Source organism: Tenacibaculum litoreum, assembly GCF_964513915.1.
Taxonomy (GTDB): domain Bacteria; phylum Bacteroidota; class Bacteroidia; order Flavobacteriales; family Flavobacteriaceae; genus Polaribacter; species Polaribacter litoreum.
The window spans coordinates 230687-273644 of record NZ_CAZEQS010000001.1 but is presented as its reverse complement, the minus strand read 5'-3'; the positions used below and the strand labels follow the sequence as shown (position 1 = coordinate 273644).

General features: G+C 32.2%; 34 protein-coding genes and 1 pseudogene (1 of these 35 only partly in view). 12 read left to right on the top strand and 23 right to left on the bottom strand.

The features are described from left to right. The 3 genes and pseudogenes from ACKTTR_RS01160 to ACKTTR_RS01150 form a co-directional block, all read right to left on the bottom strand. Positions 1 to 1867, bottom strand: a pseudogene (locus ACKTTR_RS01160) (hypothetical protein); the annotation flags it as partial. Between the two features lie 494 nt (positions 1868 to 2361). Continuing rightward, a complete protein-coding gene (locus ACKTTR_RS01155) occupies positions 2362 to 3369 on the bottom strand; it encodes a glycosyltransferase family 4 protein (RefSeq protein WP_408026134.1) in 1008 nt (335 codons plus the stop codon). After that, positions 3370 to 4299 (bottom strand): hypothetical protein, encoded by a 930-nt coding sequence (locus ACKTTR_RS01150; protein ID WP_408026133.1) that lies wholly within the window; start codon positions 4297 to 4299, stop codon positions 3370 to 3372. A 101-nt stretch (positions 4300 to 4400) separates the two neighbouring features. Here ACKTTR_RS01150 and ACKTTR_RS01145 point away from each other — a divergent pair, with 101 nt between their 5' ends. The 3 genes from ACKTTR_RS01145 to mscL are packed head-to-tail and all read left to right on the top strand — an operon-like array spanning position 4401 to position 6564. Continuing rightward, positions 4401 to 5015: a thymidine kinase gene (locus ACKTTR_RS01145; RefSeq protein ID WP_408026132.1), complete on the top strand. Its 615-nt coding sequence runs from the start codon at positions 4401 to 4403 to the stop codon at positions 5013 to 5015. Continuing rightward, the gene (alr, locus tag ACKTTR_RS01140) at positions 5008 to 6111 is read left to right on the top strand and encodes an alanine racemase (RefSeq protein ID WP_408026131.1); all 1104 of its coding nucleotides are present in this window, start codon (positions 5008 to 5010) and stop codon (positions 6109 to 6111) included. The genes ACKTTR_RS01145 and alr overlap by 8 nt, the downstream gene beginning before the upstream one ends. Positions 6112 to 6162: 51 nt before the next feature. Continuing rightward, on the top strand, positions 6163 to 6564 hold the full coding sequence (mscL, locus tag ACKTTR_RS01135) for a large-conductance mechanosensitive channel protein MscL (protein WP_408026139.1): 402 nt from the start codon (positions 6163 to 6165) through the stop codon (positions 6562 to 6564). Positions 6565 to 6629: 65 nt separating this feature from the next. On the opposite strand, the gene ACKTTR_RS01130 is transcribed toward mscL, so the two are convergent. Next, a complete protein-coding gene (locus tag ACKTTR_RS01130) occupies positions 6630 to 7220 on the bottom strand; it encodes a carboxymuconolactone decarboxylase family protein (RefSeq protein WP_408026130.1) in 591 nt (196 codons plus the stop codon). A gap of 119 nt (positions 7221 to 7339) precedes the next feature. Here ACKTTR_RS01130 and ACKTTR_RS01125 point away from each other — a divergent pair, with 119 nt between their 5' ends. From ACKTTR_RS01125 to ACKTTR_RS01115, 3 genes are all read left to right on the top strand, one after another. After that, complete coding sequence (locus ACKTTR_RS01125) at positions 7340 to 7765, top strand: OsmC family protein (protein ID WP_281980078.1); 426 nt, start codon at positions 7340 to 7342, stop codon at positions 7763 to 7765. Positions 7766 to 7786: 21 nt separating this feature from the next. Beyond that, a complete protein-coding gene (gene recJ / locus ACKTTR_RS01120) occupies positions 7787 to 9472 on the top strand; it encodes a single-stranded-DNA-specific exonuclease RecJ (protein ID WP_408026129.1) in 1686 nt (561 codons plus the stop codon). 72 nt (positions 9473 to 9544) lie between these two features. Then, positions 9545 to 9889, top strand: coding sequence for a hypothetical protein (locus tag ACKTTR_RS01115; RefSeq protein WP_408026128.1), 345 nt, complete (start codon positions 9545 to 9547; stop codon positions 9887 to 9889). A gap of 31 nt (positions 9890 to 9920) precedes the next feature. On the opposite strand, the gene ACKTTR_RS01110 is transcribed toward ACKTTR_RS01115, so the two are convergent. Beyond that, entirely contained in the window at positions 9921 to 10973 is a 1053-nt protein-coding gene (locus tag ACKTTR_RS01110) for an endonuclease/exonuclease/phosphatase family protein (RefSeq protein WP_408026127.1), read from the bottom strand. 187 nt (positions 10974 to 11160) lie between these two features. Here ACKTTR_RS01110 and ACKTTR_RS01105 point away from each other — a divergent pair, with 187 nt between their 5' ends. Together ACKTTR_RS01105 and ACKTTR_RS01100 are read left to right on the top strand one after the other, a co-directional pair. After that, positions 11161 to 13920, top strand: a complete 2760-nt coding sequence (locus tag ACKTTR_RS01105) for a carboxypeptidase-like regulatory domain-containing protein (RefSeq protein WP_408026126.1) — start codon at positions 11161 to 11163, stop codon at positions 13918 to 13920. Between the two features lie 13 nt (positions 13921 to 13933). Beyond that, positions 13934 to 15892, top strand: coding sequence for a DUF5689 domain-containing protein (locus ACKTTR_RS01100; protein ID WP_408026125.1), 1959 nt, complete (start codon positions 13934 to 13936; stop codon positions 15890 to 15892). 71 nt (positions 15893 to 15963) lie between these two features. Here the strand turns inward: ACKTTR_RS01100 and ACKTTR_RS01095 are convergent, their stop codons facing one another. Further along, positions 15964 to 18045, bottom strand: a complete 2082-nt coding sequence (locus tag ACKTTR_RS01095) for a M20/M25/M40 family metallo-hydrolase (RefSeq protein ID WP_408026124.1) — start codon at positions 18043 to 18045, stop codon at positions 15964 to 15966. Positions 18046 to 18240: 195 nt separating this feature from the next. Here ACKTTR_RS01095 and ACKTTR_RS01090 point away from each other — a divergent pair, with 195 nt between their 5' ends. From ACKTTR_RS01090 to ACKTTR_RS01080, 3 genes are all read left to right on the top strand, one after another. Then, positions 18241 to 19125 (top strand): metallophosphoesterase, encoded by an 885-nt coding sequence (locus ACKTTR_RS01090; protein WP_408026123.1) that lies wholly within the window; start codon positions 18241 to 18243, stop codon positions 19123 to 19125. A gap of 267 nt (positions 19126 to 19392) precedes the next feature. After that, entirely contained in the window at positions 19393 to 20595 is a 1203-nt protein-coding gene (locus ACKTTR_RS01085) for a porin (RefSeq protein ID WP_408026122.1), read from the top strand. Positions 20596 to 20667: 72 nt separating this feature from the next. Then, on the top strand, positions 20668 to 22929 hold the full coding sequence (locus ACKTTR_RS01080; RefSeq protein WP_408026121.1) for an inorganic phosphate transporter: 2262 nt from the start codon (positions 20668 to 20670) through the stop codon (positions 22927 to 22929). 62 nt (positions 22930 to 22991) lie between these two features. On the opposite strand, the gene ACKTTR_RS01075 is transcribed toward ACKTTR_RS01080, so the two are convergent. The 5 genes from ACKTTR_RS01075 to ACKTTR_RS01055 form a co-directional block, all read right to left on the bottom strand. Next, positions 22992 to 23861, bottom strand: coding sequence for an acyl-CoA thioesterase (locus tag ACKTTR_RS01075; RefSeq protein ID WP_408026120.1), 870 nt, complete (start codon positions 23859 to 23861; stop codon positions 22992 to 22994). A 22-nt stretch (positions 23862 to 23883) separates the two neighbouring features. Further along, positions 23884 to 24954, bottom strand: a complete 1071-nt coding sequence (locus ACKTTR_RS01070; RefSeq protein ID WP_408026119.1) for a GNAT family N-acetyltransferase — start codon at positions 24952 to 24954, stop codon at positions 23884 to 23886. Positions 24955 to 25142: 188 nt separating this feature from the next. After that, positions 25143 to 26099, bottom strand: a complete 957-nt coding sequence (locus ACKTTR_RS01065) for a hypothetical protein (protein WP_408026118.1) — start codon at positions 26097 to 26099, stop codon at positions 25143 to 25145. A gap of 108 nt (positions 26100 to 26207) precedes the next feature. Then, positions 26208 to 26660, bottom strand: a complete 453-nt coding sequence (locus ACKTTR_RS01060) for a hypothetical protein (protein WP_408026117.1) — start codon at positions 26658 to 26660, stop codon at positions 26208 to 26210. Positions 26661 to 26766: 106 nt separating this feature from the next. Next, positions 26767 to 29829, bottom strand: a complete 3063-nt coding sequence (locus ACKTTR_RS01055; RefSeq protein WP_408026116.1) for a leucine--tRNA ligase — start codon at positions 29827 to 29829, stop codon at positions 26767 to 26769. A gap of 432 nt (positions 29830 to 30261) precedes the next feature. Here ACKTTR_RS01055 and ACKTTR_RS01050 point away from each other — a divergent pair, with 432 nt between their 5' ends. Beyond that, on the top strand, positions 30262 to 31263 hold the full coding sequence (locus ACKTTR_RS01050) for an SAM-dependent methyltransferase (RefSeq protein ID WP_408026115.1): 1002 nt from the start codon (positions 30262 to 30264) through the stop codon (positions 31261 to 31263). Between the two features lie 78 nt (positions 31264 to 31341). Here ACKTTR_RS01050 and ACKTTR_RS01045 read toward each other — a convergent pair whose 3' ends face one another. The 12 genes from ACKTTR_RS01045 to tyrS all read right to left on the bottom strand — a co-directional run. Continuing rightward, a complete protein-coding gene (locus tag ACKTTR_RS01045; protein ID WP_408026114.1) occupies positions 31342 to 31884 on the bottom strand; it encodes a DUF2911 domain-containing protein in 543 nt (180 codons plus the stop codon). Between the two features lie 62 nt (positions 31885 to 31946). Next, positions 31947 to 34103 carry a TonB-dependent receptor domain-containing protein gene (locus tag ACKTTR_RS01040; protein WP_408026113.1) on the bottom strand — a complete coding sequence of 719 codons (2157 nt, stop codon included), beginning with the start codon at positions 34101 to 34103 and terminating at the stop codon, positions 31947 to 31949. Between the two features lie 26 nt (positions 34104 to 34129). Continuing rightward, entirely contained in the window at positions 34130 to 34498 is a 369-nt protein-coding gene (locus ACKTTR_RS01035; protein ID WP_408026112.1) for a hypothetical protein, read from the bottom strand. Between the two features lie 74 nt (positions 34499 to 34572). Next, positions 34573 to 35352: an ABC transporter permease gene (locus tag ACKTTR_RS01030; RefSeq protein WP_408026111.1), complete on the bottom strand. Its 780-nt coding sequence runs from the start codon at positions 35350 to 35352 to the stop codon at positions 34573 to 34575. Continuing rightward, positions 35345 to 36052 carry an ABC transporter ATP-binding protein gene (locus ACKTTR_RS01025; protein ID WP_133535399.1) on the bottom strand — a complete coding sequence of 236 codons (708 nt, stop codon included), beginning with the start codon at positions 36050 to 36052 and terminating at the stop codon, positions 35345 to 35347. Before ACKTTR_RS01025 ends, ACKTTR_RS01030 begins: the two co-directional genes overlap by 8 nt. Then, a complete protein-coding gene (locus ACKTTR_RS01020; protein WP_408026110.1) occupies positions 36049 to 37248 on the bottom strand; it encodes a nitrous oxide reductase family maturation protein NosD in 1200 nt (399 codons plus the stop codon). Before ACKTTR_RS01020 ends, ACKTTR_RS01025 begins: the two co-directional genes overlap by 4 nt. Before the next feature lie 40 nt (positions 37249 to 37288). Beyond that, positions 37289 to 37708 carry a nitrous oxide reductase accessory protein NosL gene (locus ACKTTR_RS01015; RefSeq protein ID WP_408026109.1) on the bottom strand — a complete coding sequence of 140 codons (420 nt, stop codon included), beginning with the start codon at positions 37706 to 37708 and terminating at the stop codon, positions 37289 to 37291. Further along, entirely contained in the window at positions 37709 to 38305 is a 597-nt protein-coding gene (locus ACKTTR_RS01010) for a hypothetical protein (protein WP_408026108.1), read from the bottom strand. 119 nt (positions 38306 to 38424) lie between these two features. After that, positions 38425 to 40392 (bottom strand): Sec-dependent nitrous-oxide reductase, encoded by a 1968-nt coding sequence (nosZ, locus tag ACKTTR_RS01005; RefSeq protein ID WP_408026107.1) that lies wholly within the window; start codon positions 40390 to 40392, stop codon positions 38425 to 38427. A gap of 6 nt (positions 40393 to 40398) precedes the next feature. Next, the gene (locus ACKTTR_RS01000; RefSeq protein WP_408026106.1) at positions 40399 to 40917 is read right to left on the bottom strand and encodes a c-type cytochrome; all 519 of its coding nucleotides are present in this window, start codon (positions 40915 to 40917) and stop codon (positions 40399 to 40401) included. A gap of 28 nt (positions 40918 to 40945) precedes the next feature. Beyond that, positions 40946 to 41518: a fasciclin domain-containing protein gene (locus ACKTTR_RS00995; protein WP_408026105.1), complete on the bottom strand. Its 573-nt coding sequence runs from the start codon at positions 41516 to 41518 to the stop codon at positions 40946 to 40948. A 532-nt stretch (positions 41519 to 42050) separates the two neighbouring features. Further along, a protein-coding gene (gene tyrS, locus ACKTTR_RS00990; protein ID WP_408026104.1) for a tyrosine--tRNA ligase crosses the window boundary here: on the bottom strand, positions 42051 to 42958 show its 3' portion. It continues 397 nt past the right edge of the window; the window shows 908 of its 1305 coding nt (coding positions 398-1305); the start codon falls outside the window, past its right edge; the stop codon is at positions 42051 to 42053.

The following is a 42958-nucleotide window of genomic DNA, read 5'->3' as shown; positions in this document are numbered from 1 at the left end:
CTCCGTTGATGCTGCCTGATTTCTCTCCTCCGATGCCACAGTTGTCTGTCCACGTAGTACTTACCACATCTGGCCATGCTTGGTTACATTCTTCCAGCATGATGTCGTCTTGATCGGCGATTACTGGAGCTTCATCGTCTGGTGTAACTGTAAATGTTCTTTCACAAGAAACTACTTGCTCACACTCATCAGAAACTTCATATCTTAAAATTATACTTCCTCCACAAACATCTGGTGCTTCAAGAGTGTTTACATCAACTTCATTTTCACCTATGTAATACTTCTCAACTACAGTTCCATTTCCTCCTGAATTTGAAAACCCAGATAACCAAGTAGTAAAAGCATTATTGATATCTTCTTGTGAAGTACATTCTGGTATTGTTTGGTTTTCTGGACAAACTTGATTTAAAGGAATTAAAGGCTCTCCATTCACCTCAAAATCATCTTCTGCTGTACAACCAAAAACTCCTGGAGCGAACTCTAAGGTTGCTGCTACACTATACGTTCCTGCTTCAGTTACTTCTAATGTGTTTCCTGTTTCTCCTTCTAACTCTTCTCCATCTTTATACCACACATATGTAAAGGTATTTCCTTCTGGAGTTGCAGTTGCTGTTAATGTAATACTGTCTTCTGTACACCCTAAATCTTCACCTTCAATTTCCACTGTTACTTCAGGTGTATCTGCTAAACTAAATGGTCCTGCCAAATCTTTTAGCTCTGCAGTAAATGAATCAGAAGATCTTGTTTTCACAATTACACTTCCTAACGGACTTATACAATCTATTCCTGGAGTACTACTTGAATCAAAACCTAATGCTGATGCGTTGATTGCTATTTCTGCAAAAGTAGTTTGAGAGTAGTCAGTCACTATATTTCCTCCTTTATTAATTGTTCCCCAAGGCCCTGCAGGTACTGAACCAGCATCATTTACTTGAGAAAATACAGCATCTGGTGCTCCTTGTCTTAATTGTATTTCAGCATACCCATAATTTCCTGCTCCATTACCTCCATCATATTGCACATATCCGTTATTATCTTGTTTAAATTCAAATGGTCTAAAGGGCAACGTGTTATGTGTATCAAAATAAGAGTCTGGAACCCCTACCAGTTCAACCCAAACATATAATTTGATTATTGCATTAGCTCCTCCATTAGCATAATTAACAGAAAGGATAATATCTCCATGTTGAAGTACTGAACCGTCTGGGTTAAATACATATGGAGTTCTTCCTCCTGTAGCTGATAAGTCCACCTCTGATTGAATAGTTCCACCTACTAAGTTTACTTTTTCTCTAAAATATTCGAAGTCTAAATAACTATCTCCACTATCGTTTCTTGTTGATGCTCCTAAAAAAGCCCATTCATTTGTCCCTACTGTAGCTCCTTCTCTTCTTAAATGTCCAAAAACATCTATAATATCATTTTTTTGAGGTACAGAGGCATCTGTAATTGTCCAAGTATTTGGATTATCATTATTTTTATCTGACCCTCCTGTAAATACATTTGAATCTGTATTATTACCTTGAGCATTCTGGTCTCTAATAAAAACAGCATCAATCCAAAGCCTTCCATCTACGACCGTGTAAATAGGAACACTCATTCTAATTTCAGCAGAAGCATTATCATCTACTAATAGATTTGCTGTTACGGCTGTAGGAGTTTCGTCAATTACTCCTTTTCCTGAATCTCCTAAAAACCAATCATCTGTTCCAAATGGGAAGACTGCTCCATTTGGAAAGGATACTATTCCTGAATACACATCAGCATCAACACCAAAGTTTGCTTGAACTGTTGTTTCTGTATTTACTATTTGTGCATTCACTGCATTTGTTACAAAGAAAAAAAGCACGACAAGAAGACCTGTCATACTATATAGGCAACTTTTAAAACCTTCATCAATGCAGTTTTTTAACGTTTTTAACCCTCTCCTTTTACAGGCAGGTTCTGTATCATTAAGCAACATATTGTAATATTTTACATGGTATTATTCTTTAATTTTTTGTTATTAAAGGGGTTACACATCTAGCTGATACATAGAGTAGATCAGCTGTAAAATATCTATTAAAGAGGTTGTTAAATAACTAAAAGTATTATCCTTCGTTTTAAGAGAGGTTACAAAATAAAGAGGTTAAAAGGGATATCTTCTTGTTGAGAGGTTAGAAAAACTCATGTAAGAAATACGAGTTAGGAGAGCAAAGTTAGTCAATTAACATTTGTTTAACAACCTCACTCACAAACACTAAAGATAAAAAGGGGTTTTCCCCCTATATCTAAAAACATGTCCTTAAAGTCATTTAATAACTACGGAGCTATTATTTATTGAAGTAAAAGGTTTGATCTTTTTTCAGGTAAAATACTTAACTATAAAGGTTTTTTATTGATTTCTTTGTACACCTCAACCAAACCTTCAGCTTCTTTTTTTGCACTCCAACTTTCTTGAATTTCTTTTCGAGCATTGTCTCCTAAATAAGGGGATTTCTTATTTATTAAATTCGTAATTATTTGTTGAAGTTCAACTATGTTTCCTGAAGTAAACAAGTATCCAGATTCTAAATCTGTTATCAACTCAGAATGTACTCCAACATTATTTGTAGCCACTACTGTATTTCCGCATGCCATTGCTTCTGCACAGACTAAAGAAAACCCTTCTGTAAAAGATGGAACTACTGAAATTCTAGCTGCTTGGTAATATGAAACAATATCAGATGTTTCATCAATAAAATAAACTTGACTTTTAACCTTATTTTTTTCGACTATTTCTTTTAACTCTTCCAAGAAAGGTGGTTTGTCTACTTTCCCAACAACAACCAATGCCCAATCTTTATTTTCCTTTAATTTAGGAGCTACAGCTTCTAACAATATTTTTTGTCCTTTTGCTTTTCTTACTCTACCTGCACAAAGAATAATATTCTTTTGAGCAATGTTACTTAACTTTTTTTCTGGATTAGGAATAAAAAGATTTGTATCCACACCATGCGGTACCTTTACGTTAGACATCCCTAAACTTTTATGCATTGAGCTTGTTAGTGTAATAACCACATCTGATTTCTTCAATAAAAACTTGGTAAATCCTGATGGCTCTGTTTCAGCATGTCGTGTAGCTACTAATTTGAACTTTGCTCCTAAAACTCGATACCATAACATTTTTAAAACTTCATTGTTACGGTGACAATGAACAACAATATCATCTTTAGAGAATAATAGTTCTTTTAGCTTAGAAGTTGTAATTTTTTCCCCTTCAATACCGTAACCATATAAATAAGTAGTACACAGCTTTTTTAACTGAGGCAGTACATTTTCAATACTTCTTGTAATACCAGTTCTTCTATTGTGAAAATGTGTATGTACAACTATAAGGTTAGAATCCATCTATGCAAATCTTCTTTCAACAATCTCTAACAGTCTATTTTCATATTCTTCTTTTTCAGACCAATCATAATCAGGCTTTATCATTTTGTTAATGAATTTTTTCGCTTCTTTTTCTGTTTTAAAAGTGTTTAGTTGAGAAATAACTCTATTAAAATCATTTTGATCACCATCAAATAAGTGTTTTACAAAAGCTATTCTATCATTTAAATCTATCTGAATCGTTTGTTGAAAATGATCGTTTAGTGATTTCTTAGGTTCTGCTTTGGTAAATAAATCTGTCATTACATCTACCGAAATCGTATCTTGTAACTCATCTTCTAAAGTTGGTGTTTTCCTTTCTCCTACATCTTTTACATCATTCTTTACATCTTCAGCATCGCCATGTAGCAACTCTTCTAATTCATCAAAAGGTTGTTCAATGATATCGTTAGTAATTATTTCTTCATTAATTCCTTGAATTACTTTCTCAGCTATTTCATCTGCCTCTTGCTCAAAACCTTCTTTTAAGTCTTCTTCTAAGTGATGTACTTTTCTCTCCTCTAAAAGCTCTTCCTTCTGTATATTTTCTTCTATCTGTTCTGTAAACTTTTCTACTTTTAGTTCTTCCTGAATTAGCTCTTCTTTCTTTTCTACCTCAGCTATCAAATTACTTACAACTTCTTCCTCAGACTCAACATTTATCTTTTCTTCTTCAACTAAAGCTTCTGCCTTCTTTTTTTCTTCAGCTAATAATACATCTTTTAACAACTCCTCTCTATTTTTTATAGGGTTAGGAGTGTTATTTATGTATTCTTCTACATACGCTAAAACCGAAAGTTTTTCGTAAACCTCATATGCCTTTTGCTTTAACTCAAACACATCTTCTCTATTTTTCATCTGTAAGATACTGTGTGCTAAACTGGTTAAATCTGATGCTAGTTTTTTGTGCATAAGTTGTCGTTTGATTTTAATTTTTGCTCTTAAATTTTAATAAATTTGTTCCTCATTCGAAAGTAATACAAAAATCAATAATTAGAGCTTAAAATTACAAAATGTTTCTTGAAAATACAGTAAATCATACAGAACAATTTGGTTGGATTGAGGTAATTTGTGGCTCAATGTTTTCGGGGAAAACCGAAGAATTAATTCGTAGACTTAAACGTGCTCAGTTTGCTAAACAACGTGTTGAAATTTTCAAACCTGCAGTTGATACAAGATACGATGACGAGGAAGTAGTTTCTCACAATAAAAATAGTATTCGTTCTACACCTGTTCCTGCATCTTCTAATATTAGATTATTAGCCAATGATGTTGATGTTATTGGAATAGATGAAGCCCAATTTTTTGATGATGAAATTGTAGCTGTTTGTAACGATTTAGCTAATAGAGGTATTCGAGTTATAGTTGCTGGTTTAGATATGGACTTTAAAGGCAAGCCTTTTGGACCAATGCCTGCTTTAATGGCAACTGCAGAATATGTTACTAAAGTACATGCCGTATGTACTCGTACGGGGAATTTAGCCCACTATAGTTACAGAAAAGCTCAAAGTGATGACCTAGTTTTTTTGGGAGAAACTCAAGAGTATGAACCACTAAGTAGAGCTGCTTATTACAAAGCCATGAAGGAACACGAAACACACAATAAAAAAGAAAGCAATAATGAATAACAATCACGTTACCGTATTAGAAATTGATGCTAAAGCTGTATTACACAACTTAGCTTATTTTAAACAAAAGCTACAACCTACAACAAAAATTTTGGTCGTTGTTAAAGCTTTTGGTTACGGAAGTGAGTCGACAGAAATTGCCAAAATTGTGCAAGACCATGTTGATTATTTTGCTGTTGCTTATTCTAATGAAGGAATAGCTTTACGTGAAGCAGGAATTACAGCCCCTATTTTGGTCCTAAATCCTCAAATTCAAAATTTAAAAGATATTGTTAAGTATCGTTTAGAGCCCAACTTATACAGTTTTAAAATTTTTGACGCTTTTTTAAAACTTGCTGACGAAGAGCCCTTGATGAATTATCCTATTCATTTAAAATTTAACACAGGGTTAAATAGAGTAGGTTTTTGGCATACTGACGTTCCAACTATTGTAGCTGAGCTAAAAAAATCAAACAATGTAAAAGTTGAATCTATATTTTCTCATTTGGCTGCTAGTGAAGATTTAAACGAACAAGAGTTCACTATAGGTCAAATAAACAACTTTGCTTACATAGTAAAACAAATTTATGAGCATTTAGGATACCAACCTATGATACATATCTTAAATACATCTGGTATTATCAATTATCCACAAGCTCAATTTGACATGGTCCGTCTAGGTATAGGTTTATATGGTTTTGGAAATGATGAGCAAGAAACTGCACAACTTAAAAATACGCATACACTTAAATCTATAATTTCTCAGATTAATATAGTTCAACCAGGTGAAACTGTTGGATACAATAGGGCTTTTGTTGCTAGTGAACCTACAAGAAGTGCTACCATTCCTATAGGACATGCAGATGGTATCTCAAGGAAACTAGGAAATAAAAATGGATTTGTCTTCATTAATAATCAACCAGCTCCTATCATTGGAAATGTTTGTATGGATATGATTATGGTAGATGTTACTAAAATTGATTGTAATGAAGGTGACGAAGTTATTATTTTCAACCACCAACAACACGTAGAATACATGGCTCATAAATGTGAAACAATTTCGTATGAAATACTTACTGCCTTATCTCAACGTATCAAAAGATTGGTAAAAAGTTAATTTTTTTATACTTTTCAATTCAATTAACTATTAAAATTCAAAAATATGGGAATGCTCAAAGAGTTTAAAGACTTTGCAATGAAAGGAAATTTAGTGGACATTGCAGTAGGTTTTGTAATGGGTGCAGCTTTCAAACAAGTGGTAACTTCTTTTACTGGAGGAATTGTTTCTCCTTTAATTGGACTTATTTTCAAAGCTGACTTTAAAGACGTAAAATACGTACTTAAAGAAGGGGTTGCTGATGAAGCAGGTAAAGTAACAGGAGAAGTTGCTATTATGTATGGCGAGTTTTTAACCAATGTTATCGATTTTATTATTGTAGCTTTTGTTATGTTTATGGTTGTAAAAGCGGTCAATGCAATGAAGAAAAAAGAAGAACCAACTCCAGAGGCTCCAAAAGGACCTAGTCAAGAAGAATTATTAGCAGAAATCAGAGATTTACTTAAAAAATAACTCTCATAAATATTTAATTAAAAAAGCTCGCAATTGCGAGCTTTTTTAATTTTAATAATTCTACTTTACACATGCTTTCCTTTCTCCCAACCATGTTTTCCTAAATATTGTTCACCACTTTCAACCGCTCCATCTTCAATACTTGTTCCCATAGAATCATTCCAACGATTTAAATATCCGAAGAGAGAAATTACTCCTAACATTTCAACTATTTCACCTTCATCCCAATATTTATATAGCTCTTCTTTAATTTTCTCATCCACCATATTTGGAACCATAGAAGCTGCCAATGAAAAATCTAACGCAGTACGTTCAGCATCAGAAAATGCTGGATGTGTTTTGTATTCCCAAATATTATCTAATTTTTCTTGTTCTGCTCCATAACGCTCAGCAGCACGAATTGCATGTGCTTGACAATAACGGCAACCTGTAGCATTGCTACTTACCCAAGCAATCATACGTTTTAAAGCAGAAGTTACACGACCATGGTTAGCCATTACCGCTTTATTTAAATTAATAAATGCTTTAGAGATTTCTGGTCTGCGCTGCATAGTTAAAACTGAATTCGGACAAAAACCTAAGGTTTCATTATAAAAATCAGATAATTTTTTAGTTTCCGCATCATGATTCGGATCTAAAGGACTTACTAAAGGCATAGTTTTATTTTTTAAGTTTTTAATACTAACTTTTTACTGTAAGTTTGTGTTACTATTTAAATAATTAAGTCGAAACACACAGAGACTTACTTACGCAATAAACAAAAAATTATCAAGATATGGCAACAAACACAGTTACAACCGTTTGGAAAGAAAACATGCAATTTGAAAGTGACAACCCTAGTGGACACCCAATAGTAATTGACACTTCTGAAGAGCATGGTGGCAATAATTCTGGATTACGACCTAAAGCTATGATGCTTTCATCGTTAGCAGGTTGTTCTGGTTTAGATATAGTGCCTATGCTAGAAAAGATGCGTGTAAAAATTGATGATTTTAAAATTGTTGTTACTGGTGAGTTAACCGAAGAACATCCTAAATATTACCACAAAGTTTTGGTTGATTATCATTTTTATGGAAGTGATTTAGACGAGAAAAAGATCAATAAAGCAGTAGATTTATCTATAGAAAAGTACTGTGGTGTTATGGAAATGTTTAGAAAATTTGCTGATGTAACTACCGCTATTCATTTACATAATAACTAATCTATTTTCGATAAAATTGCTATGCGCTGGACATTAAAACCGCAACCAGACACTATTAAAGTAAAACAATTAGCCAAAGAACTATCTATCGACACAACCTTGGCTAAAATTTTAGTACAACGTGGTATTGAAACCTTTGATGAAGCAAAACATTTTTTTCGTCCTTCATTGAGTGATTTACATGATCCTTTTTTAATGAAAGATATGGAAGTTGCTGTACAGCGTATAGAAAAAGCCGTAAAAAACAACGAGAACATCTTAGTTTTTGGTGATTATGATGTTGACGGAACTACTGCTGTTTCTTTGATATCTTCTTACCTAAAAACAATTCACCCTAATATTGCAACCTATATTCCTGACAGATATGAAGAAGGCTATGGGGTTTCTTTTCAAGGAATTGATTTTGCTGAAGACAATGGTTTTTCGCTCATCATTGCTTTAGACTGTGGTATTAAAGCTATTGATAAAGTAGATCACGCTACAAAAAAAGGAATTGATTTTATTATTTGCGACCACCACAAACCTGGAAGTGAAGTTCCGAAAGCTGTTGCTGTTTTAAATCCTAAACAAGTAGATTGTAACTATCCTTATGATGAACTATGTGGTTGTGGTGTTGGTTTTAAATTGATTCAAGCATTAGCCTCAAAAAGAAACCAAACGATTGAAGACCTAATTCCATATTTAGATTTAGTGGCAACTGCAATTGCAGCTGATATTGTTCCAATGACTGGGGAAAATAGAATACTAGCTTATCACGGATTACAAGTTATAAATTCACAGCCGAGAAATGGTATCAAGGCTATCATTCATCAATTACAAAAAAAGGAACTCACCATTACTGATGTAGTTTTTATCATTGCTCCGCGAATAAATGCTGCTGGTCGTATGAAACACGGAAACTATGCTGTTGAATTATTAACCGAAATGGATTTTGATTCAGCGGTTAAGTTTGCTTCTGCCATTGAAAAATTTAATTCAGATAGAAAAGAATTGGATAGAGCTATTACTCAAGAAGCTTTATTACAAATTGAAAACAATAACGAACAAGAAAATTACACAACAGTTGTTTTTGACGAAAGTTGGCACAAAGGAGTCATTGGTATTGTAGCTTCTCGTCTAACCGAAACCTATTACCGACCAACTTTAGTGTTTACTAAAAGTGGAGAAAAACTAGCTGCCTCAGCTCGTTCAGTAAAAGGTTTTGATGTGTATAACGCCTTGGAACAATGCTCAGAGTTTATCGAACAGTTTGGAGGACATAAATATGCTGCGGGGTTAACCTTGCTACCTGAACAATACCAAAATTTTAAAAATAAGTTTGAAGAAGTTGTTGCTGCCACTATTGATAAAAACTTGTTAACTCCAGAAATAACTATTGATGCTGAAATTGATTTATCAGAAATTACCCCTAAATTCTTCCGTATCATTCAACAAATGGCTCCGTTTGGCCCCCTAAATATGAAACCTGTTTTTACCACAACAGCTGTGAGAGATAATGGTTACGGAAAGCAAGTGGGAGCTGACAGTAATCATTTAAAGTTAAATATCATTTACGGCTCTGACCAAAAAACATATAATGCTATTGGATTTGGTTTGGGCAATAAAATATCAGCTGTACATAACGATTTTGACATTGCTTATACATTAGATGAGAATACTTGGAATGGTTATACTTCTATTCAACTAATGTTAAAAGATTTGAAATAATAAAGCCAGATATTTTTTATTTAGAATTATTCCAAATAAACTTATATATTTGTTATCATTATAAATATAGTTATGGACGGAATTACTAAAATATACGATAACAACATAGGTATTTCTTTTCATTGGAAAGAAAACGATTCAAACTTAGTTCAATTAATTTTTAGAGACACAGGCTTTCATTTGACTGAGCAAGAAATAGAATTATTTTTAGACAAGGTAACTGACTCTAAACTTCAAAAAAATTGCGCTACTTGTAGCAAAGGCAAAGACTGTAGATCCATTTTACTTCAAACCCCCTCTAATAAAGTTAGTATGGCAGTATCATCAATTGAATTATGGCAAATAGACGACCTTTTAAAAGGTACATTGTTTCAATTAAGAATGAATAATTATTTAAATGATATATGTAAAAATTAAAAAGGCTTGCAAAATTTGCAAGCCTTTTTAATTAATTATCTTCCTTAATTAAGTACATATATACTGGATAATGATCACTGTAACCTCCTGTATATTTCCCATAAGAAAAACTTCTAAAAGGGTACCCTTTGTAACGCCCACTCTTTTGTGTTAAAAAGCGCTTGTTAAAGATCCCTGATTTAAACATTTTATAGGTTGAAAAATCTTTTTTCCCTTTATCCAATAAAGGAGAAGTAAACATAATTTGATCAAATAGATTGATATTATCTCTGTATCCTAATGTATTAAATCCACGACGGAACATATCCTCATAAGGGTTATACACATCTCCTTCTTTTACGTTTTTCTTCTTACTCTTTGTTTGTAAAACAGTTTTAAAGCTAGAATTGATAGGATCATCGTTAAAATCTCCCATTATCAAAACTTTTGGATTGGGATCGTTTTCTTTAATTTTTTCTATAATCTGCTTTACTTTATACGCTGCTTTTTCACGTAAAGGTCTACTTTTAGCTTCTCCTCCTCTACGAGATGGCCAGTGATTTACAATAACATGTATTAATTCATCATCTAAATAACCTGATACTAATAAAATATCACGTGTATACACTTTCCTGTTTTGATCGTAAATATTAGGGTTAAACACTTCAAAATGAATTGGTTTAAAATAACGTGGTTGATACAATAAACCTACATCAATACCTCTTTTATCAGGAGAGTCAAAATGGATAATACTATAACGTTTCTTTTTTAACCTTTCTGACGCTACTAAATCTTCTAAAACTTTCTTATTCTCAACTTCAGCTACTCCCAAAATTGCTGGACTAGTCTTAGCTTTTTCAGCCCCTAATTGAGAAATAACTTCTCCCAATTTATCTATTTTATCTAAATAAACCTCTTCTTTATCTCCTTTCATTTCCATGATAGGACTCGCTTCATCATTCTTTTCAGGATCATTCTTGGTATCAAAAAGGTTTTCTAAATTGTAAAAACCAACAGTTCTTATTTTATATTTTTTTGCCCCTTGCTGCGCATATGAAGAAAAAACAACAAGAGTTAAGACTAAAAGTAAAGCTATATTTCTCATTTAATAAATTTTACGCGACAAAAGTAAAAACAATTTTCAAGCCAAAACCTATAATTTACACAAAACTAGCTTTCATAACTTTAACTTAATATTAACATAACCATAATTTTCGTAATTTTGCCTCCCTTTTACCGTATTTTACGGCAGTGGGAATTAATATATTCAAATATTTTATAAACAATCATTTATGAGAAATTTTACGATAACAATGTTATTGCTTTTTTCTGGCTTGTGTAGCTTGAATGCGCAGAATATTGTAAAGGGGATCGTAATAAACGGCGATTCTGAAAATCCTATGCAAGGTGTTTCTGTAAGTGTAAAAAAAGCTAACGTCTCTAGTTCTACAGACGCTAGTGGAGCTTTTACACTAAATGGTTTACCAAACGGAAGACAAATTGTAACGGTATCATTAAACGGGTATGAAACCCAAAACTTTCCAGTTGAACTATCTGGAAAAACAGTAGATTTAGGAACAATCTTTATGTATGAAGATTTGTCTGAAGATCAAGATTTAAGTACCATCACTATTACAGATGATGAATTAAATGATGATACAAGTGCTGCTGATAACATTTCTGGATTACTACAAGCTTCTAGAGATGTATATTTACGTACAGCCGCTTTTGAGTGGAGTGGTTCTTTTTATAGAGTACGTGGTTTAGATTCTGAAAACGGTAAAGTTTTAATTAATGGAATTGAAATGAACAAACTATACAACGGAAGACCTCAATGGAGTAACTGGGGAGGGTTAAACGATGTATTACGTAACCAAGAATTTAGTAATGGCCTAACTCCTTCAAACTATGCTTTTGGTGGTGTTTTAGGTTCTACAAACATTAACACTAGAGCTTCTGAGTATAGTGAAGGAGGACGTATTTCTTACGCTTCTTCTAATAGAAGTTATAACCATCGTCTAATGGCAACATACTCTTCTGGTTTATTAGCTAACGGATGGGCTATAACTGTTTCTGGTAGTAGAAGAGCTGGTAATGAAGGATATGTAGATGGTACTTTTTATGATGCTAACTCTATCTTTTTGTCACTTGAAAAACAAATTAACGATGCTCACAGCTTAAACTTAACAGTGATTGCTGCAGAAAACGAAAGAGGAAAATCTTCACCAAATACTCAAGAAGTTTTTGATATTAAAGGAATTCGTTATAACTCATATTGGGGAAAACAAGGAGACAAAAACAGAAACTCTAGAGTTAAAAGATTATACGAGCCAATCGTTATGTTAAATCACTATTGGAATCTTTCTGATAACACAAGATTAAACACAAATGTTGGTTTTCAATTTGGAGAAATCGGTAATAGTCGTTTAGACTATAACGGTGCTAACAATCCTGATCCTACGTATTACAGAAAGTTACCAAGCTGGTATTTATCAGATCCTAATGGACCAGATTATGAAAACGCATACAAATCATTAACTGGTTTCCAAAATGATGGACAAATTGATTGGAATGAATTATATATTGGAAACGAAGGAAGTCCAGAAAATGCTCGTGTAATTTTATATGAAGATAGAAACGATGATCAGCAATTAACAGCTAATATGATTTTATCTTCAGAGTTAAATGAAAATATTACACTAACAGCAAGTGGTGAGTATAGAAAGTTAAAGTCTGAAAACTTTGCTTCTCCAATAGATATGCTTGGAGCTACAGGTTATTTGGATGTGAATACTTTTGGTGATAATTTTGATCAACAACAAAGTAACCTTTTAACTCCTAATAGAACAATTGGATTAGGAGACCGCTTTAAATACAACTATATCTTCAATTCTGAAGTATATGGCGGTTTTGCTCAGTTACAATTCAAATACAACAAAGTTGATTTTTATGTAGCAGGACAAGCGAACAATACTACACACCAAAGAGAAGGTTTATTCCAAAACGGATATTTTCCAACTAATTCTTATGGAAAATCAAAAAAATTAGATTTCTTTAACTACGGAGCCAAAGGAGGATTAACCTATAAAATCTCTGGTCGTCACTTAATTGATATAAACGGAGGTTATATTACAAAAGCACCATCTTTACGTAACTCTTTTGCCAACTCAAGAGCTAACAATGTTACAGTTGCTGATGTTGCTGAATTAAATAGTGAAAAAATATTATCTGGAGATGTTAGCTATGTTTTCAGAAGCCCTTTAATCACATCAAGAGTTACAGGTTACTATACAGATATTAAAGATGCTACAGAAATTTCATTCTTCTTTGCTGATGGTATTGGAGGAGACACTTCAGCTTTTATCCAAGAAATATTAACCGGTATTGATAAGAGACACTTTGGTGTTGAGTTTGGAATTGAAGCACAAGTTACTCCTACAATTAAACTAAAGGGAGCCGCTAACGTTGGTCAATATACTTACAACAATAACCCTAATTTAGTTATTACAACTGAGAATGCTTCTACACCTGGTTTTATCAATGGTAAAAGAGATATGGGACCTGCTTCTCTTAAAGATTATAAACTTGCTGCTGGCCCTCATAAGGCTTACTCTTTTGGTTTTGAATATAGAGATCCAGATTATTGGTTTGTTAGTATTACTGCAAACTATATGGATGAAGCTTATGTAGATGTTTCTCCTATTAGAAGAACCGCTAACTTTGTGAGTGACGCAGATGGAGCTGCTTTTGCAGATTACGACCCAGTGTTAGCTAGACAATTATTAACTCAAGAACAATTTGATGATTATATGGTTGTAAATGCCATAGGGGGGAAATCATGGAAAGTAGGCAATGGTAAATACATTGGTTTATTTGCTAGTGTTAGTAATTTATTCAACGAAGAATACAAAACAGGAGGTTTCGAGCAAGGGAGAAATGCAAATTATCACCAATTACGCGACGATAATGCTAACGGAACACCAACCTTTGGAAATAAATACTGGTATGGTAGAGGTACTACTTATTTCTTAAACTTAAATTATAGATTCTAAAAAAACACTCAAAATGAAAAAAATAAATTTATACAAGATTTTTGCAGTACTTTTTATTGCAATTTCTGCTTCATGTGTTGACAATAACGATTTTGAATTACCAACTATTGGACCAGACAAACAGTACGAAAACTTAAAGTCTTTAGACGAAATTATTGCACAATACAATGGTGATCCTGTAGAGTTTGTAGAGGACGTTACTGTATATGGTTATGTAGTTTCTGATGACAGAGAAGGGAACTTTTTTAAATCAATCATTATTCAAGACAAACCAGAAAACCCAACTGTTGGTTTAGAAGTAAGAATAGATGACACTAATTTAGGGGCTCGCTACAATGTGGGGAGAAAAGTATATATTAAACTAAAAGGACTTGCTTTAAGTAAATACTTTGCTTCTTTTCAAATAGGTGTTTTGAACGGGAATAGTACTGATAGAATTGACACTAATGAATATATTAGTTATATCGATAGATCATCAGAAATTGTAGATATCGTTCCTACTACATTAACCATTGGTGAATTAACTGATAACCATATTAATACTTTAGTTAAAATTGAAGGATTACAGTCTGAAGAAAAAGGATTAACCTATGCTAATCCTGATGATACTTTTTCTGTGAACAGAAACTTTGTAAGCTGCGAAACTTTTGAGTCTATTATCATGAGAACAAGTGGTTTTTCAACTTTTAAATCTTATCCTATTCCTGATAAAAAAGGAAGCGTTACTGCTATTTTAGGGAAATTTAGTAGCGACTATCAATTATACATAAGAGATACAAATGATGTTAACTTTACTGAAGAATACGGGTGTAACAACAACCCTACTGAAGCTTCTTTAGCAGAAGTTAAAGCTTTATATACTGGTAGTGAAACTACAGTTACTAAAAACTTAAAGTTAAAACTTGTAATTACTTCAGACCTTTCTACAGATAATATTTCAAATCAAAATGCTTTTGCTCAAGACGCAACAGCTGGTATTGCTTTACGTTTTAGTGATGCTTACGATTTAAAATTAGGAGACGAAATAGAAATTGCAGTTGGTGGCGCTAAATTAAGTGACTATAACGGTTTATTACAATTAAACGTTTCTCCATCTAGTATTCTTAACACAACAGCAGGAACATTACCTACTCCTGAAATAATTACAATAGCACAAGCTTTAACAGGAGATTACCAAGGTAAATTAGTACAAATTGAAGGAGTACAGTTCAAAGACAATACTAAAAATTATGACGGTAGTAATCTGCTAATTTCTGAATGTGACGGAGATGAATTAACAACTTTTGTTAGAGGTCAAGCTACGTTTGCTAACAACCCTGTAAGTGACAAAAGAGGAACTATTACAGGAGTAATGTCTGACTTTAATGGAGTTCAAATCTATTTAAGAAATGAAACTGATGTTAACTTTACAGAAGACTATACTACTTGTGGTGGAGGTGGTTCTACTGGTGATGCTGATTTATATATCTCTGAATATGCAGAAGGTAGTAGTAATAATAAATATATTGAGATTTATAATGGCACAGGTGCTGACGTAGATTTAACTAACTATACTGTTGGATTATATGGTAATGGTTCAGCTACTGTGGGTAACACAATCGATTTAAGTACCATTAAAAGTACCTTAGCTGACGGTGAAGTAATTGTAATTTATAATGGAGGAGCTTCTGATGCTGCTATTACTGGTTCAGGAGGAACTACTTCTACTGTAACTTACTTTAATGGAGACGACGCTATCGCTTTATTAAAAAGTGGTACTGTTATAGATGTAGTTGGTAATATTGGAGAAGACCCAGGTAGTTACTGGGCTGTAGCTGGTGTAGCTGATGGAACAAAAGAACACACTTTAGTTCGTAAAGCTTCAATTACAAAGGGTAATACCGATTGGGCTGCTAGTGCTGGTACCGATTCAACGAACTCTGAATGGGAAGTAAAAGCTCAAGATGATTTTACTTCTATTGGAATAAGATAATTTGTAATTTCTTATAAAAAACTAAAAGCCCAAGTTTTAAAAACTTGGGCTTTTTTGTTCTCTTTTTAAAATTACTTTTTAATTAATTGCTGTGTATACATTTTCCCAGTGTCATCAAGAGACACAAAATAGATTCCAGCTGATAACTTTGAAACATCTATATTGTTACTTCTAGAACTCATTTTTACTTTTTGAAGTAACTTTCCATTTACATTATAAATAGTAACCTCTTTATTTTTCCACAACTCATTATTTACTTGTAAAACTATAGAATTTCCTTCTATAGGGTTAGGTGAAAAATCAATTACATTTTTATTATCTACTAAAATTTGTTCAATACTTGATTTAGTGATTTTAGCATTTCCACAATTCCCGATACTATTCCATCCACTTGAAGTTCTCTCATACAGAACATTAAAATAAACAACCCTATCACCAACCTGATAGTTTTGGGAAGAATCATATTGAGGTACCCCATCACAAATATTTGTGCTCGTTCCCCCATCTCCTTCAATAATATTTATAGTATAATCTTCAACCTCACCATAATCAAATGAACCACAAGAAGAAGGTGTAGCATTATATCGCATAGACACTCTCATTCTTGTGTTACCTAATTTTGCATTGGCTGGAATAGTAAAAGTACCGTTCACTGAGCTATCTGTAGAAGCACTTTTAACCCATACTTGCTCTCCACTGTCTTCAAAATCAGAATCCTGATTATAATCAATCCAAACAGTATATCCTTCTTTGTAAACTGTACCTGTCCATTTTGGAGTAACGGTAATTGTATTAGAACTTCCTTGCTCTATATCAGTAGAAATATTAGTAAAATCTTCATATCCATTTGTAGCTCCTGAATTATTATTAATTGACCCAAGTGTTACATTCTGAATATATTCATCATTTACATTATTTCCTTTTGAATCACAATACGTTGGTACACTAACACTTCCTTTACTTTTTGCAACTTCAATTAAGTACTCTAAACCAAGTTTTGCAAATTTTGCCGCATGCGTAGCATTTGCAGTTGGAAATCGGTCAGACGTATCGTTCACTGTATGAATATAAGGACTCGATCCATTAAATGAAGCTTCAAAAGGAAAAGCTGCATCATACCCTTGTTGTGCCCAACTATAATGATCAGAACAACCATAATTACATCGTGTATAATCATAGGTAAACTGGTGACTTCCTGAAGCATTGTAATGATCCATAAGACTAGCTAAAAAAGCATTAAGGGTACTACTGTTATAACTATCATCAGAAATATATACATCTTTTGGTGATCCTTTATAATTTGTCATATCAAACTGCACATACGATAAAACATTAACATTTCTATTTTTATAATCCTGAGCAATTTCTTTTGAACCTCTTAACCCCACCTCTTCTGCAGCAAAGGCCATAAACTCAATAGTTCTTTTTGGTTGAAAATTCATTTGAAAAAGTACCCTTGCCATTTCTGTAATTGTAGCAATACCAGAAGCGTTGTCATCTGCACCAGGAGCATTAGTTTCTCTTTCTGGACTAACAGAATCAATATGACCACCAATAATTACATATTCATTTGGAAGATCACTTCCCTGAATTGTCATAACTACAGAAGGCATAGTGGTACTACTGTGATTAACTATTCTAACACTAACATCAGATCTACCACTAGCCATTGTTTCCCATTTTTGTTTTAAATCTTGAACAGCTTGTGTTGCCTTTTGAGTTGTATGGTATCTCGTACCGTAGTTTTCAAGTTCTACAATATGATTAGCAATATTTGTATTATTCACTAAACCTAAACTTTGACTCACAAGTTGGTCTTCACTAATTGTATAAGATGCCCTCTGTTGATAAGCTTTTTTACTTTGTAGTTTCTGAATTGTTTGTAAAGCATCTTTTTCAGAAGATTCATAAATAAATCCAGGACCATGAGTTAAAATCATATGATGCAATTTTTCAGCCGCATGATGACTTAATTTTACAGCACTAAAACCATTTGTGGAGGAAAGAATTTTAATATCAGAAGGAGCAACTTTTTGTAGTTTTAAGGCATCCTTGGTTTCAATAGTACCATAAAACATTTTTTCTTGGCTGTAAACATTAGAAAAACTAAGGCACAGCAATAGTAACGAAAGTAGTAAATACTTTTTTTTCATTTTTGAAGGGTATTAATGTTAATTATAAATTTTCTGTAAGTTATTAAAAATTAACATTATAACATCAAAATATTTTAAACCTCTAATTTAATCACAAATTAAATTTTAAAAACTTATCTGTTCTAACACTCAATAAGTTTTGTGGTATGTTTTATTTTTTTCGCATCTTTATATGAGCATAAACTTTCATTATTAATGTATTCAAAACATAGAATAACCAGCGCCTTTAAAAAAGCAAAAGAACTTCCTTTACATAAAGAATCTAAATACATTTTATTTTCTGATTGCCATAGAGGTGATAACAGTTTTGCTGATGATTTTGCGCGTAATCGAAAAATATATCACTATGCTTTATCTCAATATTTTCAGAAAGAATTTACCTATATAGAATTAGGAGATGGTGATGAGCTTTGGGAAAATAAATTTGTAAATATTTTCAACGCAAATAAATATATATACCTATTACTCCAAAAATTTCATCAAAAAAATAGATTGCATTTTATCTGGGGAAATCATGACATGAATTATAGAAAGCAAAAAAATGTTGCTAAAAACTTTAATTCTTATTATGATACTATTGACGGAAAGAAGAAAGAGCTGATGCCAAATGTTTCTTTTTCTGAAGCTATTAAATTAGTACAAAATAACGGCAAATCTATCTTCTTACTCCACGGTCATCAAGCAGATTGGTTTAATTATACTTTTTGGAAGTTTAGTAGGTTTTTAGTTCGTTTTTTATGGCGTCCGCTTCAAGTTTATGGAATTAAAGACCCTACAAGCCCTGCAAAAAACTTTAAAGGGTTGATAAGAGTAGAGCGTCGTTTAGAAAAGTGGATTAAAAATAATAATGACCAAATGATTATTACAGGTCATACACACCGTCCTAGGTTTCCATCAAAAAATGAGCTTCCTCATTTTAATGATGGTAGTTGTGTACACCCAAGATGCATTACTGGTTTAGAAATTGAAAACAATGAAATAACTCTTATTAAATGGCATGTAGTAACCAACGAAGATGGTACTATGCAAATAACAAGAACTATTCTCGAGGGTCCAAAAAAAATAACTAACTACATTTAACCTCGTAACTTTTTATTAACTCAAATCTTGTATCACATAACAGTTTATTAAATTGTACTTAATATTTACATCAAAAAAAGAGAATACTTTTGAATTACCTCATCTTAGAGGTGTACAGTCATTATAAATTTATTAGTTTTTGTCGACTATTTATTTGACTTACCATATACTGCCTTGAAAACAAGGCAGTTTTTTAATATTAGGTTAACACTAAGTTAACATAAGGGTTGGTTATTTGCCGCGACAAAAACTAATAAACAACATCTAATGAACTGTAAGACAATACTTACCTCTGTAAGTATGTTTGTGTTACTTTACACAAATGCACAACAAACAAACGCCCCAAAATTTGGAAAAGGTATATTTAATCTAGTTGGAAAAGATAGTACTTGGTCTATGAATATGGGAGCTAGAATGCAATTTTTAGCTACCGCAGAATGGGATTCTAACAAAGATGGACTATATAACCCATCGTCTTCAATGCTAGTAAGGAGAGCTCGTTTAAAATTTAAAGGATTTGCTTTTTCTCCTAAATTAAAATATAAAATGGAACTTGGGTTATCTAATAGAGATATTAGCGGTGCTTCAGAACATACAGGAAATGCGCCAAGATATATTTTAGATGCCGTTCTAAAGTGGAATTTTCATCAAAATTTTGAACTATGGTTTGGACAAACCAAACTACCAGGAAACCGTGAACGTGTTATTTCTTCAGCTGATATGCAATTAGTAGATCGTTCTTTATTAAATAAACGATTTAATATTGATAGAGATATGGGTATACAGTTAAGACACCATTTTAATTTATCTGATAAATTTCTTGTAAGAGAAGCACTAGCATTTTCTCAAGGTGAAGGAAGAAATGTTACTGTAGGAAACTTAGGAGGGCATCAATATACCGCTCATCTAGAACTTTTACCTTTTGGGAAATTTGAAGGTAAAGGAGATTATGTAGGTGGAGACCTTAAAAGAGAGCAAACACCTAAGCTTGCTATTGGTATGAGTTACGACTTTAATAACAATGCCGTAAAAACCAGAAGTAACCAAGGTACTTATATGGTTAATGATGAAGGTTATTACCAAACAAACATTTCAACCTTTTTTATGGATGCTATGTTTAAGTACAAAGGGTTCTCTTTTATGGGAGAATATTCATACAGAGATGCAAAAGATCCTATTGCAAAAAACTCAGACGGTACACCTACAGGAGAAATTGTACAAGTCGGAAGCGGTTTAAACCTTCAATCAGGTTATTTATTTGATAAAAACTGGGAAGTATCTGGTCGTTTCACCAATATTTCTTTAGACGAAAACATTACAGGAAAAGGAACTGAAAATCAATACACAATAGGTTTATCAAAGTATATCGTTGGACACAAATTAAAAGTACAAACCGACATTAGTTACTTAGATATAGCGACTGCTACAAATCAATTAATGTATAGATTACAGGTAGACATACACTTTTAAAAGATAACATAAACATAACATGAGAGCGTTCTTGTGTAACTAAATTTGCAAAACTTAATTAAAAACTAAAAAATGGGAGATCCATATATTTTGATGCTAGTCGCTTTAGCTGTTTTAGCTATTGTAGACTTGGTTGTGGGAGTTAGTAACGATGCTGTTAACTTTTTAAATTCAGCAATCGGTTCAAAAGCAATTAAAGTAAGAAATATTATGATAATTGCGAGTGTTGGGGTGTTTTTTGGAGCAATTACCTCAAGTGGTATGATGGAAGTAGCACGTAAGGGTATTTTTAATCCTAGCATGTTTATGTTCCAAGACATCATGTTTATTTTTATGGCAGTTATGATTACTGATATTTTACTGTTAGATATCTTTAATTCATTGGGAATGCCTACCTCAACAACAGTTTCTATTGTATTTGAGTTATTGGGAGCCGCAGTATGTGTGTCATTGATTAAAATTGCAGCTAACGACGCTCAATCAATTTCAGACATTTGGAACTACATTAATCATAAAAAAGCTATTCAGATTATAAATGGAATTCTACTCTCCGTAGTTGTAGCGTTCTCTGTAGGAGCCATTGTTCAGTTCTTATCGCGTTTAATTTATTCGTTTAATTTTGAAAAAAGAGCTAATTACATCAATGCCTTATTTGGTGGTTTTGCAATCACTGCTATTACATATTTTATCTTTGTTAAAGGAATGAAAGGAACTCCTTTTTATAAAGACATAAAGCATTTAATTGAAGGAAATACACTTGTTATAATTGCTGGAGGTTTTGTTTTTTGGAGCGCTATATCTCAAGTATTAATCCATTTTTTTAAAGTCAATATCTTAAAGTTAATTATTGGTGTAGGTACCTTTTCACTAGCCATGGCATTCTCTGGTAACGACTTGGTAAACTTTATCGGTGTTCCGATTGCTGCTTGGAACTCATACCAAGCTTGGGAAGTATCTGGTATTGCTCCTGATGCATTCTCTATGGGGATTTTAGCTAAAAAAGTACCTTCTAACGTATGGTTATTATTATTAGCAGGAGCAGTAATGGTTATCACTTTATGGACTTCTAGCAAGGCTAGAAACGTTATTAAAACTGGTATTGATTTATCTCGTCAAGGAGACGGACATGAAAAATTTCAACCAAACCCATTATCTAGAGTTGTAGTAAGAAGTGCTATGGGTATAAATGCTGTTGTTAGCTTTATTGTACCTAAGAAAACTTTAACCTTCATAGATTCTAAGTTTCAAAAACCTGTAATTGAATTACCAAAAGACAAAACTTATGAAATGCCTGCTTTCGATTTAGTAAGAGCATCTGTAAACTTAATTGTTGCTGGTATTTTAATTTCTATTGCAACTTCAATGAAGTTACCATTATCTACCACTTATGTAACATTTATGGTAGCAATGGGTACCTCTTTAGCTGATAGAGCTTGGGGACGTGAAAGTGCTGTTTATAGAGTTGCTGGTGTAATAAATGTTATTGGTGGATGGTTCTTAACTGCCATTACAGCTTTCTTAACTGCGGCTTTAGTAGCTTACTTAATTAGCTGGGATATGGTAATGATTCCTGTATTGTTATTAGTGGTCGCTCTTTTAATTGCAAGAAACACATTACAACACAGAAAAAAATCTAAAGAAGAAAAGAAGCAAGTACATATGGAACGAGCAGAATTAATCACTATTAACGGTGTGATTGAAGAAAGCTCAGATCATATTGCTGGTGTTGCTAACCGCATTAATAAATTATATTCAAGTGTGGTAAAAGACCTTGCTACTCACGATTTAGTTAAATTACGTAAAACGGACAAGCACGTTACAAAACTAAATGATGAAATTGATAGTTTAAAAGATGGTGTATTCTACTTTATTAAGTCTTTAGACGATACTTCGGTACAAGCAAGTAGATTCTATATCTTAATTTTAGGTTATTTACAAGACGTTGCACAGTCTATTAGCTACATTTCTAGAGCTACATACAAGCACGTTAACAACAACCATAAAAACCTTAAAAAAGGACAAATTAAAGATCTTAAAAGTATTGACAATACACTTTCTAAGTTATTAGATGATATTGCTGATACATTTGAAAATAGAAGTTTTGATAATTTAGAACATATTATTAACGAAAAGAAAGAGTTATTAAAAGATGTATCTAAATCTATTGAAAAACAAGTAGATCGCATTAGAACAGATGAAACAAGTCCAAAGAATACTACATTATACTTTAGTATTTTAATTGAGACACAAGATTTAGTATCTGGATTAATGAGTTTACTAGAAACATACGAAGAGTTTCACATCAGTACGAAAACAGCTGAAATAGAAGCTTAATCAAACAAAAAAAGCCGAGTTAATTAACTCGGCTTTTTTATTTCTTTAATTTATAATAGCTATTACTTCTTTTTCATGGGACGCATTAAACCTTCTTGCGCTACCGAAGCTATTAATTTACCATCTCTAGTGTAAATATTTCCACAAGCAAAGCCTCTTGCTCCATTAGTATTAGGGCTTTCAACTGAGAACAACATCCAATCATTAAAATCGAAATCACGGTAAAACCACATCGAATGGTCTAAACTTGCCATTTGTGTGTTTCCAAAGTTAGCTACACTTGCGTTTGGATTTAAACAAGCTGTTAAAATATTATAGTCTGATATATACGTTAATATTTGCTGTTTAATACCCAAAGACAAATCAGACACTTCTCCTTTTAATTTAAACCAAACATCTACTACTGGTGGTAAATCCTTTCGGTCTAGCGGATTTACAATTTGTACTGGTTTAAAATCGATAGGACGTTCAATACTTAAAAAGTCTTTCATTTTCTTTGGTAAGAAAGCTCCAAATTGGTCTAACATATCTGTCCAACTCAACAATTCTTCCGGTTGTTTTAAGTCTTTTTTTATCAGCTTTTGATGCTCATACCCTTCTTCTTTTTTATGAAAAGAACAAGACAGGATAAATATTGTTTTATTTTTTTGATGTGCTGTTACTCTACGTGTAGAAAAACTACCTCCATCACGAATAGTTTGTACGTTATAAGTTATAGGTAACTCTAAGTTTCCTGCTTCTAAAAAATACGAATGTAACGAATGTAAGATACGCTCTTTAGGTGTTGTTCTATACGCTGCATTTAGTGCTTGTGCTAATACTTGACCTCCAAAAACATTTGGACTTCCTATATCTCTACTTACTCCATTAAAATTGCCTTCACCTAAGTCGTCAAGGGTAAGTATATTTAATAACTCTTGTGTGTTTTTCATTTGTTACTACAATAAAGAGGATTTAATTCTTTATACTTTTTGTTTTAAAAGGCTTTATTAGCCTAAATTCCGTTGGCTGAATTCTATTCAAAAATAAACTTAAAATACGGTTTGGAATACTTTTTCTATGTCGCAAATAAATTGTTAAATCTTGAGGTACTGCTCCTACAGAACTTTTTATTTCACTAGCTGTTCTTCCAAAATTGATTGTTTTTATATTATTATCAATTGCTAATGAGATATAATCATATAACATTCGTTGATAAATTGCATAGGTTCTATTAACTGTATAATCAATACCTACAAAGTGTGCATCTAATGTGTCCTGATTTATCATTCCTGATAAAAAACCAACTAACTTATCTCCTAACCAATATACTTTAATAACATAATCATCCTTTAAGTTTTCTTTTAAACACATGTACGTTTCAATATTAAAGTATCCAAGATTAAAACTTGCCTTATTTGATACGTTCTTATATAGTAACGCCATTTCTGGCAATAATTGTTTTAAAGATTCAATAGTTATCTCTTCCGTTTGTAAACCTGTACTCATTTTCAAAGCCTTTCTTGCTTTTACTCTATACTTTGTTTTTAATGCCGCTAAATAATCATCAAAAGTATTCCAATTACTATCTAATGTCAATACCATATTAGGGTCCACATTAAAAGAATTATAGCCTACATTATGCAGTGCGTCAGTAATAAAAAGAGATTCGTTCACAAAATCCTTCAGCATAAAAGCATCTATTACTTCTTTTGAAATATCTTTTTCAAAGGCTACAATAGCTTTAGCTAATTGTTTTACTACTTCTTTCTTATCTTGATTTGGTTTTATAAAAATTCCATGTTCACCACTTACAAATGTATTACCACATGTAAGTATTTTAAATGTTTTTTGAGAAGACAATAAATGTAGTTTTCTCCCCATGCATCGCATCCATTCTATAACCGATTGCAAATCGTTTTGAACACTATCTAAGTAAAAATCGACTAGCTTAATGGTAGCAAAGGCTATTGCTTCTTTTTTTTCATCAAACAATAAAATATAAGAAAACTGTATTTGTTCATTGTTCTTTTCTAAAGCCTCCAAATATGATGGATGAAGGTACAAGTTATTTGTACACTGTAGCTCTTTCCAAACCTTTTCCGGTATTTCTTTTACTGAAGAGAAGTAACATATATTGGATGATTTTTTTTTACAGGATAAAATAATAACAGCTTTTACGATTTGTATTTGTGTAAATTAGTAAAAGTTTATCAAATACACTATAAATTATTTTAAGCTACTCCATTATTCCAAACAGGGACTTTTAAAAACCTACTTATTTTTACCATATCACTTAACAAATATTCTTTATCACCATGGTTAAGTAAATTATGGCGTTCTCCATTTTGAGTTACTAAATTCACCTCATAACAGTAGTAACTTCCTGATTTATTTCCTTGAATAAATTTTGATAATACTTGTAACGCATACACTTGTTGAAAAGGTATGATTTCACCATCAACTAATACTTTTCTCTTTTGTGAGTTTAAAAATGCTTTAGCTCCAAAAGAAAACAGCAAGAAAACACCTATCAATACAAAGGGACCTCCATACATGAAAAACATCTTACCTCCATGCATAAATGTTAATGGTTCTTTTGAAAACTCAAAAAATTCTATATAAGACCAAACCACATAGTTTAACCCCATTAAAAGGAAACTCCAAGCTACAAATTTCAAGTAAGAGCTAGAGGTTATTTTATAACCAAAAGCTGTTTTTCGCAATCGTTCACTTAAAAAATTACTTCCTGAGCCTTTAACTGCACTCCAAGAAATGTTTTGCCCAATAGCATCAGTTGTAAAGTCACCAAAAGAAAACTCTATTTGTTTATTGGTTGGTGAGTTTTTCTTTCTTTTTGTCCAATAACTAGAACCGAACATGCCTATAAACATAAAAGCTAATACCGCTAACATACCGCCAGTTTTATAGTAAGTATATCGTTGTTTACTTATACTTAACTGATGAATTGGAACAGTAGCTTCAAGGCGTTTTATATTATTTAAATCTTTTCTTGTAGGGTTTGTAAGCTGCTGCAACGAGTCTAATTCTTGTGCTTTTTGTTGTACTTCTAAGTCTCTTTTATGAAACGATTCATACATATTTTGAAATTGTGGAAATGCTACAAAAATGAAAATTCCGATTGGAATTATTGCAAAAAACCAAGAGTTGTTGAGAGATACTTTTTTCATATTTTATTTTTTTGGGAAAGCAAATTTGAGAAAAGTTTTTGATTTTTTCACATAAAAAAAGCTTTTACCTAAATGTAAAAGCTTTTTAATTTGATACTATTTTTAGTATTACTCACAAAAAGGAACCGTAAAAAATCCTTCTATTGAATTATCAGTACTTGAATTTGCTTTTATTTTTATAGTTAGTTCATTATTTGTAAATCTTACAACCTCAGCAACTCCTTGAAAAAAGTTTAAAGGATTAGATCCTTTCTTATTAAAAACTACATTCACATTATCATAAACTCCTAACTCTGCTTTCACATAAGTTGAAATCTCTAACTCATAATCAAAAATATCAGAACTACAGTCTGCTTGTATATTAGTAATATGTACTGAAAGTTCATTGTTTCCAGACATAAATGCTTTACCTCCTTCAGCCGTAAAACTTGTTCCGAATACTTTTCCTGATAATTTTGTATTTGCAATTTCTGTTGGATCATTATCGCTATCAGAACAGCTACTCATTACTAAAGTTAGGCACATCAAAACCGCATAACTAATTTTAAAAATCTTTTTCATTCCTTGAAATTTTAATTTGTTTTTACAGGCTGCGAATTTAGTTTAAAAATAAAAACCCACAAACAAATTAATTGCTTGTGGGCTTTCTATATTTAATAAGGTTAGCTTACCCTACAATGTTTATAATTTTTCCTGGAACAATAATTACTTTTTTAGGCTCTCTTCCTTGTAATTGTTGTTGTGTTTTTTCATGTGCCATTACCGTTTTTTCAATTTCGTCTTTGCTCATATCTAACGGTAACTCTAAAGTAAAACGCATTTTACCATTGAAAGATACTGGATAATTTTTAGAACTTTCAACTAAATGCTTCTCTTCAAATTTTGGAAAAGCTACGGTTGAAATAGACTCATTGTGTCCTAACTGACTCCATAATTCTTCAGCAATATGTGGTGCATAAGGAGAGATTAACACTAACAATGGCTCTAAAATAGCACGCTTGTTACATTTTAATGCTGTTAACTCGTTTACTGCAATCATAAAGGTAGAAACTGACGTATTGAACGAGAAGTTCTCGATATCTTCTTCTACTTTTTTAATTGTTTTATGTAAGGTTTTTAACTCGTCTTTCGTTGGTTCTTCATCTGAAACATTGATACCATTTTCATCAGTGAACAATTTCCATAATTTCTTTAGGAAAGAATACACTCCTGAAATCCCTGATGTTTTCCAAGGCTTGGTTTGCTCTAACGGACCTAAGAACATTTCGAATAAACGTAAACTATCTGCTCCGTACTCTTCACAAATATCATCAGGATTAACAACATTACCCCATCTTTTTGACATTTTTTCTACCTCTCTAGTAGTCTTAAAATTCTCATTATTATCTTCTATTACTACACCATCATCATCTAAATAAATTGCATCTTTAGCTTCCTGAATTCCTGAATTTCTGAACTTAGAAATATCAAGATTATCAGTCGGTTTGATAAGGTTATTTATGTTCACTCTAGGATCACTATAACCAGAAACTCTAAAGTATACATCATTAACACTTAAATTATACTCTTTTTTAACATTTATCTCATTACAAAAATCCTCTTTTATTCTATTTAAAGATGAAATACTATTTACGCATTCATGCATAAATTTATTTCCTTTTTTAATAATTCCTTCAGAAAAGAAAATGCTTTGAAGTTTTGTATAAAATTTATCTTTTATTTCATGGTAAAAAGTGTCGCCATCAGAAATTTTATTATCATCTTCAAGAACAGTATAAATATTATAAATAGCTCTATTAGCAATCGCCGAAGTTCCTAAAATCATTCCTTGGTTAATCAGTTTTTTAGCAAACTCATCTACAGGTAAGAAACCTCTGTCAAATAAGAATTTTTGCCAAAAACGCGCGTATAATAAGTGCCCTGTTGCATGCTCAGAACCTCCGATATATAAATCTACTTCTTTCCAATAGTTAACCGCTTCTTTACTTACAAATTCTCCTTCATTATTCGAATCCATATAACGGTTAAAATACCAAGAACTTCCTGCCCACCCTGGCATTGTGTTTAACTCCAAAGGAAATACAGTCTCATTATCTATTAACTCATTACTCACTACTCTATTCTCAATACTATTCCACGCCCAAACCTCAGCATTTCCTAACGGTGGTTTTCCATCTTCAGTAGGTAAGTATTTTTCAACTTCAGGTAATACAATTGGTAAATGCTTTGCATCAATCATTTGAGGCATTCCATCTTTATAGTATACTGGGAATGGTTCTCCCCAATAACGTTGACGACTAAATACAGCATCGCGTAAACGATAGTTTATTTTTCCGTAACCAAATCCACGTTTTTCCAATTCGTAGATTACGGTTTTCATTCCTTTCTTATAGTTTAAACCGTCTAAAAAATCAGAGTTCGTTAATTTAATTCCGTCTTTAGCATCGTTTGCTTTTTCAGAAATATCAACATCAGCAAAAATATTTGGAATCTCTAATCCGAAGTGTTTTGCAAAATCGTAATCGCGTTGGTCACCACATGGTACCGCCATAACTGCGCCTGTACCGTAACTTGCTAATACATAATCACCAATCCAAATTGGTACTTGCTTTCCTGTAAAAGGATGTAACGCATACGCACCAGTAAACACCCCTGAAATGGTTTTTACATCTGCCATACGATCACGCTCAGAACGTTTTGCTGTTACCTCAATGTATTCTTCAACAGCCTTTCTTTGCTCATCAGAAGCGATTCGCTTCACTAAGTCATGCTCTGGAGCCAAGGTCATAAAAGACACTCCGAAAATAGTATCAGGACGTGTCGTAAACACATCTATTTTAGCATCATGACCATCCACATCGAAAGAAACCATGGCTCCTTGCGAGCGACCAATCCAGTTGGTTTGAGAATCTTTTAAGGGTTGTGGCCAATCGATATTTTGTAATCCGTCTAACAAACGTTGTGCATACGCAGAAATTCGCATAGACCACTGGGTCATTTTTTTACGAACTACTGGATGCCCACCACGTTCTGAAACTCCGTTTACAATTTCATCGTTTGCTAATACCGTTCCTAAAGCTGGACACCAGTTTACTTCGGTATCAGATAAAAATGTTAAACGGTATTGTAATAGTATTTCTTGTTGTTCTTTCTCAGAGAAGCTCTTCCATTCTTCGGCAGAAAACAGCCTAATATCTTCATCAGAAACCGCATTCACATTCGCGTTTCCTTCTGCTTCAAATTTAGCTACTAAGGTTGCAATATCTTCTGCTTTATCAGCATCTTTATTATACCAAGAATTGAACAATTGAATAAAAATCCACTGTGTCCATTTGTAGTACTCAGGATTCGAAGTACGAACCTCACGAGACCAATCGAATGAAAATCCGATATTGTCTAACTGACGACGATAGGTTTTGATATTCGTTTCAGTAGTAATAGCTGGATGCTGTCCTGTTTGAATCGCATATTGTTCAGCAGGTAATCCGAAAGAATCATATCCTTGTGGATGCAATACATTAAACCCTTTATGACGCTTGTAACGAGCATAAATATCAGATGCGATATATCCTAACGGATGCCCAACGTGTAATCCTGCTCCTGAAGGATAAGGAAACATGTCTAACACATAATATTTTGGTTTATCAGAATTATTTTCAGCTTTAAATGTACCTTGATCTGCCCAGTACTTTTGCCACTTTTTTTCTATCTCTTGGTGATTGTATTGCATTTGTAATCGCTTGTTTTAAAGGATGCAAATTTACAGTTATTGTTGATAAGTAAAAAGTTTAGTTCTTTTAATACTTTGTAAAGACTTAAATAAGAACAAAAAACCTCACAAGCACTTAAGCTTTGTAAGGTTTAAATTGAAATAAGAGAGTTTTTTATATTGTACTAATGTAATGGTTTGTTAAAATCACTTTTAACATTACTTCACATCTTGTTTATTCAGTGCTACTAGCTTCTACTGATTATTCAACTTGGTATCACTTTCACAAAGTATTAATTAAGTAACTACAAAGGCTAAGAAATGTCATTACTGCCCCTTTTTTGGGAATAAACGATTTAATTTATATACTCAAAAATGTTAATGTAACTACATACGCTTCTTTTTTAACTAGTTCTATTTTTATAATTTAGGAAACTTAATAACTAACCTACTATGAACGAAAATATAACTGCTTTAGATATTAAAGAAAAAGTATCTACTTTACTTAAAAACTCTATTGAACAACCTGAAATTGAAAATTTAATTAACAAAATACATACTTACTTTAAAGAATTAACTCAGCTCACTGGATTTGACAATCATATAGAGCACTTAGCAGCCGTTACAACTTCAAAAGGAAAAGCCTTAGGGTTAAACCATGCTGCACAATGCTTATTAGATTATAAACGAACCGTTAAATTTTTAAAAGCCATGGTGATGGCAATTAAAGAAAAACAACAAAACCACCCCAATGAAACTATCCGTGTTTTTTATGCTGGTTGTGGACCTTATGCTCCGTTTATTACTCTAATTACTCCGCTTTTTAGTCCTGAAGAAGTACAGTTTTCTTTACTAGAAATTAATGATAAGTCTCTAGAATATGCGAAAAACCTTATTCAAAAATTGGAGCTTACTAATTATGTAACAAACTACTATACTGCCGATGCCGTTACTTTCAAAATCCCTGAAGCAGAAAAGTATCATATACTGTTTAGTGAAACGTTAGATGCCCTGTTATACAGAGAGTGTTATGTTCCTATTTTATTTAATCTACTACCTCAACTATCAGAGGATGTCGCTGTAATTCCAGAAAATGTATTGATAAAAATGAGCTTATCGGTTAATCCAATTGCTGATTCCAAACACATAACTGAAGAAGTTGACACCATTATTGATGTTAGGAAAGCCATTGCTTTAAATACAGTAGACACAATAACTCCTAGTCAACTTCCAAATAAAAAAATAGCTGTAAAATCATTAAATATTGAACAGTACAATTACTTAATACTTGACACATTGGTACATGTTTATGGTAATATTTGGCTAACAAGAAATGAGTCTTCTTTAACAATTCCACTTGAAATGGGGATTGAGCATCCTTTTCACTTTAATTCAATTGTTTACACTTACCAAATGGATCCAGATATTGAGTTAAAATACAAACTAGAAGAATAATATTTCTTAAATTATTTTAACACAAAAAAGCATAACCAAATTGGTTATGCTTTTTTTATTTCTGAAATTTTCTTTTGCTTATCCTTTTATAGGAACAGTAACAATAACGTTATCCCACCCAATATACATATTGAAAGCATCATCTTCTCCTTCAAAAACAATAGAAAAAGCTTCAATTGTTTCATCTGATTTAGAAGTAGGAGCTGTAACTCTAGCTACATCTTCACTTTCATTATAAAAGTAAGATCCCCAAACATTTTTGGCTGTATTTAAAATAAGAGTCCACTCTTTTTCTCCTGGAATGGTAAATAATGTATATGTTCCTGCTTTTACTTTTTTACCTCCAAAGGTTACATCTTTATAAAATGTAATTTCAGCTGCTTCGTTTGCTCCTGTTCTCCATACTTTTCCCATAGGAGCTAATTTTGCTAACGATCTTCCTTTTAATTGTGGACGGCTATAAACAACTTTTACTGTCTTATCTGAAATTCTATAACTACTTGGGTAAGCAGCTGCATCCATTGGGCTTTTATCTAAGTTTGCGAATTTTTGAGCTGCTACTTCGTTTGAAAACACTAGGGCTACAGCAAATACAATAATTGATAAAATTGATTTTTTCATGTTCTTCTTTTTAATTGTTAATTGAGGATTTGTCACCAAAATTAAACATCCTTACACAAAAACTAAAACTTATACTGCAAAAATGCTGTAAAATTTCTTCCTGGTTCGTTAATTCTTGTCATTGGCAAATCTGCTTGGTTTTTATACGAGAAGTTTAAATGGTTCGTATAATTTTCATCAAACATATTTAAACAAGCAAGCCCTAATGTTAATTTATTTAAGGGTTTAACTCCTAATTTCACATCAAAAGTTTGGTACCCCTTCGTTACAGTTTCACCAAAAGAAGGTGCAATATTTTCTTGCTTCGATACGATATTATATTGTGCTTTTGCCCAATAACTTTCTTTGTCAACTCCTACAGAAATTTTTGATGTAAAAGGTGGATTTAATGGCAACGATTCATCAAAATCCTTGTTTTCTGTTTTTACATAAGCCACTTCTGTTTGTAAATAGTAGTCGTTCAACACCTCTAATTTTGCAGTAATTTCGAACCCTTTTTTGGTAGCATCTTCTATATTGGTAAACACTTTTGTAAACTCAGGTTTTTGATTAGGCATAAATTTTCGTGGAATTGTTGGATCTACCACTGCGGAAATATAGTCTTCAAAAATTGAATAAAACACAGATGTTTGATAGTGCAATCTTAAGCTTTTGTCTAATGCTATTTTTCCTTTTAACCCTAACTCAAACTGATTGTTTACTTCTGGTTTCAACAATGGATTACCTAAATATTCATACGAATCTGACCCTATTGTAAAGTGATTAATATAACGCTCAGCCATGTTTGCTGTACGTACACCTCTACCAAATGCTACTTCTAAAATTGCTTTTTTGGAAAATGCGTGTTTTAATGAAATATTACCACTTATATTCGTTTCATCTCTTTTTACAATAGGATACATTGCCGCAAAATCAGCTTCTAAATCTTTAGCATTTGCGTTTACAATATCTAGGCGAACTCCTGTAGTTAAAATAGTTTTAGCTGCTAAATTGAATTTTGCTTCGGTAAATACCCCAACATCATTTATATAAGCATCTTGCCAAATCTTATCTACTTTAACCATTGGCATTGGTAGCATCATACCATTCATCATTTTTATGGTACGTGTACGATTTCCTTCTCGTTTTATGTGATTGATATCACTCCCTACAAACAAATTAAAATCTTTATGCATATTAAACTCAAACTCTACTTTACCTCCGATAGTAGTTGACTCCACTGGTGATGAGGCAAAGACCATGTTAAAATTTGGTCGGTTTTCATTCGTCATTAAATGATCTACATAGCTGTAAAAACCTTTTGTTGTAATTGTTTTTAATGTGCTACCAATGTTTATTGCTTTATAATCTAACGATACAATTGTACTGTTGTCATAATCTGTATCCATTGGTAAGGCAGCGTGCTTTATATCTCTACCAAACGATTGACGCCAGTGCGCTTGTAAACGCTGATTTTCTGTAAAATTATATCCTAACTTTATGCCATAATCGGTACTGGTAAAAGATGACGGGACTTCCGTATTGTTACCATCCTTATAATCTCCAAAGTTTCGATATCCTACATTCCCTACCACATCAAACTTGTTGGTAACGTGTTGTAATTGTAACATATTTACAAATGAATTTCCATTCGTCTCATAGCCTGATGAAAATTTTCCGTGGAATCCGTTATCTAATAATCTATGGTTTTCGGTAACCATATTTACAATACCTCCAAAAGTTGCACCATATCTTACCGTAAAAGGACCTTTGATAATTTCAATTTTTGAAATTTCCTCGGGAATGATATGTGTGGTAATTGGATCCATTCTATTCGGACAAGCATTCACTGCTTTTGTACCTCCATCGTACATAACATTTAACTGTTCGTAAGCAGCACCTCTAAATGTTGGATCCATCGCATAGTTTCCTCTTTTTATAACTGAGAATCCGTTAATTTCAGAAAATAAGTCTGCTACATTTTTAGGTTGAATTACCTTTTTTTGATAATCATTTTTTACTGTAGCGTGAACAGGGTTTGTTTTTATTTTTCCGTTAACGATTACTTCGTTTAATTGTATTGTTTGTTGTTTAACTGTGTCTTTTTTTTGTTGTGCAGACATAGTTATAGTGAAGATACTAAGAAGCATCCATCCTAAATTTTTCATTAAAATTGGGTTTAATTTTTTACATAATTGCATAATAGCACCTTCCAATTCAAAAACATTTGAATTGTTCATAGCGCAAAAAAAACTTTATGAAAAAATTAAACTATTGGTGGATGAAACACTTCTTTGTTAAGTAAGTAGTGGTAATTTTTCTTAAATGAAAATAATGCTTTCCTTTCAGTAAATTTCTTTTCTTCTAATTCTATGGCTAAGATATTTACAAACCCTATTGGATATTCTTCCATAGAAATTCGTAATGATTTATAATCATCATCTTGTTGTTGTTCAAGCTCCATCATCAACTGACATTTACCATTACAGTTTAACTCTGGTTTGTCTTTATTAATACACAAAACTTTTGATATATAATCATAATTTATTGCGTACTCAACAAAAGGAGCTATAGGGCGTAACATGGCAATCATGTACAAAAACACTAACGTATATATGCCTATTTGTTGTTTCAAAAACATTATTCTTTTCGGTTGCAAATTTACTGCTTCTACTACAAACTACTAAAAAAAACAGCTCTTTATTCACTTTAAAAATCCTTTCGTTGTGCTTTTCTATAAATAAAGAATATTGGAATTACTACCCATAGTACTAAAACAAATAATGATGTTATTAACCCCAAAGATGTGCCGAAGAAACTTTTAAAAACCGCTCCCGTATATCCTAACAATGCTGAGATATCTAATTTTAATAATATGAGAATTCTTGATAGATCTATTGGGTTGAATGCTGTTGCTATAAGTGATGCATTATCTAGCGGATATTCTTGGAACATTACTAAAGATATGAGAAATACACCATCATAAATAACCGCCATTAGCAACCATACTAATATAGCATAACCAAAACCTTTAATTTTGTTTTCGTGCGTTAAAGCGATATTGTACGCTAATGCTACAAATATGAATGTTAAAAAACTTCCTACGGTTAGCAGCATTAAAAAATTAGAGGTAGAACCTTGCAACACACCATATAATAAAAACGGAATTCCTAAACCTAAAATTAAACTCAAGCTTAACGAAATTGCGACCCCTAAATATTGCCCTATAAAAATGTGAGACCTTTTTATAGGCTGCGACAAGAGTAATTCAATAAACTCTCTTGAATTATAGTAATACATTACTCCGAATATAGTTCCTATTAGCGGTGTTAATACAGTAATAATATTCATTAATGAAATTACCGCTTTTGAAGTATCGTTGTTTAAAAATAGTAATGCAAAACTTAGTAATAAATAAAAGCTGAAGTACACATAACTCCATCTACTTCTCACCAAATCGAAAAAACAGTAAGTTATAATTTTAATCATGATTTATTAATAGTAGGTTAGCTATGGCTTGTTCTAAATCTTGTTTATTTGTCTTGCTATATAGCTGCTCTTTTGTGCCTTTAAAGTAAATTTCTCCATCTAATAAAAACACTATTTCATCTGCTACTTCTTCAACAAAACTCATTATGTGTGAGGTTATTAATATTGTTTTCCCTCTTTGTTTTTCTTCTTCTATTAATTTTTTTAATGTAATGAGTGATATAGGATCTAAACCTGTGGTAGGTTCATCTAAAATAATAAGATCATTATCAAACATAAACGTTAGCACAATATTTACTTTTTGTTTGGTTCCTCCTGATAGGTTTCCTAATTTTTTATCTAAAAATGGAGCTAAACCAAATCTTTCTATCAATTCTTGTTCGTTAGTTGGCTTTGGACGTAGGTTCTTAATCAATTTTATTAATTCGCTAACAGTATTATTATTGGGAAAATTTGCTATCTGAGGCAAGTAACTTATCTCCTTTTTATATTCAAACTGTTGCAAAACAGACTTTCCTTTTATTTTTATATCTCCTTTGTCTAATAAAACCATTCCTAAGATACTTTTTATTAAGGTGGTTTTACCAGATCCATTTGGTCCTAATATCGCAAAAATACCTTGAGTATTTATTGTTAAATCTAGCTGATCCAATACCTGAACCTTACCAAACTTTTTACATATGTTGCTAATTTCTATCATAATACTTTCTGCATTAATGGTGCCTCATCTACCAAGTTTTTAGGTGTGAAAACTGGAGTTACTTTTTCGGAAAAATTTATAATGTCTACAAATAAGCTTCTTAATAAAATTATTGATTCTGGAGTTTTATTTACGATATATGAAAATAGTTTTACAGGGCGATATGGCACATCTCCTATCCCATTTTTATCTAAATCATAACCTGTATATGAGCTCCAATAATTCCCTTTAAAGCTATTATCATTTAATTTACTATTGTAGGAAACATCGAATGAATTGTTTAAAAAATTATTACTTTTAAATATGTTTTTATAACATGCTCCTGCCACTTTTAACGCCCATCCATTATTACTAAATGTATTGTTAATGTAATTTATTCGTGTAGCTCCTTCGAGGTTAATAGCTATGGTATTTTCTGAAAATTCGTTATGAATAATTTCTGCATCATAAATTTCTTTTAACAACAATCCGTATGACGCTGTTCCCCAATTTTTCAGAAACTTATTACGGGTCATTTTTATATATTTTGAAAACATTACAGCTACTCCTGCACCATTATTATTAAAGGTATTCTGTAAATACTCATTGTTATTTGAAAACATAAAGTGCAAGCCATATCGTAAATTATGATGACTATGATTATTCTTAACAACGCTATTTTTTACAAATTCAAAATAAATTCCGTCTCGTAAACTGTGTAACTCGTTTTTTTCTATCTCTGCATTAGAACAATGCCAAAGATGGATACCATTTCCTGTTCCTGCCTCAGTTGTTGCCTTACTTGAAATATAATTATTTCGTATTTTTATATTTTTACTTTTTTCAATCAATAAGCCAAAAAACACATTTGTAAGGGTTACATTTTCTATGATAATATGATTGCTTCTTGAAATATATATGGCAGCAAAATCTTTAGTATAACTTTTTCCTACATTTTTTGCTGAGATATTTTTTATAGTTACTGAATCGGCTAACACCTTAAAAACATATCCTTTAGCTTCAGCATCGATTACCACATTCTTTTTTCCTATAATAGTTATAGGTTTTGTAATTATTATATCATGCTCTTTATATACACCTTCCCTTACTATTATAGTATCGTGCTTTTGCGCTGTATCAATCATTTTCTGAATGGTTTGCTGACAAAATCCATTACTGGTTATTGCTAGTAAAAAAAATGATATTAGTAATCTCATAATAATTGGATTATACTTAAAACAGCTCTAACTGGTTTAATTATTTTATATAATCGTTGATTTCATTCCAGTTAAATTGCTCTCCAGGCACATTGATGGCTTCTTTATTTGCAAAGGCAGATAGGTTAGCTCCCATAGGACTTTTTATTTCTTTACTCACTAAAAAGGTAGCTTCTTTTGCTCTTATAAGTGTTGCAGGATTCGAATAATCAGTTACTAAAAACAACTCAATTTTACTTACATCTCTTTTGTCTAAATCTTGTAACATACATTCAATAGCATCGTACTTATAAGCTCTTCCTTTTTTAGTAACAATTTCAGACGCATGTGTTTTTTCAACTATGGTCATTTGACAAGAGTGACACATATCTGTACCATACTGAATTTCTTTGGGTGCTATTTTACATGAAAGTAACAACACCATCATACATCCATAAAAAAACATTAGAGTTGCTTTCATTTACTTATAATTTACTTTTTGATTCTTTTTACCTACAATATATGCTATAAAGGTTAAAAACATTCCTATAAACATTGCATAAGCTCCAAAGCGAGGATACGAGTGTGCTCTAAAATTTAAGATATCTTTACTACCAAATAATGGAGGCTGAAATCCCATAATACTTCCATCAGGATTGGTAAATTTCATAATTGCTTTCGGGTCTAAATTATGTCCGTAATTATGCTCCCATAAATAAAAATCGTACATCCCTGCTATTCCTAATAGAGTCATTAAAACCAACCATCTTAAATACCACTTGTAATTAGCTTTTAACCCTATTAAAACACCCAAAATTACCATTACAATTATAACAGGAGGGAAAATTTTAAATTCAGGAATAGTTTCTGGTATATATTTCATCCCCACGTAATGGTTCATTAAGTTTATATTTTTTATATCATGTGGGTGCATATCTGCAAACTTACCTATGTATATATCCATTCCTAGTGGGGTGGGGTATTGAGGGGCTTCTAGAGTTATGTTCCACAACGGAAATATAAAAAGCAATAACAGTAATAAAGAACCGAAAATCATTAATATTCTATGCTTTATCATAATTTTATTTTTTAAGATTCTAGATTTTTGAAGTAAAAAAGCTGTTTGAAAGGTTATATGATAAATTTATTCAAACAGCTTTTCAATCTAAAAAACTAACCCTTTATTTCTATTTGTTTCTATTCACCGTCTAAAGACCAGCTTAATTTTATAGGAGAATCTTTAGGAGATACTCTAACATACCCTTGCATTTCTTGGTGTAAAGCCGAACAGAAATCGGTACAATAAAATGGCCAAACTCCTACTTGTTTTGGCTCCCAAACAAATGTTTCAGTTTGCCCTGGCATTATTAGTAATTCTGAAGTGTTTGCCCCAATCATACTTACACCATGAGGAACATCATAATCTTGCTCTAAATTGGTAACGTGGAAATACACCTTGTCTCCCACTTTTACTCCTTCTATGTTATCAGGAGCAAAGTGACTACGAATCATGGTCATGTATATATGTACCTCATTCCCTTTACGTTCAACTCTAGCATCCATTTCATTAGTTACAGCATAAGGATGTTTGTTTTCTTCAAGCTTAAATATTTTTCTAGAACGAGGTTTGATTAAATCTGCTGGACATCCTGCTGCGTAATGAGGTTCACCTACAGTAGGAAAATCTAATAATAGCTCCATTTTTTCTCCAGAAATATCGTACAGTTGTGCTGATTGTGTTACCTCTGGTCCTGTTGGTAAATATCTATCTTTAGTAATTTTATTCATTGCCAATAAGTACTTACCAAATGGCTTACGTGAATTACCTCCTGGAATCATTAAGTGACCTACCGAGTAATACGTTGGTTTTCTATCAATTACCTCCCAAGTTCCTAACTTCCATTTAACTACTTCAGAAGAAATAAAGAACGTTGTATAACCATTCCCTTCATTATCAAACTCGGTATGTAATGGCCCTAAACCTGCTTGTTTAACACTACCTGCGTTTACCGCTTCAAAATCGATAATTGGAATACCATAAGCTTCTCCAGCAAACTTCTTTTCTTCAATTGCTTTTACCATCTTAGAGAATGAATGTACTGTAACATCAGCAGATAACTTACCACTACCTACAATATACTCTCCACTTGGGTCAACATCACATCCATGAGGAGATTTTGGTGTTGGTAAAAAGTAAATAGCACCAGGTACTTCTGCAGGATTAACAACCAACACTTCTTTCTTCATTGTAGAAGTAGCTTGATGTGTGTGCTCATCATACACATTATGTGCATAATTTGCAGGCATTTTCTTACCTCCTCCATTTTTTACATACTCAGCAATCATTTGCCAGTTCACAGCCGCAATAAAATCTTTATCATTTTGTGATGCATTAACTTCTAATAAAGTGTTTGCTTCTTCTGAATTATATGTTGTAAAGAAGAACCATCCATGAGAGTTTCCACGTCCTGGGTGAGCCTTGTCATAATCAAAACCTGGCATTAAAATTTGGAAATCAATTTCCATTCCACCATCTTCTGGATCTACTTTTAAAAATGATAATGCTCCTTTAAAGTTTCCTTTATACTCTTTAATAGAAATATCTCTTTGAGGAACAGGAACCCCAAAACGAGTACCTGCAACAACATACTCTGTGTTTTCTGTTACATAAGAAGAACTGTGATTACCCGCACTATTCGGAATTTCAATAATCTCTGTAGTTTCAAAAGTTGTTAAATCAATCTTTGCTATACGTGGAGTATTATTACCATTGATATAAACATAACGACCATCTATTTCTCCAGCCGTTTGTGATATATCTGGATGGTGAGCATCATCCCAAGGAATGAATCCATGCGATGTATTTAACATTGGTTTAGTTTCCTCATTAAACCCCCAAGCTTTTTCTGCATCTACCGAAAAGACAGGGATTACTTTAAATAGCCTACCTGATGGTAATCCATAAACCGCCAATTGTCCACTAAATCCTCCTGAAACAAAAGCATAAAACTCGTCGTGTTCACCTGGAGCTATATATACTTTTTCGGCAACATTACTCCCCAATGCACCTCCTTTTTTCTGTTCTTTACCTCCGTTATTGCCACAACCTATAAAAAATAAGGAAGTTGCAACTAACAATAAGGTGCTTTTTATGATGTTTTTCATTACTAATTATTTTAAAGTTCTAAAATATTCTACGATTGCTCTTGCTTCTTTTTCGCTAACATTTTGGTTTGCCATTGGCGAGCCATTATACTCTATTAATAATGCTTTTGCTATTGGATCTTTTTTAAGCATTTCTTCTGGGTTAATAATCATGTTCATTACCCATTCTGGTGATCTTCTATCAAACACTCCTGTCGGATTTGGCCCTATAAACTTTCTATTTGTTCTATGACATGCCGAACATTTATTTTTAAATAGCTCTTTACCTTCATCCACTAATTTTTGGTCAATTGCACCAGATATATCTAGCGATTTTACAGGTCCTATTCCTTTATTAGACAAATCTACATTAGCCGTAGTCTCTTTTTTTTCTACAGATGCTTCTTTAGGTTTTTCCTTTTGTACCTCTTTTTTAACCGGTGCTTTTTTAGTTGAATAATCTACTTGGTTATTCTTTTTATCATTTCCGCATGAAAACAATACAAAAGAGAACATTAGTATTAATAGTTTATGCGTGTGTTTCATTTTTGATTGATTTATAATTTATTGTTATTTACGGTACTAAAACTTGATCGATAACGTGTACCCATCCATTACTTACTTTTACTGTTTGAATAATTTCTACTCCATTTACATAAATTTTTCCTTCCTTATTTTCTATCAGCATGTAGTTACCAGATGCCATATATAATTTTCTCCCTTTTTTAGCTTCTTTCTTTAACTGTTCTAAAGGAAAATTTGCTGGAGCAACATGATTTTTTAGCACAAAAGCTAACTTTGATTTATTTTCTGGTTTTAATAAATCTTCTACTGTATTTGCTGGTAATTTTTCAAATGCAGTATTTAACGGAGCAAAAATGGTTAATGGACCTGCATTTACAACTGCATCCTGTACACCCGCGGCTTCAATAGCTGTTACTAATGTTGTAAAATCTGCTATGCTTTTTGCTTTCTGTAAAGCATTAGGATCGGAAACCTCATCTTTTACAGATGCTTGTCCCTGAGGTTTTATTACTTCTTTTTTTTCTACCGAAATCGTATTGGTATTATTAGTACTACTATTTTCTTTCTTACAAGAAAAAAACAAGAGCAATGCAACTAAATAAACTATTTTAAATATTTTCATTGTGACTACTATTTGTTATCTGCCCAAAATTATTGCTATCTACCTTTCAAAAAAATGACAATTATCATGTTTAAAGGATAAAATTGTCTTTTTTAAAAATAAGTGTTATTTTTTGAAAAAAACCACCTCACATAAATAATAGACAATGAGAAGTTTAATTAATTTTTATCTTCTAATTTTTATTTATTCTAAATAAAAAACTTATATTTGCACGGATTTTACGAAAAGATAATGATTGTTTTTTATACTGAAACCAAGAAAGTTACCTCAAAAACTTCTATTAAAACACTACAGAAAACTACTGTTTGTAGTTCTTCCTGTACAAGTAACTGTATTAAACCTAAAAGTAAATGCTGTAATAAATATCAAAAGAAAGGGATTAATTGTAAAAGATGTCCTTTAACATTTGGTTTAAAAGCAGTTTCGTAATTAATAATAATTTTCCCCCGTTTGTTTATATATTATATCACAAACAAAAAGCCCTTAAAAGAAATTTCTTTTAAGGGCTTTTAATTTTATTTAAAAAGGATTTTTATGCTACCTTCAATAAAAAGTAATTTTTCTTACCTCTTTGTAATAACACGTATTTATCAGCAATAAGATCTTTTGAAGTAATTACAAAATCTTCACTTACTTTTTCTTTATTTACCGATATTGAATTCTCTTTTAAAGCTCTTCGTGCATCTCCGTTTGATTTTAAGAATCCTGTTTTAGCGGCTAAAGCTGCAATCATATCTAACCCTCCGTCTATGTCCTCAGACGTCACCTCTGCTTGTGGCACACCGTCAAACACATCTAAAAAAGTTTGCTCATCTAAACTCTTTAAATCATCAGCTGTTGACTTACCAAATAAAATATTTGAAGCAGCAACTGCTTTGTCTAACTCTTCTTTTGAGTGTACAAAAATAGTTACTTCCTCAGCTAACTTCTTTTGTAAAGCTCTTTGATGTGGCGCTTCTTTATGTTCAGCAATTAAAGCATCAATAGTTTCTTTATCTAAAAACGTGAATATTTTAATATACTTTTCAGCATCCTCATCTGAAGTGTTTAACCAAAACTGGTAAAACTTATAAACTGATGTTTTATCTGCATCTAACCAAACATTTCCTCCTTCAGACTTTCCAAATTTAGAACCGTCAGCTTTTGTAATTAATGGGCAAGTAGCTGCAAATGCTTTTGCATCTTCACCTGGTGTCATTCTACGAACTAACTCTGTACCTGTGGTAATATTACCCCATTGGTCAGAACCTCCCATTTGTAATTTACAGTTTAAGGTTTTATATAAGTGATAGAAATCATACCCTTGAATTAATTGATACGTAAACTCTGTAAAACTCATTCCGTTACCAGCTTCTCCTGTAATACGCTTTTTTACAGAATCTTTTGCCATCATGTAGTTTACAGTAATTCTCTTACCAACATCTCGCACAAATTCGATAA

Bases quoted from the DNA above. Each gene is read 5' to 3' on its own strand.
- ACKTTR_RS01025 (WP_133535399.1), bottom strand. From the start codon at position 36,052: ATGATAGAAATTAGCAACATATGTAAAAAGTTTGGTAAGGTTCAGGTA.
- ACKTTR_RS01015 (WP_408026109.1), bottom strand. From the start codon at position 37,708: ATGAAAGCAACTCTAATGTTTTTTTATGGATGTATGATGGTGTTGTTA.
- ACKTTR_RS01055 (WP_408026116.1), bottom strand. From the start codon at position 29,829: ATGCAATACAATCACCAAGAGATAGAAAAAAAGTGGCAAAAGTACTGG.
- mscL (WP_408026139.1), top strand. From the start codon at position 6,163: ATGCTCAAAGAGTTTAAAGACTTTGCAATGAAAGGAAATTTAGTGGAC.
- ACKTTR_RS01050 (WP_408026115.1), top strand. From the start codon at position 30,262: ATGAACGAAAATATAACTGCTTTAGATATTAAAGAAAAAGTATCTACT.
- ACKTTR_RS01110 (WP_408026127.1), bottom strand. From the start codon at position 10,973: ATGAGAAATATAGCTTTACTTTTAGTCTTAACTCTTGTTGTTTTTTCT.
- ACKTTR_RS01145 (WP_408026132.1), top strand. From the start codon at position 4,401: ATGTTTCTTGAAAATACAGTAAATCATACAGAACAATTTGGTTGGATT.
- nosZ (WP_408026107.1), bottom strand. From the start codon at position 40,392: ATGAAAAACATCATAAAAAGCACCTTATTGTTAGTTGCAACTTCCTTA.
- ACKTTR_RS01105 (WP_408026126.1), top strand. From the start codon at position 11,161: ATGAGAAATTTTACGATAACAATGTTATTGCTTTTTTCTGGCTTGTGT.
- ACKTTR_RS01060 (WP_408026117.1), bottom strand. From the start codon at position 26,660: ATGAAAAAGATTTTTAAAATTAGTTATGCGGTTTTGATGTGCCTAACT.
- ACKTTR_RS01155 (WP_408026134.1), bottom strand. From the start codon at position 3,369: ATGGATTCTAACCTTATAGTTGTACATACACATTTTCACAATAGAAGA.
- ACKTTR_RS01090 (WP_408026123.1), top strand. From the start codon at position 18,241: ATGTATTCAAAACATAGAATAACCAGCGCCTTTAAAAAAGCAAAAGAA.
- ACKTTR_RS01040 (WP_408026113.1), bottom strand. From the start codon at position 34,103: ATGAACAATTCAAATGTTTTTGAATTGGAAGGTGCTATTATGCAATTA.
- ACKTTR_RS01080 (WP_408026121.1), top strand. From the start codon at position 20,668: ATGGGAGATCCATATATTTTGATGCTAGTCGCTTTAGCTGTTTTAGCT.
- ACKTTR_RS01020 (WP_408026110.1), bottom strand. From the start codon at position 37,248: ATGAGATTACTAATATCATTTTTTTTACTAGCAATAACCAGTAATGGA.
- ACKTTR_RS01030 (WP_408026111.1), bottom strand. From the start codon at position 35,352: ATGATTAAAATTATAACTTACTGTTTTTTCGATTTGGTGAGAAGTAGA.
- alr (WP_408026131.1), top strand. From the start codon at position 5,008: ATGAATAACAATCACGTTACCGTATTAGAAATTGATGCTAAAGCTGTA.
- ACKTTR_RS01125 (WP_281980078.1), top strand. From the start codon at position 7,340: ATGGCAACAAACACAGTTACAACCGTTTGGAAAGAAAACATGCAATTT.
- ACKTTR_RS01075 (WP_408026120.1), bottom strand. From the start codon at position 23,861: ATGAAAAACACACAAGAGTTATTAAATATACTTACCCTTGACGACTTA.
- ACKTTR_RS01095 (WP_408026124.1), bottom strand. From the start codon at position 18,045: ATGAAAAAAAAGTATTTACTACTTTCGTTACTATTGCTGTGCCTTAGT.
- ACKTTR_RS01130 (WP_408026130.1), bottom strand. From the start codon at position 7,220: ATGCCTTTAGTAAGTCCTTTAGATCCGAATCATGATGCGGAAACTAAA.
- recJ (WP_408026129.1), top strand. From the start codon at position 7,787: ATGCGCTGGACATTAAAACCGCAACCAGACACTATTAAAGTAAAACAA.
- ACKTTR_RS01150 (WP_408026133.1), bottom strand. From the start codon at position 4,299: ATGCACAAAAAACTAGCATCAGATTTAACCAGTTTAGCACACAGTATC.
- ACKTTR_RS01085 (WP_408026122.1), top strand. From the start codon at position 19,393: ATGAACTGTAAGACAATACTTACCTCTGTAAGTATGTTTGTGTTACTT.
- ACKTTR_RS01065 (WP_408026118.1), bottom strand. From the start codon at position 26,099: ATGAAAAAAGTATCTCTCAACAACTCTTGGTTTTTTGCAATAATTCCA.
- ACKTTR_RS00995 (WP_408026105.1), bottom strand. From the start codon at position 41,518: ATGAAAATATTTAAAATAGTTTATTTAGTTGCATTGCTCTTGTTTTTT.
- ACKTTR_RS01010 (WP_408026108.1), bottom strand. From the start codon at position 38,305: ATGATAAAGCATAGAATATTAATGATTTTCGGTTCTTTATTACTGTTA.
- ACKTTR_RS01115 (WP_408026128.1), top strand. From the start codon at position 9,545: ATGGACGGAATTACTAAAATATACGATAACAACATAGGTATTTCTTTT.
- ACKTTR_RS01100 (WP_408026125.1), top strand. From the start codon at position 13,934: ATGAAAAAAATAAATTTATACAAGATTTTTGCAGTACTTTTTATTGCA.
- ACKTTR_RS01045 (WP_408026114.1), bottom strand. From the start codon at position 31,884: ATGAAAAAATCAATTTTATCAATTATTGTATTTGCTGTAGCCCTAGTG.
- ACKTTR_RS01000 (WP_408026106.1), bottom strand. From the start codon at position 40,917: ATGAAACACACGCATAAACTATTAATACTAATGTTCTCTTTTGTATTG.